This window comes from Streptomyces sp. NPDC051172, from assembly GCF_040682555.1.
Lineage (GTDB): Bacteria > Actinomycetota > Actinomycetes > Streptomycetales > Streptomycetaceae > Streptomyces.
Map to the genome: position 1 here is coordinate 1 of NZ_JBFBBE010000046.1, position 56990 is coordinate 56990.

Sequence of the window (56990 nt, forward strand, 5' to 3'; positions counted from 1 at the left end):
ATCCGTATCCGCTCCGGGAAGCCATCCCCCACCACATGATCACGAGCCACAAGCCCCGGATCCTAAAGGATCACCCGGCAAGGAAGCGACGTTGGGGGCGTTCCTCCCGCTGCTGCTCCGCTCCAAGGGAGCGATCGTCAACAACCTGTCGATCAACAGCCTCGCTCCCTTCCCGCTGATTGCGTCCTACTCGGTCTCCAAGGCGGCCGCGTTCTCCCTGACACAGTCGCTGCGCACCCTGCTGGCGGAACAGGGTGTGCGTGTGCACGCCGTGCTGACCGGCCCGGTGGACACCGAGATGAGCAGGGGTATCGACGCCCCGAAGGCGTCCGCTGAGTCCGTCGCGCGGGCCGTCTTCGACGGGGTGGAGAAGGACGAGGAGGACATTTTCCCCGACCTCGCGTCCCAGTCGCTGGCCGAGGGCTGGCGCTCAGGCGTGGCCAAGGCCCTGGAGCTGCAGTTGGCGGACTTCTCGGCGGCGCAGCGTGACAAGTCCTGAGCCGGCGGGCCGAGCCGACGCAGATGTCGGCGGCGTGGCGAGGACCCGGACGCCCGCGACTGCGGTTGCGCTGACGGCGACGCTCGGGCTCACCGCCGTGGCGATGCTCGGGCTCACCGCCGTGTCCTGGGCCGTCGCGGTCCGGCAGATGAACGGGGCGATGGACATGGGCGTGGCGACCCGGCTCGGTTCCTTCGGCTCCTTCGCCGCCCTGTGGGTTCCGATGATGGCGGCGATGATGCTGCCGGGCGCCACACCGGCGGCCCTGCGGCACGCCCACGGCGGTCGCGGATCGGCCGCCGTGCCGCTGTTCGTCGGGGCGTATCTCGCCGTCTGGGCCCTTGTCGGGGTCGCCGGGTACGCGGTGTACCGGCCGCACGGGTCGTTCACCGCCGGCGTGGTGGTGATCGCGGCAGGCGCCTACGAACTCACCCCGCTCAAGCGGCACTTCCGGCGGCACTGCCACGAGGGCGTCCGCTCCGGGCCGGCGTTCGGGCTCTCCTGCGTCGGCTCGTGCATGGGGCTGATGCTGATGCTGCTCGCGCTGGGCGTCATGAGCCTCACCTGGATGTCCCTGATCACCGTCCTCGTCCTCGCGCAGAAGCTGCTGCCCGCGCGAGCCGCCCTCGACGTGCCGTCGGCGCTGGCGATCGTCGGACTCGGACTCCTGATTCTCGCCGCGCCCTCGTCCGTTCCCGGTCTCATGCCATCGATGTGAGACGTCATCGGCGGCGCGGACCGCACACATCCGATGAACAAGAAGAAGCGACAAGAAGCACGAGAAGGTGAGAGACCATGACCGACCACAAGACAGGAACCCATGAGGAGTGGCTCGCGGCCAGGCTGGACCTGCTCGAAGCCGAGAAGGAGCTGACCCGGCGTGGCGACGAACTGGCGCGGCGGCGGCAGGAATTGCCGTGGGTCCGTGTCGACAAGGAGTACCGCTTCGAGACCGAAGCGGGCTCGGCGTCCCTGGACGACCTCTTCGCCGGGCGCTCCCAACTCCTCGTCTACCACTTCATGTTCGGGCCCGAATACAAGGCGGGATGCCGGTCCTGCTCGGCGATCGCGGACGGTTTCGACGGCTCCGTCGTCCACCTCGCGCATCACGACGTCACGCTCTGCGCGGTGTCGCGGGCACCGCTTGCGAAACTGCAGGCGTACAAGCGGCGGATGGGCTGGAACTTCCCCTGGGCGTCGTCGTACGGCAGCGACTTCAACTACGACTTCGGGGTGGCCCATACCGAGGAGGAGTGGCGCGCGGGCGCCGTCACGTACAACTACCGTGAGAACAGGGACTTCCGGCTGCCGTCCGGTGAAGTGGGCGTCCAGCTCGCCGAGTTCGCGGCGAGCATGGGAACGGACTGGGACACGTACCGGCGCGAGGGACCGGGCATGAGCGCGTTCGCGCGCGAGGACGGGGTGGTCCACCACACCTACTCGGCGTACGAGCGCGGCGTCGACGGCCTGTGGGGCATGTACCAGTGGCTCGACCGCGCCCCGCTCGGCCGCAATGAGACCGGCATGTGGTGGCGCCGTCACGACGAGTACGGCAGCCAGTGACACGTATGGACGGCATCACTGCCGATTTCACGAGCCCGGTGGCGCGCGAGCGCCGGTCCGCGGCTTCGACTCTTCACGGAGGACCACCATGAGCATCCGCAACGCCCTCGTCATCGGCGCCGGCAGCGGCGTGGGCCGCGCCACCGCCGATGCCCTCACCGCCGCCGGAGTCGAGGTCCTGGCCACCGGCCACGAGCGGGACGCCACGGGTCCCGCGCAGGTCGCCGCGCTCCTCGACGAGGCCGACCCGGATCTCGTCGTGGTCACCGCGGGGACTCGTCCGCGGATGGCGCCCATCGGGGAGCAGAGCTGGGAGTCGTTCTCGGCGCCGTGGAACGTCGATGTCAAGATCGCCTTCGAGGTGGGCCGGGCCGCACTGACACGCCCGCTGCGGGCGGACTCGATGGTGGTGATCGTGTCGAGCGGGGCGGGGCTCGGCGGCTCACCGCTGTCGGGCGGCTATGCGGGCGCCAAGCGGACGCAAATGTTCCTGGCCGCGTACCTCCAGTCCGCTGCCGACGCCCGTGGACTCGGCATCCGGTTCGTCGCCCTGGTCCCGGACCAGTTGCTGGTGGGCACCACGATCGGTGAGGCCGCGGCCGCCGCGTACGGTGCCGGGAGCGGCCAGTCGGCGGAGGCTTATCTGAAGGACCGCTTCCCGGTGCCGCTCGACGCCGCCGGGGTCGCCCGTGCCGTCCTGGAGATCGCCTCCGGCGAGGAACACCTTCGGAAGACACTGGTGGCCGTGACGGGCAAGGGAGTTGAGGCCCTCTGATCCCCTGCCCGTAGGGGCGGGCTGACCCCTGGCCACCGGCCGGGCGGATCCTGACCGCAGGACGGGCGGATCGGCCTGCGGGACAGGCCGGTCTGACCGCGGGAGGGGCTGATTCGACCGCGAGAGATGCCGACCTGACTGCGGGACAGGGTGATCCGACCGCGGGACGGGCACCCCCGCCCCTCAGTCCGTTTCCGCGTGGACCGAATCCAGGAGCCGCCCCACCGCGGGCCCCGGAGGTCCTGGCAGGACGGCGAGGGCGGTGATCACCGCCGGTCCGGCGAGTGGCCGTACGGCTACTCGCCGGACCGGGACGACCTCCGCGGCCGCGCGACAGAGCACTGGCGCTGAGCCGACCGAGCAGCACTGAGCGGGCAACGCCATGGTCGACGAGGGTGCCGAACAGCGGTTTGTGGAGCATCGTACGGACGGGTGGATCCCCGTCATGCATTCAGCGCCCCGGTGGCCAGCAGGCCCAGTAGTCCCGCCCCGACGACGATCCGGTAGACCACGAACGCGTTGAAGGAATGCTTCGCCACGAACTTCAGCAGCCAGGCGACGGAGGCGTAGGCGACCACGAAGGAGACTGCGGTACCCACGGCCGGCGGCGCGACACCGACCCCTGCGCCCACGGCGTCCTTCAGCTCGTACAGGGCGGCGCCGGTCAGGGCCGGGATGCCGAGGAAGAACGACAGGCGGGTGGCGGCCACACGGTCCAGATCCAGGATCAGGGCCGTGGACATGGTGGTGCCGGAGCGGGAGAAGCCCGGGAAGAGCAGGGCGAGGATCTGCGCACTGCCCACCAGCATCGCGTCCTTGAACGTGGTGTCGTCCTCACCGCGTTTGTGCCGGCCCATCTGGTCCGCCGCCCACATCACACCGGACCCGACGATCAGGGAAGCGGCCACCACCCACAGTGAACCGAGCGGCCCCTCGACGAGCTTCTTGGCGGCCAGGCCCACCACGACGATGGGGATCGTGGCGTAGATGACCCACCAGGCGAACTTGTAGTCGTGGTGGTGGCGCTCCTCCTTGTTGCGCAGACCCCGGCCCCAGGCGGAGACGATCCGCACGATGCCCTTGAAGAAGTACAGGAGCACGGCGGCGATCGCGCCGACCTGGATCACGGCCGAGAAGCCGACCACGGAGGTGCCGTCGACCGGGATGTCCATCAGCCCCTCGGTGATCTTCAGATGTCCGGTGGAGGAGACCGGCAGGAACTCGGTCACCCCCTCCACGACTCCCTGACGGGCGGGAGCTTCTGGAGGACGGGGCAGGCGGCATGGCACACTCGGCCAGCGGAACTTTTACACCCGCATAGATGTTTTACACGTGTGTAGAAGATACACGGTCGGCGGGTAGCGAAAGGAACGACGACGCTGTGAGCGACAACGCACACGCACGCGGCCCGAAACGGGCCAACGGCGTCCGGGAGAACGAGATCCTCGCCCTCCTCCAGCAAGCCGACGGACCGCTCACCCCGGGGGAGGTGACCGAGCGCCTCGGCGGCGAGCTGACGTACAGCAGCGTGGTCACGATCCTCACCCGCATGCACACCAAGGGCCTCCTCACCCGCAGCGCCCGCGGTCGGGCGTACGCGTACGCCCCGGTCACCGACGACGCAGGCTTCGCCGCCCGCCGGATGCGCACCCTCCTGGAGGAACGACCCGACCGCGACGCCGTACTCGCCCGCTTCGCCGACGAACTCTCCGACCGCGACGCAGATCTCCTGCGCCAACTGCTCGGCTCCGAAGCCGACGCCGACTGACAGGGGCCGCCGGATGCGCATCGCCGTCTACGTGCCGCTGCTGCTCTCGCTCCTCGCCCCGCTCAGGGCACGGCTGCTGTCCCAGCGGTGCGAGCCCCGCCTGGCCACCTGGCTGCTCACCGCCTCGTCGCTGGTGCTGGGGACCGCGAGCATGATCTCCCTGGGCCTGCTGGCCGCCACCGGCCTGATCCGCGTCCCGCAGCTCGCCGACCTCGGGCACTGGTCGTCCCACAGCGCGCAGCGCGACAGCCCGACCGAGCTCTCCATCGCTCTCGTCGCAGGACTACTGCTGGGCGGTGCGGTGCTCGCGGCCGTCCGCATGCTCTGGCGTCGCGCCCGCACGCTGGCCGCCGCGGCGATGGACGCGGCGTGCATGCCCGCGCGCGACGGCCTGGTCGTCATGGAGGACGAAGCCCCCGACGCCTACGCACTCCCCGGACTGCCCGGCCGGGTCGTCGTGTCCACCGGCATGCTGCACACCCTGCACGAGACCGAGCACGACATCCTGCTCGTCCATGAGCGCGCCCATCTGACGGCCCACCACTACGCCTTCGTCGCCGTGGCCCAGCTCGGCGCCGCCGCCAACCCGCTCCTGCGCCCGCTCGCCACCGCCGTCACGTACACCATCGAACGCTGGGCCGACGAGAACGCGGCCACCGCCACCGGCGACCGCACCCGGGTCGCCCGCACCGTCGGCAAGGCCGCCCTCGCCGCCCGCCGCACCCCGGCCCGCATCCGCGTCACCGGCGCCGCCCTCGGCATCCTCGGCCACCGCGGCCGCTTCGCGGGCCCCGGCCCGGTACCCCGCCGCGTCGCCGCGCTCCTCGCCCCGCCCCTGGGACGCCACCCGGCCCTCACCGCAGCAACCGCGGCCGTTCTGACCGCTGCGACAATCACCACCGCCGAGGCAGCACACGACCTCCACCTCCTGCTGCAGACGGTCGGCGCCTGGTCGTAATGGCTGCTGTACGCCACCCCGACTGACGTTCAGGCTGACGCGGACGTCGGCGAACCGCCGGCGGCGGGCGTTGACTTCAGGCGGTCGGCAGGCCCTGGCCTCCAAGGGCTCCGGCGGTGCCCGCCGCAAGCACGCCGTGACCCGCGCCCGCGAGGCCCCCCGCCAGGCTGACACCATCACAGGTGGCCGTCTGCCCGCTCGGCGCGGCGCCAACGGCGCGTCCAAGGGGATGTGCTTCGCAACCCCAGCCGTTGAGGATCTCCAGACACCGCTGCCCGCCGTCACGCCTCCTCGCAAGAACCGCACATGCCCCGTCGTCTCAGCCACCCGCACGCACTTCCCAGGGAACACGCACGTCAGCTGCCCGCGACTCCTCTCGCGGGCAGCTGTCGGCAGGCGGTACGGGAGCTTCAGGCTCCGGCGGCGGTGACGACGGCGTCGGTGGCGAAGCCGAGGACGAGGCCCAGCAGGACGCACCAGGTGGTCAGGGTCTTCAGCGCGGCCTTGCGGGCAACGGCCAGCAGCTCGATGACCACGTAGAGGATCGACCCCGCGGCCAACCCCAGGAAGGCGATCGACACGGTGTCGTCGACCACGTGCTGGCCCACCACGGTGCCGAGGAAGGTCGGACCGCCGCCGATCAATCCGAGCAGCAGCAGCGTGGCCCATGAGGGGCGTTCACCCTCGGCGGCCAGCGGGGCGACGATGCCGAACCCTTCGGTGGCGTTGTGCAGACCGAAGCCGATGATGAGGAGTACGGCGAGGGAGAGTTCGCCCTTGGCGGCGGAGTTGCCGATGGCCAGGCCCTCGGCGAAGTTGTGCAGGCCGATGCCGGTGGCGATCATCAGCGCGAGCGAGCCGGCCTTGCTCCTGGCCCTGGGGGCCAGCTCGGCGGAGGCGGCAGCGCCGGGGCCGACGTTCCGCGCTGCGGAGACCGCACGGCGGGCGATCCAGCCGTCGTAGTACACCAGGCCCATCAGCCCGATCCCGAGGCCCACGGCGAGGGTGAGGCCCCCGGAGGCCACGGTTCCCCAGTCGTGCTTGCCCAGCGCCTCGTCGACCGGCTCCCAGGCGTGCGTGAGGACGTCCCAGACCAGGAAGATCAGGATGCCGATGGCGACGGCGTTCAGACCTGCGCGCAGCCGGGGGCTCGGGTTGCGCAGTCGACCGAGGGGCAGGCCGAGGTAGATGGTGAACCCTGCGATGGCACCCAGCAGGGCTACCTGGGCACTGGACATTAGGGGGACTCCAGTTGGAAGAGCGGAGAGGTACCCCTCGAAACTAGATGAGGCAAGGCTTACCTAATAGATCCCTGTGGGTCGATTTTGAGAAATCTTGGCGAATTCCTTGCGATCCGCATCCGCACCGCCCAGAGGATGACACCGGCCGCAGGGCATCGTGCCGACCAGACCCTCCACCGACTCCCCTCCGGCTACGCCGTCCCGTTCGGCAACGCCGACCTCGCCCGGCTGGGCTGCGGCCGGAACACGGCGCCTCGAAACAGCCACGCTTGAAGCCGCTCAGCTTCCGACATAACAGCCAAGGCATCCGTCACGCACCTCGGCTCGTCCATGATTCAGACCTCGCCCACAAGATCGAGATCCTCACGAGTCGGCTTCGAGGCGAGCGCGGGGACGGGCCACTCATGGTCCGGTACGTACCCCACACCCCGCCACCACGGCTCGACGGGCAGCACCCCGGCCGGCTCGAACGGCTGCCCGGGCACAGGAAGGGCAACCGCCTGCCCCACCGCATCAGCAGCGGCCTTGGTCCACTCACCGGGCTCGGCCCACGGATGGAAGGCCAGGTTGAACGTCCCCCAATGGATCGGCAGCAGTACCCCGCCAGGCTCGCCTTGCTGCAGGTCAAGGTGCGATTGGACGCCCTGGACAGGGCTCATGTGAATGTCCGGCCACGCACCCGGCACCGGCGTGGAATCCGTGTGGTTCTTGGGCCAGAAGTCGGAGTACGCGCCGATCTGGATCATCGTGGCGTCGAAGGGTCCGTGCTCGGCGCCGATGTCCTTGAAGCCCTCGAAGTAGCCGGTGTCGCCGCTGTGGAAGATCCGGTGCTCGTCCCCGGCGACGGACCAGGAGGCCCACAGGGTGTGCTGGGTGTTGCGCAGGCCGCGGCCGCAGAAGTGGCGGGCCGGGGTGGCGGTCAGGGTGAGGCCGCCGACCTTGGTCGCCTCGTGCCAGTCCAGCTCGCGCAGCCGGTCGGCGGAGACGCCCCAGTGTTCGAGGTGGGCGCCGACGCCGAGGGGGACGGCGAAGAGCGTGTCCCTGTCGGCCAGTGCCTCGATGGTGGGCAGGTCCAGGTGGTCGTAGTGGTCGTGCGAGATGACGACGACGTCGACCGGGCCGAGTGCGGCGATCGGCAGCGGTGCCGGGTGCAGGCGCTTGGGGCCGACGAAGGAGAACGGGGAGCAGCGCTCGCCCCACACGGGGTCGAAGAGCACCCGCTGTCCGTCGATCTCGGCGAGCACGCTGGAGTGGCCCATCCAGGTCAGCCGCAGTCCGGTGGCGGGAGGCTTCGCGATGTCGGCGAGTGTCGTGGGGTGCACCGGGATCGTGCCCTCGGGGGCGCGCCGGGGGCGCTCGTCCTTGTCGAAGAAGACCTTTGCGAAGTCCAGCGTCGAGCCGGAGGGCCGGATCCGTGCGGTGCCTCCGGGATTCTGGAAGACCCCGTCCTTGAAGTGCGGTGATCTGCGGATGCGCGCGAGGCGCTCACCGCTCGGGTCCGCGCCGAAGCCCGCGGGCTGCAGCGCGCGGAGCCCGGAGCTCAGGGAACGGAAACCGGACACGGTACCTCCAGCTGGAGTCGATGAGGCATTCCATTATGGTCGGCTCCTCCGACAACACCTCGGTCGTGCGGGTCGCCGCGGGCCCATTCCAAGGAAAGCCCAAAGATTGTCCACCCCTCGGTGAACGGCCGACCGGCGGTGTCCATTCCCGTGGCCCCGGCGGCGCCGAGGTGATCGATCCGCCCGTTGACAGGGTGTACCTCCCATTCCGATACTGACTGCCTATTCAGTAAAGGGGGGCCTTCGTCATCCGCCGCCGCCCTGATGACCATCCGCGAGGAGATCGCATGACCGCCCCCCTGATGTCGGTCACCTGGACCGACCACCTCACCGGCCGCCAGGGCTTCCTGGTCGTCGACCGGCTGGTGCGCGGCGTCTCCAGCGGCGGGCTGCGCATGCGCGCGGGCTGCAGCCTGGACGAGGTCGCCGGGCTCGCGCGCGGGATGACCATGAAGGAGGCGCTGCACTACAACCCCGAGGGTCGCTACATCCCTCTGGGCGGCGCCAAGGGGGGCATCGACTGCGATCCCCAGGACCCGGGGGCGTACGCGCTCCTGGTGCGTTACCTGCGGGCCATGAAGCCGTACGTCGAAAACTTCTGGACCACCGGGGAGGACCTCGGTCTCAGCCAGGACCTGGTGGACCGGGCGGTGGCCGAGGCGGGGCTGGTGTCGTCGATCCAGGCCGTGTATCCCCTGCTCGACGACGAGGCGGAGGCGCGACGGCGGCTCGCGGACGCGTTCGCGATCGAGGTGGACGGCATCGGTCTTGACGAGCTGGTCGGCGGGTGCGGGGTCGCCGAGTCGGCGCTCGCGGCTCTGGACCGGGCCGGGGTGGCGTATGCCGGAACCCGGGTCGCCGTACAGGGGCTGGGCACGATGGGTGGGGCGACGGCGCGTTTCCTCGCGCGCGCGGGGCTCACCGTCGTCGCCGTCGCCGACATCAAGGGCACCATCGCCAACCCGGCCGGCCTCGACGTCGAGGCGCTGCTCGCCGCGCGGGACGCGTACGGCACCGTGGACCGTGCGGCCCTGCGCCCCGGCGACCGTGAACTGCCCGGCGACGCCTGGCTGTCGGCGGAGGCCGAGGTGCTCGTGCCCGCGGCGGTCTCGTACGCGGTCGACACCGCCGACCAGGAGCGGATCACCGCCCGCTGGATCGTCGAGGCGGCCAACATGCCCGTACTGCCCGAGGCGGAGGAGCTGCTGGCCGCGCGCGGGGTGACCGTACTGCCGGACGTGGTCGTCAACTCCGGGACCAACGCCTGGTGGTGGTGGACCCTGTTCGGCGACATCGGCCCGGACGCCCAGGAGGCGTTCGCCCACACCCGCCGCTCGATGCGCGCCCTGACCGAGCAGATGCTGGCCCGCGCGGAGGCCGACGGGACGAGCCCGCGGGCGGCCGCGCACGCCATCGTCGCGGACCGGCTGCCGGTGATAGCGGAACGCTTCGGCTGGTACCGGTGACGACGGTCCGAGCACGTGTGCCGGACAACCCGGCCGCCCGGAAAAGTACCAGCAGGCGTACGGCCGTACGGCGCACCCTCTCGAACCCGCCAAGCGCTGGCCTCTCCCCGGCGTCTCCAGCGGCGACGGAATAGGGTGACCTCGTGGCGAGAGTGCGGTTGAGTGTGGCCGAGCGGCGCGAGGAGTTGCTGCGGGCCGCCATCGGGCAGATCGAGGCGCGGGGTGTGGCGGCGGTCCGGATCGCCGACGTCGCCTCAGCGCTCGGCGTGAGCAACGCGCTGGTGCTGTACCACTTCTCCACCAAGGAGAAGCTGGTCGCCGCCGCGTTCACCTTCGCGGCCGAGGACGACCTCGCGCATCTGCGCAAGCTTCTCGGCCGCCGTACGACGGCGCTGCGGCGACTGCGGTCGGCGGTGCGCTGGTACGCACCCACGGGCCAGGCCAAGGGCTGGCGGCTGTGGATCGAGGGCTGGGCGGCGGCGCTGCGCGAGCCCGCGCTGCAGGAGGTCACGCGCGACCTCGACAAGCAGTGGAAGGCGGCGATCGCCGAGGTCGTCACGGAGGGCGTGGCCGCGGGCGAGTTCGACTGCCCGGACCCGCATGGCGCGGCCCTGCGGCTGACCGCCCTGCTCGACGGGCTCGCCGTGCAGCTGACTTCGTACGCGGGTGCCGTGCCGCGGGCGCGGGCGCAGGAGTGGGTGGACGACGCGCTGGCCCGTGAACTGGGGCTGGAGCGGGCGGCGTTGACGGCTTCGGAGCACTGAGCCCCCGCACTCGGCGGGGCTCGTGCCACCGGACCGCTTCACCGCCCGCCGCAGCGAGGGCCGCTGTCAAGCCATCACGAGCGCCCCGCCCAGCACGGTTTCAGGCGCCCGTCAGGCCACCGAGGCGATCCGCATCTTGATGTCGTCCGGCGACAGTGCGCCCTTCGCCGTGACGTGGTCCCCGGACGACTCGCCGCGCAACCGGCGGCCGATCCACGGCACCAGGTACTCGCGCGCCCATTGCACGTCGTCCCGTCGTACCTCGAGGGTGCCGCGCGGCGGGAGCGGCGGCCAGGGCTGGTCGGGGTCGGCCGGCACCTCGAGGCCGAGGACCTGTCCGGCGCGCAGCGCCACGCGCGTGTGCCCCTCGGGTGAGAGATGGAGGCGGTCGCCGTCCCACGCCCTGCGGTCCTGAACGGTCTTCAGGGACCACAGGTCGAGCACGGGACAGCCGTACCGGTCGGCGATGGCCCGGACATGACCGTTGTAGGTGGCGATCTTGCCGCGCAGGTGCTTGAGCACGGGGACGCCACGGGTGTCGAAGCCGGTGGTCACCATGACCGTGCCGGCGATTTCGGTGAGCCGGGCCACCGCCCGCTCGAAGCGCTCGGCGACCTCGTCGGGGTCGGTGCCGGGACGGATGATGTCGTTGCCGCCCGCACAGAAGGAGACCAGGTCCGGCGTCAGTTCGACGGCCTGCGGAACCTGGTCCTCCACTATCTGGTCGAGCAGTTTGCCGCGCACGGCGAGGTTCGTGTATCTGAAGTCGCCCTCGGGTCGCCGGTCGGCGAGAAGCACCGCGAACCGGTCGGCCCAACCGACGAACGCCCCGTCGGGGCCGGGGTCGCCGACGCCCTCGGTGAAGCTGTCCCCCACCGCAACGTACGACCCGATCTCTGATCTGCTGTCACTCTTCGAATCGTCTGCCACATCGACCATGATTCACCTTTGAATGTGACCTACGCGACCGTAGGAAAGGGTTGACGCGCGGTGAGATAGGCCACTTCTAAAGTGTTCACCAAGCTCGGAATAACCCTCCGACCAGAGATGTTGACGCGTCAGCGATGTTGTGGGGCGGGCCGCCAGACCCTGAAGTCGGCGATGCGGAAATGGCTCCATGTGGTCCGGAAGGCGAAGTGGCCCCTTGTGTACGGCTCGCGACCAGGAGCGGCTCCGTGTAGTCGTGGATCAGCGGGCGGACCCCGGGCTCCCCGACGTGACGGCGCAGCCGGGTCGTGGTGTTCGTGTTGGCGCCGTAGCACACGTAGTACGTCCTGAGGCAGTCGTACTCGGCCGGCGCCCCGCCGCGGTGGGTGGCGAAGAGGTCGTCCGGGGAGCGGACGTCGGTGGCGTTCCAGATGTTGTCGAGGTCGGACACGCGGTCGTTCGCGCCGCCTTCCGAGACGGGCGTCGCCGTGTACTGGATGACGTACGGCCCTTCGAGCCTCTGTCCGAACCAGACCGTCGAAGGCCGGACCCGGGGATCGAGGTCCGGCCTTCGGCGGCGTGTCAGGCAGGTGGTTCCGAGGGGAGGTCAGCCGACGCCGACGCCCTTCGAGCGGAGGTAGGCGACCGGGTCCACGTCGGAGCCGTAGTCGGGCGTGGTACGGATCTCGAAGTGCAGGTGCGGGCCGGTCACATTGCCGGTCGCGCCGGAGAGGCCGAGCTGCTGGCCCTCCGCCACGGTCTGGCCGGCCGAGACGGAGATCTGGGACATGTGGCCGTACTGGGCGTAGTAGCCGTCGGCGAGCCTGACGACGACCTGGTTGCCGTAGGCGCCGCCCCAGCCCGCGGAGACGACGGTGCCCGCGCCCACGGACTTGATGGAGGTGCCGGTCGGGACGACGAAGTCGACGCCCGTGTGGTACCCGCTGGACCACATGCTGCCGGCCACGTGGTAGCCGGTGCCGATGGTGCCGCCGATCACCGGGAGGGTGAAGCCGGTGGGGGCGGACTCGGAGGCCTTGGTGGCAGTCGCCTCGGCCGCTGACGAGGACGTCTTGGAGGCGGACGAGGGCGACGACTCGGTGGTGTCCGTCGCGGCCTTCCTGCCGATCGTCAGTTTCAGGCCCGGGTGGATCAGCGACGGGTTGTCGCCGACGGCCCGTCGGTTGTCCGAGTAGAGCCTGTGCCAGCCGCCGGCGACATGCTGCTCGTCGGCGATCTTCGAGAGGTAGTCGCCGGTCCGCACCGAATAGGTCCGCACGCCCGCATTTTCGGCGGCGCTCTTCTGGGCCGTCTTCTTCTCGGCGACCGGAAGGGACTGGACGGCCTTTTTCGAAACCGTCTGGGGAGCGGACTGCGTGGTGACGGCATGGGCGCCGGTGGCCCCCATGAGCGGGAGAGCGAGTGCGGCGCCACCGGTTCCGGCGACGGCGATGGAGCGGGTGAAGCGCTGGGGCTTCGGACGGCGGTGCTTACCCTTCGCGGGCATGACGAATTCCTCTCCGGCGCCTGCGAGGTGAGCTGTCGGGTTCGGGCTGGAGATGCCCGGCCACGCATACGACGCGGCTTTACCCCTAGCCGTTCCGGAGACCGGAACAGGCGGTTGTACCTGTGGGTCCCCCGCTCCTGCCGTTCACGGGTGAGTTCTGCGGGCACCGGGCGGCGGCAGGATTGGGCGTCCGTCCGGATTGGTGGCGAACGTAAGCGACCAGGACGCAAAGGAACAAGTGCTGGTTCCCCGAGAATGCGTTTCTATTGATCCCGTGAGAGAAAACCCGGTGACCCTGCGTGAATTCCCGGATGATCATCTCCGTCAAACGCCCTTGTAAAGCACCTGAATTACGTGGACATGACGCGCCACGCACCGTCACGGATATGACGCTCCTCACGTACCCCTGCTCCAGGATCCCCTATTCGGGAGCGAGTTGGAATGAAGGGGCCGAAGGAGCGCCAATCCGGACAGAAGGCTCAGATGCGCCGCAGACGGAAAACTGCCGCGTCGAGGTCACCGCGCAATCCGGTGCGCAGTCCGTGATGCAGCAATACGGCACCGCTGTGGATTTCGCCTGTTTCGGGGCATTCATACGAGGCTGTCGGGTCGAGACCCCGCAGTCGCAGCGCCGGCACGGGCTCGCCGTGGCTCTGCGCCTGGAGCCAGGCGAGGACGACCGCCTCGTCCCCGCGCACGTACTGCACCGCGCTCAGCCCGCCCCGCGGCGGCCGGAGCCGGTAGAGGTCGCCGTGCTGCACCAGCGGCCGGATCTCCTTGTAGAGCGCCACCCATTCGCCGGCCTCGGCGAGCTCCTCCTCGGTCCACCGGGTGAGGTCGCCGCCGACCCCGAGCACACCGGCCATGGAGCTCACGAACCGGAAGCGCAGCGAGCTGATCCGGCCGTTGAGCTGGGTGTTCGGGCTGTCGGTGACCCAGGCGGCCATGACCCGCGCGGGGTGGATCTGGCTGAAGCCGTGCTGGATGGCGAGCCGGTCGAGCGGGTCGGTGTTGTCGGAGGTCCACACCTGGTCCGTACGGCTGATGATCCCGAGGTCGATGCGGCCGCCGCCGCCCGAGCAGGACTCGAAGGCGACATTCGGGTGGGCCGCCCGCAGCCGGTCCAACAGGGCGTACAGGGCACGGACATGATCGACCCACAGGCGCTGCGGGTAGGGCTCGCCGGGCCAGCCCGCGTCGGTGAAGCAGCGGTTGAAGTCCCACTTCACATAGTCGATCGGGGCGCTGGAGAGGAGCGCGTCGAGCTGCTCCCAGAGGTATTCCTGGACGTCTTCCCTGGCCAGGTTCAGTACGAGCTGGTTGCGGAATTCCGTCCGCTTCCGTCCCGGTTGGAACTGCACCCAGTCGGGGTGGGCGCGGTAGAGCTCGCTGTCCGGGTTGACCATCTCGGGCTCGACCCAGATGCCGAACTGCATCCCGAGGGCGTGCACATAGTCCGCGAGGGGCTTGAGGCCGTTCGGGAAGCGGTCCCGGTTGACCGTCCAGTCGCCGAGTCCCGCGCGGTCGCTGGTGCGCTTGCCGAACCAGCCGTCGTCGACCACGAACAGCTCGACGCCGATCGCCGCGGCGCGCCGCGCCAGGGTGCCCTGCTGCTCCTCGGAGATGTCGAACTCGGTGGCCTCCCAGGAGTTGAACAGCACCGGCCGGTCCCGGTCGGCGTCGGGGATGACGTACGCGCGCTGGTAGGCGTGCCAGGCGCGGCTCGCGCCGCCGAAGCCGCCGTCGCTCCACAGACCGGCGAAGACAGGAGTCGTGTACGACTCGTCCGACTCCAGGCGCAGCAGCCCGGAGTCGTCGTAACCGGGGCCACCGGTGATCTGCACGCGCGCGTCCGGGAGTTGCGCCACCGCGATCCGCCAGGAACCCGACCAGCCCAGAGCGCAGCCGTAGACCTCGCCGCTTTCCTCGGTGGCGTCGGTGTCGAGGGCGACCCAGGGCAGGTGCTGGTGTCCGGTGTGGCCGCGGCGGCTGCCGATGATCTTCTCACCGTAGGTGAGCGGCGAGGCGGTCAGCCGGGACTCGGCGGCCCAGCGGCCGTGCAGCTGGGACAGCCGCCACTCCTCGCGATCGGGCAGCGTCCAGGTCGCGGGGTCGGCGCGCAGCAACTCCAGGGCGGGCCCCTCGTTGTCGAGGGTCACCCAGCGTTCCACGACGTCGTGCCGGATCCGGTAGTGCAGCGTGATCGCGAGCCCGCCGTCCCGGAAGCCCAGCCGGAGGTGGTCGCCCTCCGCCTCATACGCCTCGAAGCGCCACTCGGTACCGCGCCGCTCGTCACCCCGCACGGACAGTGCGGGCCGCACGAAGCGGGGACCGCCCTCCACGGGGTACTCCTCGCGCCCGTCGAGCGGGGACTCGAAGGGCCAGTAGTCGGGCAGCGGGCGGACGGCGAGTGCCTCGGCGTCGGCGAGCGCTATCCGGGGGCCCCAGTGCAGGTGCAGCAGTTCGTCGTCCTCGGTGAGGTGGACGGCGTAACTGCTGGCCGGCCCCGAGAGGAGCCATGTACGGCCGTTGTCTGCGATCTCCAGCATCAAGCCCTCACACATCCGAACAGGTGCGACCAATCCGCAACATCATCAAGGCATGTGAGCCCTGGTCGCAACGCCTGTGGACAACTCATTGCCCCAGGAATCCATGTCGTATCGTCGGGAGGGTGCCCGACGACGAGCCGCGCGGTCGGGCGGACTGGGAGGAACCCCCGTGACGCAGCAGATCCCGTCGACCGAACCCGAGCTGGCCGGAGTCCGCAACTTCCGTGATGTGGGAGGACTTCCGACGGTGGACGGACGGCGGGTGCGCCACGGAGTGCTGTTCCGCAGCGGCCACCTCGCACACGCGACCGAGGAGGACGCCGAGTTCCTGTCCTCCCTGGGGCTGCACACGATCTTCGACTTCCGCAACGCGGCGGACCAGAAGCTGGAGGGTCCGGACGTCGAGCTGCCGGGCGTGCGCAATGTGAACCTGCCACTGACGGACCCGGCGGACGGCTCCGGGTTCTGGAAGATGGTCCGGGAGGGTGAGATCGAGCAGCTGCGCGAGCTCCTCGGCGACGGCAAGGCGGCGAACCGCATGATCGTCTCCTACCGCACGATCATCAAGGAGCGCACCGCCGAGCACGCGCACGTGCTGCGCTCGCTCGCCGAGGACAGTGTGCCCGCCCTGATGCACTGCGCGGCGGGCAAGGACCGTGCGGGGCTGTCCATAGCCGTGACGCTGCTCGCGCTGGGCGTCGAGCACGAGGCGATCGTCGCGGACTACCTGGAGTCGAACGCCAAGCACCGCCGCTACAAGGTGCACCGCAGCAGCAGCTCCGCCGCGGCCTACTCCCCTGAGGTGATGGAGCTGCTCAGCCCTCTGTTCGAGGCGCGTTCCGACTATCTGTCGGCGGCCTTCGAGACGATCGAGGCGACGTGGGGCGACGCCGACACCTATCTGGAGCAGGGGCTGGGGCTCACCCCGGAACTCCGCGGGCTGCTGCGTGAGCGACTGCTCGACTGATCACGCGGGCCATTCCGCTATTTCGCCCCCACCGTGAACAGCAGGTAGATGAAGGCCGCGAAGAGGTGCCCCACCGCGATGTAGATGATCAGGCGCACCCACAGGGCGCGGGGGAACTTCTCCTCCATGTTGCTGTTGCTCATGGCATCTCTCCGGTGATCGGGCCCAGGCACAGCGTGGCCGTCGGGCTCTGCAGCAGGGTGTGGACGAACAGGAGCTCCACGCCGTCGGGATCCTGGGCGGCGAGCCGGTGCGGGGTCAGCGAGTCGAAGTGCGCGCTGTCGCCGGGGGCGAGCCGGTGCGTGGTGTCCCCGAGCCGCAGCCGCAGCCGCCCCTTGAGGACGTACAGCCACTCCTCGCCCGGGTGCACCCGCACGATGTCGCCCTGCGAGCCGTGCGGTACGTGGACCCGCAGGGCCTGCATGCCGCGGCCGGGCGCGCCGGCCTGGAAGTAGGTCCAGCCGCCGGCGGCGGTGGGTTCCATGTCGGCGGCGCGTACGACGGCGTCCCGGTCGGCGACCGTCTCGCCGAGCAGCTCGGACACCGTCGTACCGTAGATACGGGCGAGGGCGAGCAGCATCGGCAGCGACGGCTGACGCTGCCCGGTCTCCAGCCGGGAGAGATGGGCCGCCGACAGCCCGGCGGCACGCGCCGCGGCCTCCAGCGTGAGGGAGGCACGGCGGCGCAACGCGCGCAGCTGGGGTGCGACGGCGGGAAGCTCCGCTTCGGCTTCCTGAGAGCTCATGCCCTCCATTCAGCCGGAGCTTTGCCTATACGGCAAATTTCTTGCCTCCCAGGCAAAAGCGCGGCGGTCTACCGGTTGGCGACCGCCTGCTTCACCAGCGTCTTGCTGAAGTCCCACATCAGGCCACCGCCGCTGTGCGCGTCGTCCATGACGGCGGTGAAGGCGTCGACGAACCGGTCCACGTCCTGCTCGCCGATGATCAGGGGCGGGATCAGCTTGATCACCTCCAGGTGGTCGCCGGAGACCTGGGTGAGGATCCTGTGCCGCTGCAGCAGCGGTACCACGACCATCTGCGCGAACAGGCCCTTCCGCGCGGCCTGCAGCATCGTCCAACGGCTGCGCAGCTTCAGCGACTTGGGCCTGCCGAACTCGATGCCGATCATCAGGCCCCGGCCGCGGACGTCCGCGAGCAGCTCGTACTTGTCGATCAGCGCCGCGAGCCGGGATCTCAGCTGCTCGCCGGTCACGCGCGCGTGGGCGACGACCTGCTCGTTCTCCATGACGGACAGCACGGCGAGACCGGCCGTCATGGCCTGGGCGTTGGACCCGAAGCTCGCCGAGTGGACCAGCACCCGGTCCATCGACGAGTACACCTTCTTGAAGATCCAGTCCTTGCCGAGGGTGGCGCCGACGGGCACATAACCGCCGGAGAGTGCCTTGGCCACGCACACCAGGTCCGGCTCGACGCCCTCCTCGTGCTGGTAGGCGTAGAAGTCACCGGTCCTGCCCAGGCCCGTCTGCACCTCGTCGGCGATGAGCAGCGCCTTGTGCTTGTGCAGCAGCTCCTGTGCGGCCCGCAGATAGCCGGGCGGGGCCTCGTGCACGCCCTTGCCCTGGATCGGCTCGACGATCAGGGCGGCGACGTCACCCTTCTTCAGCTCCCGTGCCAGGGCGTCGAGATCGCCGAGCGGTACGGCCGTGTCGGGCAGCAGCGGGGCGAAGCCGTCGCGGAAGCCGTCCTCGCCGTTGACCGACAGCGACCCGGTGGTCAGGCCGTGGAAGGCGTGGTCGCAGTACAGGATCCTCGGCCTCCCGGTGGCGTACCGGGCGAACTTCAGCGCGGTCTCCACCGCCTCCGTGCCGCTGTTGCCGAAGAACACCCGGTCCAGGTGCGGGCTGTACGAGAGCAGCTTCTCCGCCAGCAGCCCGGGCAGCGGCTGGCAGTCGAAGCGGGTGAGGTCGGCGAGAGAGGCGTCGAGGACGTCGTGCAGCGCCTTGCGGACGACGGGGTGGTGGCGGCCCAGGCCCATCACCCCGAACCCGGCGAGCATGTCCAGGTAGTCGTTGCCGTCCGCGTCCCAGAAGTGGGCGCCCTCGGCGCGCTCGTAGACCTTGTCGAAGCCGATGGTGTGCAGCATGCGCGGGAGCTGGTGGTTCAGGTACTTCCCGTGCAGCTCGTAGCGCTCGGCTCCGCGCTCGGCCAGGAGTGCGCCGAGGTCGAACTCCTTGGTCATTCAGCCTTCTCCTTGACTGCGCCGTCCAGCTGTTCCTTGACGGCCAGGGTGTCCTCGGCCTCCTTGACGGCGAGGCTCGCGCTGATCCGACCGGCCACCTCGACCGGCGTGAGGCCGATGTCGGCCAGCACCTCCCCGCGCTTGGCGTGCGCGAGGAACTGCTCCGGGATGCCGAACCGCCGTACGGGGACGTCGACTTCGGCGTCACCGAGCGCCAGCGCGACCGCCGCGCCGACTCCGGCCGCACGGCTGTTGTCCTCGACCACGGCCACCAGCCGGTGCTCGGCGGCCAGGCCCGGGAGCGACGGGTCGACGGGCTTGACCCAGCGCGGGTCGACGACGGTGCACGAGATGCCGCGGGCCTCCAGCAGTTCGGCGGCCTGCAGGCACACGGGTGCCATGACGCCGACGGCGACCAGCAGCACCTCGGGGGTGTCCGGGCCGCGGTGCAGGACGTCGAGGCCGCCCACCCGGTCGACCGCCGGGATCCGAGGCCCCACCGACTCCTTCGGGAAGCGGACCAGCGTCGGCGCGTCGTCGACGGCGACGGCCTCGCGCAGCTGCGCCCGCAGCTGGTCGGCATCGCGTGGCGCGGCGATCCTGAGCCCTGGCACGACCTGGAGGATCGACATGTCCCACATGCCGTTGTGGGAGGGCCCGTCGACGCCGGTGACGCCGGCCCGGTCCAGGACGAACGTCACCCCGCAGCGGTGCAGCGCCACGTCCATCAGCAGCTGGTCGAAGGCACGGTTGAGGAAGGTGGCGTAGACGGCGACGACCGGGTGCAGCCCGCCGGTCGCGAGGCCTGCCGCGGACACGGCCGCATGCTGCTCGGCGATGCCGACGTCCCACACCCGGTCCGGGAAGCGTGCGGCGAACTTCCCCAGCCCCACCGGGTGCAGCATGGCCGCCGTGATCGCGACGACGTCCTCCCGCTCCTCCCCGATCGCGACGATCTCGTCGCCGAACACCGAGGTCCAGGAAGGCCCGCCTGCGGGAGCGAGGGGCTCGCAGGTGAGCGGGTCCATCACACCGACGGTGTGGAAGTGGTCCTCCTCGTGGGCGATGGCCGGCTCGTAGCCGCGGCCCTTCTCCGTCAGGCAGTGGACGAGGACCGGTCCGTGGAAGCGCTTCGCACGCCTGAGCGCCGACTCGACGGCCCCGATGTCGTGCCCGTCGATCGGGCCGACGTACTTCAGACCCAGGTCCTCGAACATGCCCTGCGGGGCGAACGCGTCCTTGAAACCCTTCTTGGCGCCGTGCAGCGATTCATAGATGGTGTTGCCGACGACCGGCGTGCGCAGCAGGACGTCCTTGCCCCAGGCGAGCACCTTCTCGTAGCCGTCGGTGGTGCGCAGGGTGGCCAGGTGGTTGGCGAGGCCGCCGATGGTCGGCGCGTACGAGCGCTCGTTGTCGTTGACGACGATGATCAGCGGGCGGTCCTTGGCGGCCGCGATGTTGTTCAGCGCCTCCCAGGCCATGCCGCCGGTGAGGGCGCCGTCGCCGATGACCGCGACGACGTGTCCCTTCTCGCCCTGCACCTGGCGGGCCTTGGCGAGGCCGTCGGCCCAGCCGAGCGCCGTGGAGGCGTGGCTGTTCTCGACGATGTCGTGCTCGGACTCCTCGCGCGAGGGATAGCCGGACAGGCCGCCCTTGCCGCGCAGCTTGGAGAAGTCCTTACGGCCCGTCAGGATCTTGTGTACATAGCTCTGATGGCCGGTGTCCCAGACGATGCGGTCGACGGGCGACTCGAAGACCCGGTGCAGCGCGACGGAGAGTTCCACCACCCCCAGGTTGGGCCCGAGGTGCCCGCCGGTCCTGGCCACCGCGTGCACCAGGAACTCTCTGATTTCTTCGGACAGTTCGCGAAGCTCCGTCTCGGACAGCGCCTTCAGGTCGCGTGGTCCCCGGATGTTCTCCAGAATGGTCACGCTCGGGCCCCCTTCGGTCCGTGCTGTTCAACTCACGGTGACGGCCGGCTCCCCCGACGCGGTACCGTCCTGTTCCATCTGTTCGGCGATCTTCATCGCCTCCTCGATGAGGGTCTCCACGATCTTCGACTCGGGTACGGTCTTGATGACCTCGCCCTTGACGAAGATCTGCCCCTTGCCGTTGCCGGAGGCAACACCCAGGTCCGCCTCCCGCGCCTCACCCGGGCCGTTGACCACACAACCCATCACGGCTACCCGCAACGGGACTTCCATGCCCGTCAGTCCGGCCGTGACCTCGTCGGCCAGTTTGTAGACGTCGACCTGGGCGCGGCCGCAGGACGGACAGGAGACGATCTCCAGGCGCCGCTGCTTGAGGTTCAGGGCCTCCAGGATCTGCAGGCCGACCTTGACCTCCTCGGCGGGCGGGGCGCTGAGCGAGACCCTGATGGTGTCGCCGATGCCCTGCGAGAGCAGCGCCCCGAAGGCGACCGCCGACTTGATCGTGCCCTGGAAGGCGGGCCCGGCCTCGGTCACGCCGAGATGCAGTGGGTAGTCGCACTGGGCGGCGAGCTGCTTGTACGCCTCGATCATCACGACCGGGTCGTTGTGCTTGACCGAGATCTTGATGTCCCGGAAGCCGTGCTCCTCGAAGAGGGACGCCTCCCAGAGAGCCGACTCGACCAGGGCCTCGGGGGTCGCCCTGCCGTACTTCTGGAGCAGGCGCCTGTCCAGCGACCCGGCGTTGACCCCGATCCTGATCGGCGTGCCGTGGTCCTTCGCGGCCCGGGCGATCTCCTTGACCTTGTCGTCGAACTGCTTGATGTTGCCGGGGTTGACCCGCACCGCGGCACACCCGGCCTCGATCGCCGCGAACACGTACTTCGGCTGGAAGTGGATGTCCGCGATCACCGGGATCTGCGACTTGCGGGCGATGGTCGCGAGGGCGTCCGCGTCGTCCTGCGTGGGACAGGCGACGCGGACGATCTGGCAGCCGGACGCGGTGAGTTCGGCGATCTGCTGCAGGGTGGCGCCGATGTCCGAGGTACGGGTCGTCGTCATCGACTGCACCGACACCGGGGCCCCGCCCCCGACCGCCACCGGCCCGACATGGATCTGCCGCGACACGCGCCGCTCGGCGATCGGCCGGGCCGGTACCTCGGGGACGCCCAAGGAGATGGCGGTCATCGTGTCACTCCCGGTTTCCGGAGACCGTCTCGCGCATCGCGCGCAGGGACTCCTTCAGGGACCCCATGGTGGCGAGGACGGCGGTGGGCTCGTAGCCGCAGTGCGCCATGCAGTTGGCGCAGCGGGGGTCCTTGCCGCGGCCGTACTTGTCCCAGTCGGTGTCCTCGATGAGTTCGCGGTACGTCGGCACGTACCCGTCGCTCATCAGGTAGCAGGGGCGCTGCCAGCCGAAGAGCGAGTAGTTGGGGATCGCCCAGGCGGTGCACGGGAAGTCGACCTTGCCCTCGAGGAAGTCGAGGAACAGCGGCGAGTGGTTCAGCCGCCACTTCCTGCGGTTGCCGCCCGCAAACGCCTTCTTGAACAGTTCGCGGGTCTGCTCCACGCCCAGGAAGTGCTCCTGGTCGGGCGCCTTCTCGTAGGCGTAGGCGGGCGAGATCATCATCTCGTCGACCTTGAGGTCGTCGTTGAGGAAGTTGAGCACCTCGATGATGGTCTGCGGGGTGTCCGTGTTGAAGAAGGTCGAGTTGGTGGTGACCCGGAAGCCGCGCCGCTTGGCCTCCTTGATCGCCTCCACGGCCTCGTCGAACACGCCCTCCTTCGCGACGGACTCGTCGTGCCGCTCACGCAGCCCGTCGATGTGCACGGCGAAGGCGAAATAGGGAGAGGGCTTGAACTTGTCCATCTTCTTGCGCAGCAACATCGCGTTGGTGCAGAGGAAGACGTACTTCTTCCTCGCCACCAGCTGCCGCACGATCTCATCGATCTGAGGGTGCATCAGGGGCTCGCCGCCTGCGATGGACACCATGGGCGCACCGGATTCGAGGACCGCCCCGACGGCCTGCGCGACCGGCATGCGCTGCTTGAGCACACCCGCCGGATGCTGGATCTTGCCGCAGCCCTCGCACTTCAGATTGCACGCGAAGAGCGGTTCCAGCTCCACGATCAGCGGAAACTTGTCCCGCTTGCGGAGCTTCTGTTCAGCCAAGTACGTAGCGACCTTGATGGACTGACGCAGCGGCATGGCCATCTGGCTCACCTCCTGGGGAGCAGCAAAGAACGGTGCCATTCGAAGAAAGCTGGAAGTACGGCACGAAGGACGCGGAAAGCTGATATTCCACCGCGGATCGTGCCGATTCGAACAAGTTCATGTTCAGGAGCGTCCACGACCACCCGCACGGCCGCAACCGGGCGCACGCCGGTGCGCACGGCGCTCAGAAGCGTCGCCGCGGACTCCATGTCGACCGCGATTGCGCCGGTCGCGAGCAGATCCGACCGTTCGTGACCGCGCACGACATGATCGGAGCCGGTGACGGGGCCGGTGTGGACGGTGCGGCCCGGCACCGCACGCCCGAGCTCCTTGACGAGCAGGTCGGTCCCCACGCACGGAACGGTTCCGTCCGGGTCCCGGGTCTCCTCGGCGACGACCAGGTCGCCCGGGTGCATGCCGGGTGCGAGCCCCGCGCAGAAGCCGGTGGCCAGCACGGCGGCCCCGCTCCAGGCCGGGTCCGCGAGCATCCGGCTGACGGAGCGCTCGGCCGCCTTGGGCCCCATACCCGTACGGAGCATGGTGACGGGGCCGCCGGCCCCGCCGCGGTCGCCGGCGCGCAGGGCGAGGTGCTCGATGCCGAGCGCGCAGGCGATCAGCAGCGGGGCCGGGGCGGGCCGGGTGCTCATCAGCCCCCCTCGGCCTCGGCGAGAGGCTTCTTGGAGAAGGGTTCGCCGTTGACGTAGCGGCCGAGTGCGGTCAGCGGGAAGACCTGCCGGTAGAGGTGGTAGTTGATGGAGAAGTCCCAGGGGAAGCCGGTCCCGGTGAAGTACGGCTCGTCCCAGGAACCGTCCTCCCGCTGGGTGGCCGCGAGCCACTCCACACCGCGCTCGACGGCCTTGGAGTCCTGCTCCCCCGCGGCCAGCAGGGCCATCAGCGCCCAGGCCGTCTGCGAGGCGGTGGAGGCACCCTTGCCGCTCCACTCCTTGACGTACTTGTAGGAGCGCAGGTCCTCGCCCCAGCCGCCGTCCTCGTTCTGCACCGACTCCAGCCAGGCCACGGCCCGCCGGATCGCGGGGTGCGAGCCTGGGAATCCGGCCGCGACGAGGGCGGGTACGACCGATCCGGTGCCGTAGACGTAGTTGACGCCCCAGCGCCCGAACCAGGAGCCGTCCGGTTCCTGCTCGGCGAGCAGCCACTCGATGCCGCGCCGGGTGCGCGGGTCGTGCGCGAGGCCCTCGACGGCCAGCATCTCCACCACATGCGCGGTGACGTCGGCGGACGGCGGGTCGATGACCTCGCCGAAGTCGCAGAACGGCAACCGGTTGGGGAAGGGGCTGGTGTTGTCGACGTCGAAGGCGCCCCACGCCCCGTTCTTCGACTGCATCCCGAGGTTCCAGCGCACCCCGCGCCCGATCGCCTTCTCCACCCGCTCCGGGTCGTGGTGCTTGACGCGGCGCAGCGCGAGGACGACCTCGGCGGTGTCGTCGATGTCGGGGTAGTTGTCGTTGTGGAACTCGAACGCCCAGCCGCCCGGCGGTAGTTGGGGTCTTCTGACGGCCCAGTCGCCGGGCCGGACGATCTCCTCGCCGAGCATCCAGTCCGCGGCCTTGACCAGCTGCGGATGGTCGGCGGGCACGCCCGCGTCGACGAGTGCGATGGTGGCGAGGCAGGTGTCCCACACGGGCGACTGACAGGCCTCGATCATCCGGGCCCCGTCCTCGCGCCACACGGCGAAACGGTCCAGCGACGCGAGCCCCTCGCGCAGCACGGGATGTTCGAGGTCGTAGCCCAGCAGATAAAGGGCGATCACCGAGTACACGGCCGGCGGCTGGATACCGCCCCAGCAGCCGTCGTTCTCCTGCCGCTCGATGATCCAGCGGGCGGCCGAGTTCATGGCCGCCTTGCGCAGTCTGCGCGGGATGGCCTTGCGCGCCTGGTGCAGCACCTTGTCCAGGCGCTGGAAGGCGCCGTCCCAACTGGCCGCCGGGGCAAGGGGTTTGGGCGGATTCGGGTGGGCCGGGTCGGTGTGCAGCTCGTCGAGCGGGAAGGGCGCGGGTCGCACCGGCCGCTTCGCGGAGACGACCGTCAGCGGGACGATGGTCTGCCGGGCCCAGCACCCGAAGTCGTAGATGTTGAGCGGTACCCACTTGGGGAAGTAGATGAGCTCCGGTGGGAGTTCGGGCAGGTCCTCCCACTTCCACCAGCCGAACAGGGCGAGCCAGATCCGGGTGAAGACCCGGGCCGCGGCGATGCCGCCCTGCTCGCGGATCCAGGCGGAGGCCTGCGCCATGTGCGGGGCGTCCGGCGTGTCGCCCGCCAGACGCAGGGCGACGTATGCCTCGATGGTGGTGGAGAGTTCGCCCGGTCCGCCGTAGAAGGTGGCCCAGGTGCCGTCCGCGCGCTGCTCGCCGCGGATGAACAGGGCGGCGGCATGCGCGGTGTCCTTGTCGAGGATGCCCAGGAACTGCCTGAGGAGCAGGTCCTCGGCGTCCATGGTCACGTTGGTCTCCAGGTCGCCCTTCCACCAGCCCTGGGCGTCCTGCCGGGACAGCAGGAAGTCGGTGGAGCGCTGGACGGCGCGTACGGCGGCATCGCGTGCCCCCGCCGCCACGGGGCTCGTGCTGTCGGATTCGCTGGCCGAGGCTGCCCGGGGCGGCAGGGCCCCGGTGCTTCCGTCGGTCGTCGCTGTCATGGCTTCCCCTTCGTGCAGTCGTACACATCGTGCTGCTGTGGGTCCGCCGTCGGCCGGTGCTCGTGTTCCCGCGACACCGGCCGGCGACTACGCGAGGGCTGTTCGACCGATAGTGATCATCTCTTTCGTACGACGACGAAGTCGGCGAGCGCCGTGAACCGGTCCCGCACCGGGTCGGGCATGTCGATGGCGTGCAGGGCCCGGATGGCGGTGTTGTGCTGACGACGCGCCTCTTCGGCGGTCCACTCGCGGCCGCCCGCCTCCTCGATGAGGGCGGCGCGGGAGGCGAACTCCTCCTCGGAGAAGTTCTCGAAGTCGCTGCTCTTGGCGTCGGCGGCGAGGATCTCGCCGAGCCGCTCGGAGGCGGATCCGCCCGCCGCGAGCGCGGCCACGACCGGCAGGGACTTCTTGCGCTGGCGCAGGTCGCTCCAGGTCTGCTTGCCGGTGGAGACCGGGTCGCCCCAGATGCCGAGCAGGTCGTCGACGGCCTGGAAGGCGAGGCCCAGGTGGTAGCCGTACTTCTCCAGGGTGTCGGCGGTGCGGTCGTCCGCGCCGCCGAGCACCGCGCCGATGGAGGAGGCGCAGGCCAGCAGGGCGCCGGTCTTGTTGCCCTCCATCTCCAGGCACTCCTCGACGCTGACGCGGTCGCGGTGCTCGTAGGAGATGTCCTGCGCCTGGCCGTCGATGAGGGCGCGGGTGGCGGTGGTCAGCCGACGGGTGGCGCGGCCCGCCTCGACGGTACCGAGTTCGAGGAGGATTTCGTTGGCCAGGGCGAACAGGGCGTCGCCGACGAGGATCGCCTGGGCGGGGCCGTGCACCTTCCAGACGGTGTCGCGGTGGCGGCGCTGCTCGTCGCCGTCCATCAGGTCGTCGTGCAGCAGGGAGAAGTTGTGGACGAGTTCGACGGCCACGGCGCCGGGGATGCCGACCTCGGGTGCGGCGCCGGTGACCTCGGCGGACAGGACCGCGAGGGCTGGGCGCACGGCCTTGCCGCCGTCGCCGTCGGCGGGGTTGCCCTCGGCGTCGATCCAGCCGAAGTGGTAGGCGGAAACGGTGTCCATGGGAGGGGCCAGGCGGTCGACGGCCGCCCGCAGTACCGGTGTGGCAAGGGTCCGGCCGCGCTCCAGGAGCGCGGTCACGTCCACTGCGGTCGCTCGATCGGCCTTCTCGGCCGGGGGCACAGTGGGCACAGTCTCTCCTCTTGTTGCGGTACCGGGGGTGCGGGGGCCTGCCGCATGCTGATCGAGCATCAGGCCGCCTCCTCGAAGTCGAAGAGGTGACTCGGGCGGGGCCGGCCCAGGGCGGCGAGCGCGGCGTCCGCCGCACTCACACCACTGCGGACCGCACTCTCCATGGTCGCGGGCCACCCTGTGGCGGTCCACGCTCCGGCCAGGTAGAGGCCGGGGGCTTTGGTACGGGCGCCGGGCCGCAGCCGTCCGACGCCGGGGGTGGGGACGAACGTCGCCGTGCGCTCCCTGGTCACGAAGAAGTCCTTCACTTGCGCACCGCGCGTACCCGGAAGCAGCCGTTCCAACTCGGGCAGATAGCGCTCGCGCAGCACGGCGACCGGCTCGTCGATCTCGTCCTGCGCGGCCGACTGGGACAGCGCGAGGTACTGGCCCTCGCGCAGTCCCGAGGCCTCGGTGCGGTCGAAGACCCACTGCACGGGGGTGCCCAGCGCCGCGAAGAACGGCTTGTGCAGCACCTTGCGGTCGTAGACGACATGGATGTTGAGGATCGGTGCGGTGCCGATCCGAAGAAGATTTTCGGGGGCGTCCAGTGCGCCCTGAGGCAGCAGGTCGTGGGCCTCGCGCTGGGGTACGGCGAGCACGACGGCGTCCGCGGTGAGGGTCTCGCCGGGAACCTGAACACTCCAACGCCCGTTTCCGTCAGTGGAGATGGAGGTGACGCGTGTACGGACCTCGGTACGCACGCCCGCGGAGTCGAGCGCCTTGCGGGCGAGCCGGTCATGCAGTTCGCCCAGCGGGACGTGCGCCCATCCGATGTCGGCCGCGCCCGGTTCGGACAGCAGACCGGTCTTGAACACCATCGCGGCGAGCCCCAGCGAGGCGTCGCCCGCGACCGCGTTGAGGGTGGCGACCCCGACCAGGTCCCACAGGGCCTCGACGGCACGCGCCGACTGACCGTGCGCGGTCAGCCAGCTGCCGAAGTCCTGGGTGTCCAGGTCCGGATCGGCGAGGTCGAGACTCTTGAGCGCGAGCGCGGCCCGGCCCACCTTGGCCCGCTCGGCGAGCGAGAGATGCGGATACGTGGCGAGGCTGCGCCCCAGGTGCAGGGGCACCGGCAGCGCGTCGCGCCGCAGTCTGCCCAGCCGCCGCCCTTCGGGCCTCGCGACGTCGAGCACGGGCACGTCGAGACGATCCTGCAGCGGCGCCAGCGCCGACCCCTCGATGCGGTCGAGGAACCAGCGGTAGGCGGTGCAGCAGCGCAGGTAGACGTGCTGTCCGTTGTCGACGGTCAGTTCGCCGCGCTGGAAGGAGAAGGCCAGGCCGCCGAGGCGGGGCCTGCCCTCGATCAGGGTGACGCGGACTCCCGCGTCGGCGAGTGCGAGTGCGGCGGTGATGCCGGCCAGCCCGCCGCCGACCACGACGGCGTCCCTCGCGGAACGCCCCGCCGGATCCGCGAGCGGCTCCTCGGCCTGTGTGCCGTCGTCGCTCATCGTGCACCCTCCCCTGCGCGACCGCCGTGGTTGAACGGTGCACGGCCGACCGCTGCAGTCAGGGACGCCGTCCCTGCCCGGAGGGTTGCGTGCCGCATTTCGCCGGTGGCATCACCTTGGCCCTGTTTGTCCATCAGGGGCGCCTCCTGACGGTCCTCCGGGTCACGTGCCGGGCATCCAGTCCGGACAGTCCGCGCACGGCGACGTACGCCTTTTCCCGGCCGGGCAGCGAGACCCGGCCGCGCAGCACGGCCTCCGGGTCGCGCTCGATGCGGTCGAGCAGCCGGCGGTAGATGCCGGCCATCGCGGCCACGCAGGCGCCACTGCGCCGGTCCAGCATGGGCAGCAGCCGGTAGCCCTCGGCGAAAAGGGCGCGGGCCCGTCGCACTTCGAAGTGCACGAGGCCCGCGAAGTCGGAGCCCTCCGGTGGGGTCGGCCCGCTGAACCCGGCCGAGCACCCGAATTTCGCGAGGTCGTCGGAGGGCAGATAGGTGCGGCCGCCCTCGGCGTCCTCGCGGACGTCTCTGAGGATGTTGGTGAGCTGCAGCGCAAGGCCCAGGGTGTCGGCGTACTCCGGCGCACGGTCGGCGCCGCGCGCCCCGGGTTCGGTGCCGAACACGCCTAGTGAGAGCCGTCCGATGGCGCCCGCGACGCAGCGGCAGTAGACCTTCAGGTCGTCCCAGGTCTCGTAGGTCTCGCCGCGCACGTCCATCAGTACGCCGTCGATCAGCTCGTCCAGACCGTCGAGCGGGACCGGGAAGGTCTCGGCGGCATGAGCGAGGGCGACGGCGACCGGGTCGATGTCGTCCTCGGCGACCGACCCCTCACGCACCCGGGTCAGCAGCGCCCGGGTGTCCTCGAGTCTTGCCGCCTTGACCTCGCCGGCCAGTGCGCCGTCGCCGATGTCGTCGACGCGCCGGGAAAACGCGTAGAGCGCCGACATCGCACGGCGCTTGGGCGTCGGCAGCAGCCTGATGCCGTAGGCGAAGTTACGGGCCTGCTGTCCGGTGACGGCCTCGCAGTAGCTGTAGGCGGCGAGTACCGGTGCGGACACGTGTTGTTCCGACTCCACGGTCCGGATCACCCCTCTCCTCGCAGAGTCACGCCCACCTCGCGCAGCAGCTGGACCTTGCCGGGCTTGGGCGGGCCGGGAAGTACGTCGTATTCCGCGGCGGCGATCGCCTTGATCGCCGCCCTTCCCCCCGCCACGAATCCCGCAAGCAGCAGCTTCAACCTGCCGTGGACGCTACCCACGAGGGGGGCGCCTTCATTCAGGAGATCGCGGGCGCGTTGTGCTTCGTGCGCAACCAGTGCGCGCAACGATGCGCCCGCGGTGGACGTGGCGAGATCCGCCTCTTGGACATGGAAGTGCTTCATGTCCTCGGCGGGCAGGTAGATGCGGTCGCGGCCGAGGTCCTCGGCGACGTCCTGCAGGTGTTCGACGATCTGGAGGGCCGTGCAGATCGCGTCCGAGAGGCGGACGCGCTCGGGCGTCGAGGTGCCGGTGACGGACAGCACCAGGCGGCCGACGGGGTTGGCCGACAGTTCGCAGTACGCGAGCAGGTCGTCGTAGGTCTCGTAGCGGGTGACGAGCTGGTCCTGGCGGTTGGCGGCGATCAGGCCGTGGAAGGGCTCGGGGGTGAGCGAGCAGCGGCGGACCGTGTGCTGCAGGCGGCGCAGCAGGGGGTGGCGCGGGGTCGAGTCGAAGACCCGGTTCAGATCGGCCTCGAAGGCGTCCAGGAGCAGCAGCCGGTCCTCGGCCTCCTCGGGCGACACGCCGAGCAGACGGGCGTCCGCGCCGCCGGGGGCCAGGTCGCCGTCGCCGATGTCGTCGACGAGGCGGGCGAAGCCGTACACGGCCATGAGGTCGGCGCGCCAGGCCCTGGGCAGGAAGAAAGGCGCCACGGGGAAGTTCTCACCCGCGGCCTTGTCGAGCGTGTCGCGCTCCGGATCAACGGCGTGCGACATGCCGGTTCCCGTCACCGGTGACTGCCCGGGGCGGGGACGGCACATGCTGCGTTCAGCTGGGGAGTTTCCGTAGCCATTGCCGTCACATCTCCCGTTCTACACTGCTGACCCAATGCATACTATTTCGGACACGCCGCCGGCCGTCCGCGCGGCTGTCCCGGCCGAGGGTGTCGCGCCTTATCGCCCTACTTGCTGCGTTTCGGGACCGGTACAGCTTACGTTGTACAACGCAGCGAGGTTCTCTGGGGTGTCCTGCACATCACAACAACACACCGATTGGCGTCAAGATTCCTAAGGCGAGACCGAGTTGACGTTTCCTTTGCAGACGCGGGGTCCCGCCGCAGAGGTTGCGGCGGGACCCCGCGATCCGTCCTGGCCGATGCGTCCAGGCCGGGCTGCACTACTTGCCGGTGAACTTCTCGTACTCCTTGAGGACCTCTTCGGTCGGTCCGTCCATGCGCAGCTCGCCGCGTTCCAGCCACAGGACGCGGTCGCAGGTGTCGCGGATGGACTTGTTGTTGTGACTGACGAGAAACACCGTGCCGGCGGACTTGCGCAGCTCACGGATGCGCTCCTCGGAGCGGACCTGGAACTTGCGGTCGCCGGTGGCCAGCGCCTCGTCGATCATCAGGACGTCGTGGTCCTTGGCGGCGGCGATGGAGAAGCGCAGTCGGGCCGCCATGCCGGAGGAGTAGGTGCGCATCGGCAGGGTGATGAAGTCGCCCTTCTCATTGATGCCCGAGAAGTCGACGATCCCCTGGTAGCGCTCCCTGATCTGCTCGCGGGACATCCCCATGGCGAGCCCGCCCAAAATGACGTTGCGCTCGCCGGTCAGGTCGTTCATCAGGGCCGCGTTCACGCCCAGCAGCGAGGGCTGGCCGTTGGTGTAGACGCGGCCCTTCTCCGCCGGGAGCAGGCCGGCGATGGCGCGCAGCAGGGTGGACTTGCCGGAGCCGTTGGAGCCGATGAGGCCCACGGCCTCCCCGCGGTAGGCGACGAAGGAGACGCCCTTGACGGCGTGCACCTTGCGCACCCCGCGTTCCTCGCCGCGCTTGATGATGCGGCTGAGGGCGGCGGTGGCGCTGCCCTTGCCGGTCTTCGCGCCGTGCACGCGGTAGACGATGTGGAGCTCGTCGGCGATGACGGTGGGGATCCGCTCGCCGGTCTGCTGGTCGGTCTGCTCAGCCACGGCCGTACCTCTCCTCCGCCTTCCAGAAGTACACGAAGCCGCCGAGGGCGATCAAGGCCGCCCAGCCGCCCGCGACCACCCAGACGTGGTCGGGCAGGTTCTCGGAGCCGTAGCCGTCGATGAGGGCGAAGCGCATCAGGTCCATGTAGAGGGCGGCAGGGTTCCACTGCAGGACGTTCGCCAGCCACTGCGGCTTGTCGGCCAGCATGATCGGGATGGAGAACATCACGCCGGACGCGTACATCCACGTCCGCATCACGAACGGCATCAGCTGGGCGAGGTCCGGGGTCTTGGCGCCCGCCCGGGCCATGATCAGCGCGAGCCCGGTGTTGAACAGGAACTGCAGGGCCAGCACCACGGGGATCAGCAGCCAGGACAGGTCCGGGATGCTGCCGAAGCCGATCGCCACGGCGAACAGCACGATCATCGAGAACAGCAGCTGCTGGAGCTGCTGCAGCGCGAAGGAGATCGGCAGGGAGGCGCGCGGGAAGTGCAGCGCGCGCACCAGGCCGAGGTTGCCGGAGATCGCCCGCACGCCCGCCATCACCGAGCTCTGCGTGAAGGTGAACACGAACACGCCGGTGACCAGGAACGGGATGTAGATGTCGCGCGGCAGTCCGCGGTTGGCCTTGAGCAGCATGCCGAAGATGAAGAAGTACACGGCCGCGTTCAGCAGCGGGGTCGCCACCTGCCACAGCTGGCCGAGCTTGGCCTGGCTGTACTGGGCGGTCAGCTTCGCCCGGGAGAAGGCGAGGATGAAGTGACGCCGGTCCCAGAGCTGGCGGACGTACTCGGCGAGGGAGGGCCGGGCGCCGCTCACGGTCAGCCCGTACTTGGCGGCCAGCCGGCTCGCCGTAAGGCCCTCGTCGGGCGACATGGCCGCGCCCAGGGCGACCCTGCCGTCGTGCGTTGTCTCACTCACTGGTGGAAACTTTCGTCTTCGGGATGCGCGGCCTGTGCCGGCCTGCGCAAGAGCCTTGGGCCCGGGTGGGGCCGATTGCTCACAGTCACGAGCTTGTCAGATCACCGGAGGTCGGCCCAGCCGGGTCAGCCGCCACACGGTACGCCACTTCATCGGCCGGCGTGGTCCGCACGGAGTCGTCCAGCCTTCCCGGAACCCGCCGAACCATGCCTTCAGGGCGGGCCGCGAGGGGCGGCGGACGAGGGTGAGCAGCAGCCAGACCCCGAGGTATACCGGGACCAGCGGGGCCGGAAGGTTTCGGCGGGCCAGCCAGACCCGGTTGCGGGCGACCATGCGGTGGTAGACCGCGTGCCGCGAAGGCGCGGTCGTCGGGTGGTAGAGCACCATGTCGGACCGGTAGTCGATCATCCAGCCCGGGTCGAGGGCCCGCCATGCCAGGTCGGTTTCCTCGTGGGCGTAGAAGAACTCGTCCGGGAGTCCGCCCACCTCGGCGAAGACCTTCGTACGGACAGCGTTGGCGCCGCCGAGGAAGGTGGTGACCCGGGAGGAGCGCATCGGGTCGGCGGCGCGCAGGCGCGGCACGTGGCGGCGCTGGGTGACCCCGGTGTCGGGGTCGGCGATGCGGAAGCTGATGATGCCGAGCTTCGGGTCGGCCTCGAAGGCCCGGCGGCACAGTTCGGCGGTGTCGTGCCGGGCGAGGAGTCCGTCGTCGTCGAGGAACATCAATATGTCGACGTCGCGGCCGCTGGGGCCGAAGGCCTCGATGCCGACGTTGCGGCCACCGGGGATGCCGAGGTTCTCGGGCAGCTCGATCGTGCGGACGCCCTCGGGGACGTCCGGGACGGGCGAGCCGTTGCCGACCACGACCACCTCGACACGGTCGCCGTCCTGCTTGGCGACCGAGTCGAGCAGGGCGCGGAGCTCGTCGGGGCGGTTGCCCATGGTGATGATCACCGCGCCGACCTTCAGGCCGCTCACTTCAGCCTGCTGGAAGCGAGGATGGACACCAGGTGCAGCAGGGTCTGCAGCAGCGCGATGCCGGCGAGTACCGCGACGCCCAGCCGGGAGAAGAACAGGTCACCGCGCATCTGGTCGACGATTGCCAGGACCAGGATCAGCAGGGACGCCTCGATGCCCAGGATCAGGCGGTGGAACTTGAACGCGGCGGCGGCCCGGCGGGCCAGTGCCATGCCGGAGGAGCGCATCTCGGCGGCGGCCTCCTGGACCGGCGGCTTGCCCGTCTGGTGCCGGGCGACGCCGACCAGGTCGGTCTCGGCCTTGATCAGGATGGCGCCGAGGGCGGCCAGGGTGCCGAGGAAGGCCCACAGCCAGTCGATACGGCCGCTGCCCCACAGGTCGGCGGCGCGCAGCCCGAACCCCACGAGGACGGCGGCGTCGGTGAGGTAGGCGCCGACCCGGTCCAGGTAGACGCCGTTCAGCGAGTACTGCTTCTTCCAGCGGGCGATCTCGCCGTCGACGCAGTCGAGGAGCAGGTACATCTGCACGCAGACCACGCCGAGCACGGCGCCCGTGATCCCCGGCACCAGCAGGGCCGGGGCGGCGAGCACGCCGAAGACGGTCATCAGATACGTGAGCTGGTTGGGCGTGACCCTGGTGTTCACCAGGTAGCGGTCGACCCGCAGGGACACCTCACGCATGTAGAGGCGTCCCATCCAGTGCTCACCGCTGCGCCGGTCCTTGACCCCCGCGGGGTGGACGACCGGGCGGAGTTCAGCTACCGATGGCCTTGACATAGTCGGCGTAGATGTCCTTGATCTGGTCGGTTTTGAGGTCGAGGTGTTCGAGGATCGTGTAGCGGCCGGGACGGGTCTCCGGGGCGAACTCCACGACGCGGACGAACTCGTCCACCGTGAAGCCGATCTCCTCCGGGAGCACCGGAAGCCCGTGCCGGCGCAGCACCTCGGCCGTGTACGCCGACTCCTCGTGCGCGCCGCGCAGATACATCGCGAAGGCGGCGCCGAGGCCGCACTGCTCGCCGTGGCTGGCGGCCCGCTTGGGGTAGAGCAGGTCGAAGGCGTGGTTGATCTCGTGGCAGGAGCCGGAGGCGGGGCGCGAGTCGCCGGAGATCGACATCGCGATGCCGGTGAGGACCAGCGCCTCCGCGAGCACCTGGAGGAAGTCGTTGTCGCCGATGCCGCCGGGGTGGCGGAGCACCGCCTCGCCCGCCTGGCGTGCCATGGCGGCGGCGAGGCCGTCGATCTTCTCTCCGTTGACGCGGTTGGACAGCTCCCAGTCCGCGATCGAGTTGATGTTGGAGATCGCGTCGCCGATGCCCGCGCGCACGAAACGCGCCGGCGCCTGGCGGATGACGTCGAGGTCGACGACCGCCGCGATCGGGTTCGGCACGCCGTACGAGCCGCGGCCCGCGTCGTTGTCGAGGGTGGCGACCGGCGAGCACAGACCGTCGTGCGCGAGGTTCGTCGGTACGGCGACCAGGGGCAGGCCGACCCGAGCCGCAGCGAACTTGGCGCAGTCGATGATCTTGCCGCCGCCGAGGCCCACGACCGCGTCGTAGTGGCCGGCCTTTATGTCTCCGGCCAGCCGGACCGCGTCGTCGAGGGTGCCGCCGCCGACCTCGTACCAGGTGGCGCCGGGCAGGGTCGGGGCGATGCGCTCGCGCAGCCGGGCGCCGGAGCCGCCGCTGACGGCGACGGCGAGCCGGCCCGAGGTCGAGATGCGTTCGTCGGCGAGCACGCAGGCCAGATCGTCGAGGGCACCCGGGCGGATGTCCACGACGAGCGGCGAGGGGATGAGCCGGGTCAGTACTGGCACGCGATCTCCCGTCCGCGGGCGAGATCGTCATGGTTGTCGATCTCGACCCACTTGACGTCGCCGATCGGCGCCACGTCGATCCGGAAGCCGCGGTTCACCAGTTCCTGGTACCCGTGCTCGTAGAACTGCTGCGGGTCGGTCTCCCAGACCGCCTTCAGGGCGTCGGCCAGCTCGGGGGCGGCGTCGCCCTCGATCAGCGTCACGCCGATGTACTCGCCCGTCGCCTCGGCCGGGTCCATCAGCTTGGTGATCTTCGTCATGCCCTGCTCGGGGTCGACGACGACCTTCATCTCCTCGTCGGCCAGGTTCTTCACCGTGTCCAGGGCGAGGATGATCTTCTTGCCGTCGCCGCGCGCGGCGAGCAGCGTCCGCTCGACGGAGACCGGGTGGACGGTGTCGCCGTTGGCGAGGATCACACCGTCCTTGAGGGCGTCACGGCCGCACCACAGGGAGTAGGCGTTGTTCCACTCCTCGGCCTTGTCGTTGTCGATGAGGGTGAGCTTGAGGCCGTACTTCGCCTCCAGGGCCGCCTTGCGCTCGTACACGGCCTCCTTGCGGTAGCCGACGATGACCGCGACCTCGGTCAGACCGATCTCGGCGAAGTTGCCGAGGGTCAGGTCCAGGACCGTCGGTTCGCCCTCTATGCCCGCGGGCCCCACCGGCACCAGCGCCTTGGGAAGGCTGTCGGTGTAGGGGCGCAGACGGCGTCCGGCGCCGGCCGCCAGCACGAGGCCGATCATGCGGGTTCTCCTTCATCGTGTACGGCGGGCGCCCCAGCGGACACCCAGAAGCGGATGCTCTCGACGAGCACCACCAGGGCGACGGCCACGGCGAGCACCGCGAGCGCGACCTTGAACTGCGAGGCGGTGAGCCCGGCGGCCAGGACGGTGACGAGCAGCGTCCGCCCTTCGTGCCCCCCGATGGCGCGCACCAGCCAGGCCGGGGGCGCTCCGGCGTTGCCGCGGATGCGGTACACCGTGTCGTAGTGATGGTAGGCGACGGCCGCCACCAGCCCGAAAGCCGCAGGAAGCGCCCCGTTCACAGCCGCTTTGGCCGCCAGTACCAGGACGGTGCCGTACTCGGCGAACCGGAACAGCGGGGGGACCAGCCAGTCGAAGGTGCCCTTGAGGGGGCGGTACAGGGCCTGACCGGCGGTGTTCGCGTACACGAGGGCGCCGACGACGGGGGCCCAGATCACGCCGGAGAACAGGGACACGGCGAGAACGGCCGTGCCCACGAGGGCGATCAGGAACGGACCCCCGAGCCGGCGGGGGGTCACACGGCCCAGGAAGGAGGCGAGCGGCCCGCTGTCCGCGAGGTCCGCCAGCGCCTGCGCCGCCCGGTCGGTGCGCCGGGCCTTGCGGGTCAGCGAGCGCAGGACCCGGCCCGCGGTCGTGTAAGTCGCCGCGAAGGCGCAGCCGACGAGCAGGACGTAGAAGGTGATGCGCGGTGTCGTGACCGCCGTCAGGACCGCGATCATCGCCCAGCGCTCGCCGATCGGCAGCACGATCATGCGGCGCACCCACACCGTCCAGCCGACGCTGTCCAGCTTGTCGGAAAGGGCCGCCGTGGGACTGGTGTTGGCGGTCGCGTCGTGGTTGGCCTCGTTGAAGGAGAAGTCGACGACGTGCCGGCAGGTCTGCAGGATCATCGCGCCGAGCGCGAGCGCCCATACGTCGTCGCCGCCGCGGGCCGCTCCCAGCGCCAACCCCGCGTAGTAGGCGTACTCCTTGGCCCGGTCGAAGGTGGCGTCCAGCCAGGCGCCGAGCGTGGAGTACTGCAGGGAGTAGCGGGCCAACTGGCCGTCGGTGCAGTCCAGTACGAAGGACGCGATCAGCAGGACGCCGGCCGCGACGAAGCCGATCCGGGTACCGGTGGCCGCGCAGCCGGCCGCGATCAGCGCGGTGAGCAGGGAGGCGGTGGTGACCTGGTTCGGGGTCAGACCGCGGCGGGCGCACCAGCGGGCGATGTAGCGGGAGTACGGGCTGATGAAGAACGTGGTGAAGAAGCCGTCGCGGGACTTCACGGCGGACTTCAGGCGTACGGCCTCGTCGTCGACGTTCGCGACGGCCTGCCGTGCCTCGTTGCGGGACTGCGGGTCGGCGGGGACGGCGGCGACCAGGCTGCCGAGTTCCGGGCGGTGCACGTCGGCGCCGTCGCTGTCGAGGGCGGTGACGATGTGGTCGGCGAGGCTGTCGACGTCTTCCCGCACGCTCAACTGCGTTCCCCCGGGGGCACCAACATGGGCCGTGACGCCGCCGGCCGAGTTCTCGCGCGCCATCGCGCGGGTCAGGGCCTGACGGCCGGCCGGCTGGGCCGTGACGGCGCCCGGGATCGCGGCGAGCGGGAAGCGGGGGTCGGTGAGGCCGAGGCGCAGGGCGTGCAGGTGGCCCACGAAGCGGGCGTCGACCACGGCGACCCGCTGGTCACCGGGGGCCTGGGCGAGCAGCGTCTCGGCGTCGGCGGTGTCGGCGGCGATCCGTACGTCGAAGCCGAGGGACCGCAGATCACCCTCGATCGACGATCCGGGGACCGGCTGACCGGTGAGGATGGCGGTCGACAACCGAACTCACTCCCTGGGTGCCGACGCTCCGGCGCCGGTCATGTGCATGGTGGACGCCCCTTGGCTGCACCAGGCGGGCGGCATGTCGGCAGAGGCTATCGGATGTCCGGAGCGCGGAGTTCACCGCCCGTTCACGAGTCGATCAACGCCGTCTCCACTGGCCTTTGCCGCGATCATCATCGGTGATCCGGGGTCCCGCCGACAAACCGCGATGCCCAGATCAGGCATCCGGGACATTGGGGAGCGCCGGGTGGTGTCGGCATAGGGTGGGCGACCATGACATGGCTGATCACAGGTGGAGCGGGATACATCGGGGCCCATGTGGTGCGGGCCATGACCGGCGCCGGGGAGCGCGTCGTCGCGCTGGACGACCTCTCGGCCGGGTTCGCCGAGCGGCTGCCGGCGGACGTGCCGCTCGTCGAGGGCTCGACGCTCGACGGCGACCTGCTGAAGCGGGTGTTCGCCGAGTACGGGGTGACCGGCGTCGTCCACCTCGCCGCGCGCAAGCAGGTCGCCGAGTCCGTGGCGCAGCCCACCCGCTACTACCGGGAGAACGTCGGCGGTCTCGCGACGCTCCTGGAGGCGGTCGCCGGGGCCGGGATCGGGAAGTTCCTGTTCTCCTCGTCCGCGGCCGTCTACGGCAACCCCGATGTGGACCTCATCACCGAGGACACCCCCTGCGCGCCGGTGAACCCGTACGGCGAGACCAAGCTCACCGGGGAGTGGCTGGTGCGGGCGGCGGGCCGGGCACACGGCATCTCCACGGTCTGTCTGCGCTATTTCAACGTGGCGGGCGCCGCCGCACCCGAGCTGGCGGACACCGGCGTCTTCAACATCGTCCCCATGGTCTTCGACCGGCTCACCCGCGACGAGGACCCGCGGATCTTCGGTGCCGACTATCCGACGCCGGACGGCACCTGCATCCGCGACTACATCCACGTCGCCGACCTGGCCGAGGCGCATCTGGCCGCGGCACGGCGGCTCGCCGGCCGCAGCGGCGACCTCACGGTGAACATCGGCCGCGGCGAGGGCGTCTCCGTCCGCGAGCTGATCACCGTCATCGGCGAGGTGACCGGCGACCGCCGCCCGGCCCTCGTCGAGGGCCGCCGCCCCGGGGACGCGCCCCGTGCGGTCGCCTCCGCCGCCCGGGCCGCAACGGAGCTGGGCTGGACCGCACGGCGCGGAGTGCCCGAGATGGTCGAGTCGGCCTGGCAGGGCTGGCTGCTGCACCACGCCAGGTGATGCCGTGGCGAGTGGACTGAGGCGGCCTTGACCTGCATATCGTTTCCGCAGGTCAAGGCACATGACAACGGTGTTCAGTACCGCGTTGCCCGATACCCCCCGCCCGTAGTTCACTGTCATCCCGAGCGCAACACAGGGAGGCGGCTGCCATGGGGGCTGGGCACGATCACGGGCACGGGCACTCGCATGCCCCGCCCACCGGTACGGCCGCCGCGGCGTACCGCGGGCGGCTGCGCGTCGCGCTGTCGATCACGCTCACCGTCATGGTGGTCGAGATCGTCGGCGGACTGCTCGCGGACTCGCTCGCGCTGATCGCGGACGCCGCCCACATGGCGACCGACGCCCTCGGGCTGGGCATGTCGCTGTTCGCGATCCACTTCGCCAACCGCCCGCCGAGCGGCAACCGCACCTTCGGGTACGCCCGCGCCGAGATCCTGGCGGCGCTCGCCAACTGTCTGCTGTTGCTCGGCGTCGGCGGCTATGTCCTGTACGAGGCGATCCAGCGGTTCTTCACCCCGGCCGACACCGCGGGCGGGCTGATGATCATGTTCGGCGCGATCGGCCTGGTCGCGAACATGATCTCGCTGACGCTGCTGGTGCGCGGCCAACAGGAGAGCCTCAACGTGCGCGGCGCGTTCCTGGAGGTCGCCGCGGACGCGCTCGGCTCCCTCGCCGTGATCATCTCCGCGCTGGTGATCCTGGCCACCGGCTGGCAGGCCGCCGACCCGATCGCCTCGCTCGTGATCGGCCTGATGATCGTGCCGCGCACCTGGAAGCTGCTGCGCGAGACCCTGGACGTGCTGCTGGAGGCGGCGCCCAGGGACGTCGACATGTCGGACGTACGAGCCCACATCCTGGACCTGGACGGCGTCGAGGACGTCCACGACCTGCACGCCTGGACGATCACGTCCGGGATGCCGGTGCTGTCCGCACACGTGGTCGTGCGCTCCGACGTCCTCAGCGCCATCGGCCACGAGAAGATGCTCCACGAGCTCCAGGAGTGCCTCGGCGACCACTTCGACGTGGCGCACTGCACCTTCCAGCTGGAACCGGGCGGGCACGCGGAACACGAGGCGAGGGTGTGCCATTGAGGCAGGTGCGCCGCAGCTTGGCCGGAATGCAGCCGTCCGGCGTGACCCGGCGTCGTTAAGCCTCACAGCGTTGCCCGGACGGTTCCCCGACGACCGCTACGGGCACGATCAACTACCGGGCCCCTCTTCCGGTCTTCAACCGGTGACGGCCGTGCCCGCGCCGTGCGCGGGACATGCGGGCGCGCCGCGAAGTGCCGGGAGTGCCGGATTCGTACGGCAGACTTGGGGCGCGAAGACCGATGTGAAGGATGGGTATGCCGATCACACCTGCTACCGCGACGCACACCTCGTCGAACGGCGCCGCAGACGCGATTTTGCTGGAACTGGTCGACGAGAACGGCGTCACGATCGGCACCGCGGAGAAGCTCGCCGCCCATCAGCCGCCGGGGCAGCTGCACCGCGCCTTCTCCGTCTTCCTCTTCGACGAGCGCGGCAGACTACTGCTGCAGCAGCGGGCCCTGGGCAAGTACCACTCCCCCGGCGTGTGGTCCAACACCTGCTGCGGCCACCCCTACCCCGGTGAGGCGCCTTTCGCGGCGGCGGCCCGGCGCACGTACGAGGAGCTGGGGGTGTCCCCCTCGCTGCTCGCCGAGGCGGGCACGGTCCGCTACAACCACCCGGACCCGGACTCGGGCCTGGTCGAGCAGGAGTACAACCACCTGTTCGTCGGCATGGTGCAGTCGCCGCTCGGGCCGGACCCGGAGGAGGTCGGCGCGACGGCCTTCGTGACGCCCACGGAGCTCGCGGAGCGGCACGCCAGGGACACCTTCTCGTCCTGGTTCATGACCGTGCTGGACGCGGCCCGCCCGGCCGTCAGGGAGCTGACCGGTCCGTCGGCCGGCTGGTGACCCCCGTCAGAGCACCCTCAGGGGTTTGAGCGGCAGGGCGGCCCAGATCACCTTGCCGCCGCTCGACGTGTGCTCGACGTCGCACACCCCGCCCGCCTCCCGGGCGACCTCGCTGACCAGGAGCAGCCCCCGGCCGCCCTCGCCGCTGTGGTCGGTCTCCAGAGCGGTCGGGCGGTAGGGGTGGTTGTCCTCCACGGACACCCGCACCCACTCCGCGCCGACGGCGACCTCCACGGCGAGCATCGGCGAGAGCAGCGCCGCGTGCCGGACGGCGTTCGTGACCAGCTCCGAGACGATCAGCAGCAGACCGTGGACCAGATCGTCGGAGACGGGCACCCCCTGGCGGTGGAGCAGGTCCCGCACGGCGTGCCGCGCCTGCGGGACCGAGGCCTCGATGGCGGGGGCGGTGAACCGCCAGACGCCTTCGTACGGCAGCGGGTCCGCGGGCGGCCCCGGGTCGCGGAGCTCGTCGGCGCCGCCTTCTGGGCGTGGGCCGGACCCGCGCCCATGGTTGTCCATCGTCCGGTCGCCACCCTTGCGCTCGATTGTCACCACACGTCGAGTGTTGGGAACGACCCACGGCACTCCGGATGACTGAACACAAGTCAGCAGGTATCGAGCACTTATGACCGTTGGCGTATGACACGGTCAGTTGTGGGACTGGTCTTTTCACGCTTCAGCCGACTTCGCGAACTCTTCGGGTTGTACGGGTTAGGGCACCCCCCTTCTTGATCACGGGTCCGGCGCGGCGGCTAGCATCCGGCCATGGAGCCCCAGCTGCTGCACAGCGTCACCGACTCGGTCGCCACCGTCGTCATCCACCACCCGGCGAAGCGCAACGCCATGACGGCCGCGATGTGGGCCGCCCTGCCGCCGCTGCTCGACACCCTCGCGGCGGATCCGGGCGTACGGGCGCTGGTGCTGACCGGGGAGGGCTCGACATTCTGTGCGGGCGCCGACATCTCCACGCTGCAGGGGTCGCCGGAGGAGGCGCAGGGGCTCGCGGTGCGGGCCGAGGAGGCCCTGGCCGCCTTCCCGAAGCCGACGCTGGCCGCCGTCCGCGGGCACTGTGTGGGCGGCGGGTCGCAGCTGGCGGCGGCCTGTGATCTGCGGTTCGCCATGGAGGGGGCGCTGTTCGGGGTGACGCCGTCGAAGCTCGGGATCGTGTATCCGGCCTCCTCAACCCGCCGTCTGGTGTCGCTGGTGGGTCCGGCCGCCGCCAAGTACCTGCTGTTCTCCGGCGAGTTGATCGACGCGGAGCGGGCACTGCGCACCGGCCTGGTGGACGAAGTGCTGCCGCAGGGCGAACTCGCCAAGCGAGTCGCGGAGTTCACCAGGATCCTGGTCTCCCGTTCGCAGCTCACCCAGGCCGCCGCGAAGGAGTTCGCCAACGGGCGCACCGACCGGGACGCGTACTGGACGCAGCAGGCGCGCGGCAGCGGGGACACCGTGGAGGGCGTCGCCGCGTTCCTGGAGCGCAGGCAGCCGCGCTTCACCTGGACCACGTCAGGATGAAACGGCTCTTGGAGCGGAACTCCTCCACGAGGTGGGCGGGCGCCTTCTCGGGCGAACCGGCGCCGTAGGGCGGCTGCGGGTCGTACTCGGCCAACAGCTGGACGGCCCGGGCGTGTTCGTCGCCGGCGATCCGGCCGAGGAGGGTCAGGCCCAGGGTGTGCAGTTCGGCGCCCGCGAAGACCTCGAGCGGGCCGGTGACGTCGAGGCTCTGGACGCCGTCGAAGAGGACGAGCAGACACCCACGATTCCTGGCGCCAGGCGGATGGCTGCAATGACGAGTTCCCCGCCTTTCCTGCCATCCGGCGCACGGCACTGGAGCCCGTACCGACCAGTCGGTAACCTGTCGGCCATGACTACTGCCGCCCTCGATCCGCACGCCGGTCGCCGCTGCCACAACGCGCTCAACTCCCTGCACGCGACGTACTACTTCTCGCCCGATCTGGGCAGCGAACTGGGCGCTCTCGGCATCAGCCACCCGAGGGCCGTCAACCTGGCCGCGCGGGCGGCAGCGCTGGGCCCGGTCGGGCCGGGCACGGTGACGGCGACGTTCTACAACTACAAGTACGAGCTCGTGGCCCGGTATGTGCCTGCCGTGTGGGAGACCGCCGCACCGGCGCAGATCCTGGCCGCACGCGCGCGTGCCGTCGACGCCACCCTGCGCCGCCTGCTGGGCGAGGACACCGTGGCGTCCGAGGAGATGGCTCAGGCGGCGCGGCTGGCGCTGCGGGCCGCCGAGGCCTGTTCGCGCGCGGCCCGGCCGCTGTACTCCGCGTACGCCGACCTGCCGGTGCCCGAGGAGCCGCATCTGGCGTACTTCCACGCCACCACGCTGCTGCGTGAGCACCGGGGCGACGGGCATCTCGCCGTGCTGATGTCCGCGGAGCTGGACGGTCTGGAGGCCGTGGTGACCCATACCGCGACCGGCAAGGGCATGACACCGAAGTGGGTCTTCGGCAGCCGCGGCTGGAAGCAGGAGGACTGGGACGCGGCCTGCGGGCGGCTGTGCGAGCGCGGGCTGCTCGACGAGGCGGGCGAGTTGACGGAGCGGGGCGTCGCGCTACGGGCGCAGATCGAGGCGGAGACGGACCGGCTGGACCGGGCGCCGTACGAGCACCTGGGGGCGGAGGGCGTCGCCCGGCTGACGGAGCTCGGGGCGGGGTTCGCGCGGGCCGCACTCGCCGCCGGGGCCTACCCCGCGGATCTGATCGGCAAGCGCTGACGAAACCCGGGTACCCGTCTTCCGCCCGGCCGTCGCGGCCGGGCGGAAACGGGAACAGAGAGGGGAATTTCGTGTTCCGCGCCATTGCCGACGTCCTGCGGCAGATCGCCGGAGCGATCGCCACCGTCGTCACCCTGCCCTTCCGGGCGCTGGCCCGGCTCTTCGGCGGAGCCTCCGGTTCCGCTCGGGGTCACGGGGCCTGATTCCGCCGCCGCGCCTCGCCGGTTGCCGCCCTGATCCCCGACTGTCGGTGCCGCCTGCCACAATTGCGGCGCAACCTCAGTGAGAAGGCGGTACGGGATCGTGACGACACCCGGGTCCAGCGGGTCCACCAACGTAGGGTCCATCGAAGGCAGGATCGCCGAGGAGCTCGGCGTCCGGGAGCGGCAGGTCAGGGCTGCCGTGGAGCTGCTCGACGGCGGTTCGACGGTGCCCTTCATCGCCCGCTACCGCAAGGAAGCGACCGAGATGCTCGACGATGCGCAGCTGCGCACCATCGAGGAGCGGCTGCGCTATCTGCGGGAGCTCGAGGAGCGGCGGACCGCGATCCTGGAGTCGGTGCGCGAGCAGGGCAAGCTGACCGCGGAGCTGGAGGCGCAGATCCGCGGCGCCGAGACCAAGGCACGGCTCGAGGACATCTACCTGCCGTACAAGCCCAAGCGCCGTACCAAGGCGCAGATCGCGCGCGAGGCCGGGCTCGAACCGCTCGCCGAGGGCCTGCTCGGCGATCCGACGGTCGAGCCGCTCGCCGCGGCCTCTGCCTTCGTCGACGCGGACAAGGGCGTCGCCGACCCGCAGGCCGCCCTGGACGGCGCCCGCGCGATCCTCACCGAGCGGTTCTCCGAGGACGCCGACCTGATCGGCGAGCTGCGCGAGCGGATGTGGGTGCGCGGGCGGCTGGCCGCCAAGGTGCGGGACGGCAAGGAGGAGGCGGGCGCCAAGTTCGCCGACTACTTCGACTTCGCCGAGCCGTTCACCGAACTGCCCTCGCACCGCATTCTCGCCATGCTGCGCGGCGAGAAGGAGGAGGTCCTCGACCTCGTTCTGGAGCCGGAGGAGCCCACGGACGGCCCCTCGTCCTACGAGGGCATCGTGGCCGCGAGGTTCCAGATCGCCGACCGCGGCCGTCCCGCCGACAAGTGGCTGACGGACACGGTCCGTTGGGCCTGGCGCACCCGCATCCTGGTGCACCTCGGCATCGACCTGCGCCTGAGGCTGCGCACGGCCGCCGAGGACGAGGCCGTCCAGGTGTTCGCGGCGAACCTGCGGGACCTGCTGCTCGCCGCCCCGGCCGGCACGCGCGCGACCCTGGGCCTGGACCCCGGTTTCCGTACGGGTGTGAAGGTCGCCGTCATCGACGCCACCGGAAAGGTGGTGGCCACGGACGTCATCTATCCGCACGTCCCGGCGAACAAGTGGGACGAGGCGATCGCCAAGCTGGCCCGCCTCGCGAAGGAACACGCGGTCGAACTGATCGCGATCGGCAACGGCACCGCATCCCGCGAGACCGACAAGCTCGCCGGTGAACTCATCACCAAGCACCCCGAGTTGAACCTCACCAAGGTGATGGTCTCCGAGGCGGGCGCGTCCGTGTACTCGGCGTCCGCGTTCGCCTCGCAGGAGCTGCCCGACATGGACGTGTCGCTGCGCGGCGCCGTCTCCATCGCGCGCCGCCTCCAGGACCCCCTGGCCGAGCTGGTGAAGATCGACCCGAAGTCGATCGGCGTCGGCCAGTACCAGCACGACCTGTCCGAGGTGAAGCTGTCGCGCTCGCTGGACGCGGTGGTCGAGGACTGTGTGAACGGTGTCGGCGTGGACGTCAACACGGCCTCGGCCCCGCTGCTCGCCCGGGTCTCCGGCATCACTTCCGGACTGGCCGAGAACATCGTGGCGCACCGCGACGCCAACGGGCCCTTCAAGTCGCGTACGCAGCTCAAGAGCGTGGCGCGGCTCGGTCCGAAGGCGTACGAGCAGTGCGCGGGCTTCCTGCGGATCCGCGGCGGCGACGACCCGCTGGACGCCTCCAGCGTGCACCCGGAGGCGTATCCGGTCGTCCGGCGCATGGTGAAGACCACCGGGCAGGAGGTGGCGTCGCTCATCGGCAACACGGGCGTGCTGCGCTCACTGAAGCCTGGTGAGTTCGTGGACGAGACCTTCGGTCTGCCGACCGTCACCGACATCCTCAAGGAGCTGGAGAAGCCCGGGCGGGACCCGCGGCCCGCGTTCAAGACGGCCACCTTCAAGGAGGGCGTCGAGAAGATCTCCGACCTGGCGTCCGGAATGGTCCTGGAGGGCGTGGTCACGAATGTGGCGGCCTTCGGTGCGTTCATCGACGTCGGTGTCCACCAGGACGGTCTGGCGCATGTCTCCGCGTTGTCCAAGACGTTCGTCAAGGACCCGCGGGACGTGGTGAAGCCCGGGGACATCGTCAAGGTGAAGGTGCTGGACGTCGACATTCCGCGCAAGCGGATCTCGCTGACGCTGCGCCTGGACGACGAGGCCGCGCCGCAGGGTGACGGCGGCGGCGATCGCCGGCAGCGGGGTGCGCGTCCGCCTCAGCAGCGGCAGCAGCAGCGCCAGGGCGGCGGCCGCGGCGGACAGGGCGGCGGTTCGCGTCAGGCGGCGGCGCCTGCCAACAGCGCGATGGCCGATGCTCTGCGCCGGGCGGGGTTGCTGGATCCGAAGGGCAAGCGGTGAGCTGAGGGAGGCAGGTCGTGGGGAGTCTGCGGGCCGGATGTGGCCGGCCCGCAGATTCCCCGCGCCCCTTCAGACCGGCGTCGGATCACAGCACGCCATCACCGCCGCACCGGATCCATTCAGCCGTTCATCCGGGCGCGGTTCTCCGCGAGCAGTTGCTGAACACGCTGCTCGACCTCCGCGGGATCCACACCGAGGGAACGGCCTATGTGGGCGGCCCACACCTCCGAGCGCACATTGGTCTCGAAGTCCAGGTCGGCGCGGACGTTCTCGCGGGCGGCTTGGCGGTTCTGGCTCACCATCACGAAGGTGGACAGGAAGATCGCTTCCAAGCTGACGATCATGGTGAGCAGTCCGAAGGGGTACGGGTCCCAGACCGCCCTCTTGCCGAAGGCCCCCTCGTTGCACACGATCCACACCGCGAACCACAGGGCGTGCAGATAGACGAAGGTCATGGTCCCCGCGAAGGCGGTGATCGCGTCCGCGATCCGGTCCTGGTTCCCGCGCATCCGTGCAAGGACGTCCTGCTCGTGCACGATCCGCACGGCGGGCCGCCTCTCCGCAGCACCCATGGTCTCCCCTTGTCCTGCCGCCTGGTTTCCGACGAGGAATCGCCGTCAGCGTACGCGGCGGACGCGATGGGGCGCGGGGGACTGCGCGACCAGCCACGATCGACGGCGCAGCGTCAGCGCTCCGTGACTTTTCCGTCCGCCACCTCGAGCCGGCGGTTCACATGGACCGCGTCCAGCATGCGGCGGTCGTGGGTGACCAGGAGGAGCGTGCCCTCGTAGGCGTCGAGGGCCGACTCCAACTGTTCGATGGCCGGCAGGTCGAGGTGGTTGGTCGGCTCGTCGAGGACGAGCAGGTTGACGCCCCGGCCCTGCAGCAGTGCCAGGGCGGCGCGTGTGCGTTCGCCCGGGGAGAGGGTCGCCGCCGGGCGCAGCACGTGATCGGACTTCAGCCCGAACTTGGCCAGCAGGGTGCGCACCTCGACCGGCTCGGTGTCCGGGACTGCGGCGCAGAACGCGTCCAGCAGGGCCTCCGGGCCGTGGAACAGCTTGCGGGCCTGGTCGACCTCGCCGACCAGGACGCCGGAGCCGAGACTCGCATGGCCCGCGTCCAGGGGGATCCGGCCGAGCAGAGCGCCCAGCAGGGTCGACTTGCCGGCACCGTTCGCCCCGGTCACCGCCACCCGGTCCGCCCAGTCGATCTGCAGGGAGACCGGGCCGAAGGTGAAGTCGCCGCGCCGTACCTCCGCGTCCCGCAGGGTGGCCACGACGGCGCCCGAGCGCGGGGCCGACGCGATCTCCATGCGCAACTCCCACTCCTTGCGGGGTTCGTCGACCACGTCGAGCCGCTCGATCATGCGCTGGGTCTGCCGGGCCTTCGCGGCCTGTTTCTCGCTGGCCTCGCTGCGGAACTTGCGGCCGATCTTGTCGTTGTCGTTGCTCGCCTTGCGGCGGGCGTTCTTGACGCCCTTGTCCATCCAGGAGCGCTGCATCTGGGCCCGGTCCTGGAGGGCCGCGCGCTTGTCGGCGTACTCCTCGTAGTCCTCGCGGGCGTGCCGGCGGGCGACGTCCCGTTCCTCCAGGTAGGCCTCGTAGCCACCGCCGTACAAGGTGATCTGCTGCTGGGCCAGATCGAGTTCGAGCACCTTGGTCACGGTGCGGGTGAGGAACTCGCGGTCGTGGCTGACGACGACGGCGCCCGCGCGCAGGCTCTTCACGAAGCGTTCCAGGCGCTCCAGGCCGTCCAGGTCGAGGTCGTTGGTCGGCTCGTCGAGGAGGAAGACGTCGTAGCGGGACAGGAGCAGGGAGGCGAGTCCGGCGCGGGCCGCCTGGCCGCCGGACAGGGACGTCATCGGCTGGTCCAGGTCCACGGCCAGGCCCAGGGAGTCGGCGACCTCCTCGGCCCGCTCGTCCAGGTCGGCGCCGCCCAGGTCGAGCCAGCGCTCCAGGCTGGTCGCGTACGCGTCGTCGGCGCCGGGTGCGCCGTCGACCAGGGCCTGCGTGGCCTCGTCCATCACACGCTGCGCCTCGGCGACACCGGTACGACGGGCGAGGAACTCCCGGACCGTCTCGCCGGGGCGCCGCTCCGGCTCCTGCGGGAGGTGGCCGACGGTCGCGGTCGGCGGGGAGAGCCTGAGCTCCCCCTGCTCCGGCGCGAGCAGCCCGGCGAGGATCCTGAGCAGGGTGGACTTGCCCGCGCCGTTGGCGCCGACCAGCCCGATCACGTCTCCGGGCGCGACGACGAGGTCGAGTCCGGAGAAGAGGGAGCGGTCGCCGTGGCCGGCGGCGAGGTTCTTGGCGACGAGGGTGGCAGTCATCAGGGCGCCGATTTTAGCCGCCGTATCGCCCCGGCCTCAGCGCGCCATCGCCTCCACCAGCACGCTCCCCGCCGTCCGGGCCACCACGAACGACTCTCCCTTCACCGCCTTGGAGTCCAGGGCGATGCGGTGGCGGCCCGGTTCGAGGACGCCGTCGAAGACCTCGTGGGTGTGGGTGCGGTAGAGGCGGTCGAGGTGGTACGCGGTGAGGCGGACCCGGCAGGGTGAGGTGACCTCGACGCCCGCCTCGCCGTCGGCCGCCACCAGGCCGGTCAGACGGCGCTGCTGCGCCGGGCTGCGGTCCAGGGCGTGTTCGATCTGGGCCACCAGGAGCGGCACGATCGGGGCGAGGCCCTCGACGTACGCCACGTCGACGCCTGCCTGCTCGAAGGAGCGGCGTACGGCGGTGCGTTCCTCCTGGGTGATGGCGCGGCCGAAGGCGACGGCGCCGTAGGCACGCAGTTCGTCGGCGGGGACGCCGTTGGCGTCGTGGGCGATGTCCGCGCCGATGCCGATGGTGCGCAGGGCGGCGGCGAGCTTGGCGAGCAGGGCGACGCGGGCGCCGATGAGCAGGACCCGGCGGCGGGTGCCCGGGGCCTCGCCGTCGAGGAGGGCGGCCAGCGCCTGGCGGTACTCGGCGCCCTGGAAGCGGAAGGGGCCGATGCCGTGGTAGCCGTTGAGTTCGAGGTCGGCGTGTTCGTCGGTCTGCCAGGCGAAGTCCCGCCAGATGTAGTCCTCTCCTCCTTGGCCTCCCCGCTCGATGATCGCGGTGACCGCGCCGCAGGCCAGGTCCGCGCACTCGGGGCAGCCGTAGATGACGTATCGGCCGTCCGGAAGCGGCGGGTCCGCCTCCAGGAGGAGGCTGCGGACCTGTTCGGTGAAGATCGCGGGTGGGATGTCGGAGGCGAGCGGGGAGACGGCGTCGAGGTCGGAGAGCTGGAACAGCAGCGGACGTCCGTCGACGATGAAGTCCACGAAGTCCCGGTGCACTTGGTAGTCACCGTTGGCGAGGACTCCACCGGCACGCATCGCCGGTGCCAGGCCGAAGGTCGCGTATTCGGCAGACATGCTGTGAGTATTCCCACAGTGCGAGCTGTCTGAGCACGGCATGACACATTCCGCTAACGTCCCCGCGTGGACAGCGCGCGGAACAACGATGTCATCGTGGTGGGCGCCGGGGTCATAGGGCTGACCACGGCCGTCGTCCTCGCCGAGCGCGGCGTACGGGTGCGGGTGTGGACGCGGGATCCCGTGGCCGCGACCACCTCGGCGGTTGCCGGCGCGCTGTGGTGGCCGTACCGGATCGAGCCGGTCGCGCGGGCGCGCGCCTGGGCACTGCAATCGCTCGATGTGTACGAGGAGTTGGCGACGCGGCCCGGGTCGACCGGCGTACGCATGGTCGAAGGGGTACTCGGCGAGGCGGATCTCGACCGGGCCGAGGCCTGGGCGGCCGCGCGGGTGCCCGGACTGCGGGCCGCGACGGCGGCGGAGTACGCCGGGAGCGGGCTGTGGGCGCGGCTGCCGCTCATCGACATGTCGACTCATCTGCCGTGGCTGCGGGAGCGGTTGGTGAAGGCGGGTGGGGTGGTCGAGGAGCGTACGGTCGCCGGCTTCGCGGAGGCGGACGCGCAGGTGGTCGTCAACTGCACCGGGCTGGGGGCGCGTTCGCTCGTGCCGGATGCGTCCGTGCGTCCCGTGAGCGGGCAGTTGGTGGTCGTGGAGAACCCGGGCATCCGGACGTGGCTCACTTCCACCGGTGCGGACGGGGAGATGGCTTATTTCTTTCCGCAGCCCGGACGGCTGTTGCTGGGCGGCACGGCGGATGAGGATGCCTGGTCGCTGGAGCCGGATCCGGCGGTGGCCTCGGCGATCGTACGGCGGTGTACCGCTTTGCGGCCCGAGATCGCGGGGGCGCGGGTGCTGGAGCACCGGGTTGGGCTGCGGCCCGTGCGGGATGCGGTGCGGCTTGAGCGTGAGGTGCTGCCCGGTGGGCGGGTGTTGGTGCACAACTATGGGCATGGCGGGGCCGGTGTGACCGTGGCCTGGGGGTGTGCGGAGGAGGCGGCCGGGCTGGCTTGCCCGGCCGCCTAGCGCTCCGCCAACGGTGTGAGTTGTAGGGGACTTTGCGCAGCCCGCTCAGCCGATGGGCACGCGGAGTGCAGTGCCCGGATCGCGTACGCCCTTGAGCTGTGTGGCCGCAGGTACTGCCGACGGCTTGCCGGAGGTGGCACGGGCGAATGCTGACGCGCCGCCGACCAGCGGGACGTCGGCCGAGGTGTGGGTGAGGTCCAGGGTGAGGGTCGGCTTGTCGGCCGGGGGGTCGATGAGGTCCTTGTCGGTGCCCGCGACGATCAGGGCGAGGCGGTGGCCGGCCGGGACGACGTGGTCGGTGGCCGCGAGGTCCAGGGTGATGGTGTACGCCTTGCCCGGGGTGAGCGGGACGCCCTTGCGGGCGGAGGCGTAGTTGCCGAGGTCGGCCCAGCCGCGGCTGAACACCGTGTAGTCGACGGCGGTCTTCTTGGCCTCGGTGGCCTTGAAGCAGGCGCTGTCGCCCGCCGTGCTCGCACCCCAGCAGGTGCGGTCGGTGAGGGTGGTGATGCCCTCCGCGGAGTCGGCGTAGTCGCGGATGGTGTCGGGGCCGAGGTCCACGAGGACGGCGGACAGGTGGGCCGTCCTGGTGGTCGGGGTCGCGGTGACGGTGACCTTGGAGGAGCCGGACAGGCGCAGGTCGTGGGTGAGGGGCTTGGTGACGAAGCCGGCCTTGTCGGGGGTCGACGTGTCGATCTTCGCGGCCCAGTCGGTCTCGCTCAGCTGCGGGTTGTCGGTGAAGGTCTCGGTGCCGTCGCCCTTGGTGAGGCCGAGGGTTCCGACGCCCGCCCGGGTGCCCTGGTCGGGGCGCAGGGTCGTGCTGCGGGTGCCGCTCGGGGGCCAGGACTGCGAGGTCACCCACTGGTCGGGGTGGCGCTCGATGTCGGCCATCGGCTGGCGGTCGATGCCATTGTCATAGCCGAGGAGTTCGTGGTCGAACCAGCGGTGCAGGGTGTCGACCCAGGCGGCGCGGCGGAAGTCGAAGGGGTCGACGTGGCCGGTCTGGGAGAGCCAGATCTTGCGCTCGACGCCGTTCTTGGCGAGGGCATCCCACCACTGGCCGAAGTTCTTGGTGCGGACGTTGAGGTCCTGCATGCCGTGCACGAGGAAGACACTGGCCCGCACCTTGCTCGCGTTCCTGACGTAGTCGCGCTCGGTCCAGAACGGCGTCCAGTCGCCGGTGCGCGGGGCCCCGTCGACGATCTTCTGCTGGACTGCGGCGCACTTGGCCTGCGCGTCGGGGCTGTCGACGTAGTTCGAGAGCCAGTCGGGGCCGGAGTCGTAGAGCGGGGCGCCCTTGGCGAAGAAGTAGTCGTACCAGGAGGAGATGGCGCTGATCGGGACGACGGTCTTGAGGCCCTTGACGCCGGTCGCGGCGACGCCGTTGGCGATCGTGCCGTCCCAGCTCTTGCCGATCATGCCGGTCTTCCCGTTGGTCCAGGTCGCCTTCGCGGTCGTGGTACCGGTGCGGGTCGTGTACGCCTTGGCCCTGCCGTTCAGCCAGTCGACCACGGCCTTCGCGGACTGGATGTCGCTGCGGCCGCCTACGTCGACGCAGCCGTCGGAGCGGTTGGTGCCGGCGAGGTCGACGCCGACGAAGGCGTAGCCGCGGGGCACGAAGTAGTTGTCGTAGAACAGCGGCATCTGGACGACGTTGCCGTTCGCGTCGTACGTCTTCTTCTGGCTCTCGTTGCCGCGGCCGCAGCAGGAGTAGTAGGGGCTGGCGTCCATGATGACCGGAACCCTGCGGCCCTGCTGGGCGGGTTCGCGGGGGCGGACGATGTCGACGGCGACCCGGTCGGCCTTGCCGTCGCCGTCGCCGTCGAGTCCGGTGTCAACCCATACGGCCTCGCGGATGGCGTTGTCGTAGGAGTAGACGGGGCGGCTCTCCTGCGGGGCACTGTGAGCCGCCGCGGGGGTGAGGAACGCTGCCATAAGGGCGGCGACGGCCGCCGCTGCGAGCGGTCTCCAGGTCGTGAAGCGCATGCGTATGGGCATGCGCGGACGGTACAACGGTCAACTCCCGTACAGAAGAGTGCAATCGGACGCCTGCGAGGTCCTTGAGGAAGCAGGGGCGGCTGCTCATGTCGGCCGAATGGCGATCGTGTGACGCGTGGGGCCATGGACATGCCCGGGGACACAGGGACTGAATAGGCTCCGAAAAGACCTCGTACTCCTACGACTTGGAGCTTTCGTGCACCGCAGAATCATCACGCCGGGCGCACTCGCTGCCGCGTCGCTGATGCTGGCGATCCCGGCGTCGGCCGCGAGCTACTCCCCCGGCGCACCGGGCATCGGCGACCCCTACTACCCGGCCTACGGCAACGGCGGATACGACGTCTCCCACTACGACCTGAGGCTCCAATACCAGCCCGCCACCGACGAGTTGGCAGGTACCGCGACGATTCTGGCCAAGACGACACAGGATCTGTCGAGCTTCGACCTCGACTTCCTGCTCGACGTCAGCGAGGTGCGGGTCAACGGCGTCAAGGCGTCCTTCGCGACCTCGGGCCAGCACGAGCTGGTGGTGACGCCGAAGACGCCGCTGGTCAAGGACACGCCGATCACCGTGGTGGTCCGCTACAGCGGAGTGCCGTCCACCAAGAGCGCGTACGGCTTCAACACCTGGCACCGTACGCCGGACGGGGCGGTCGCGGCGGACGAGCCCGAGGCGGCCTGGTGGTGGTTCCCGAGCAACGACCATCCGCTGGACAAGGCGACCTACGACGTGTCGGTGGCCGTGCCGGACGGCACCCAGGCCATCTCCAACGGCACGCTGCAGTCGACGAGTTCCAAGCTGGGCTGGACCCGCTACAACTGGCGGGAGAACAAGCCGCAGGCGACCTATCTGGCCACGCTGGCGGTCGGCAAGTTCGACATCACGACCAGCACCTCCGAGGGCGGTGTGCCGGTCGTCAACGCCTACAGCAAGGACCTCGGCGACAACGACGCGGCCGCGCGGGCGAGCGTGGAGCGCACCGGGGAGCTCGTGGACTGGCTGAGCGGCTACTTCGGGCCGTATCCCTTCAGCTCGGCCGGCGGATACGTGCCCAACACGACCACCGGGTACGCGTTGGAGACGCAGACCCGCGTGTACTACAGCCCGAAGCAGTTCGCGAACGGCTCCAACACCTCGGTGGTCGTGCACGAGCTGGCACACCAGTGGTACGGCGACAGTGTGTCCTTGAAGGGCTGGAAGGACATCTGGATCAACGAGGGCTTCGCACGGTACGCGCAGTGGCTGTGGTCCGAGCACGAGGGCGAGGGCACGACGCAGCAGCTCGCCGACTACGTGTACGCCTCGCACCCGGCGGACGACGCGTTCTGGACGGTCAAGCCGGGCGACCCCGGTCCTGACAACCAGTTCGACATCGCTGTCTACGACCGGGGGGCGCTGGCGGTGCAGGCGCTGCGGAACGCAGTCGGCGATGACGCGTTCTTCGCCATTCTGAAGGGGTGGCCGCGGGACCACGCGTACGGGAACGCGTCCGTCGCCGACTTCCAGGCCTACGCCGAGAAGGTCTCCGGGAAATCGTTGGGCGCGCTGTTCGACGCATGGCTGTTCCAGCCGTCGAAGCCGGCCGCGGCGGCGGCGCGTTCCGCGTCGATCGCGAAGTCGGCGGCGGCTCCTGTGCAGCCGAAGTCGTGGAAGAAGATCGAGGCGACGAACGACGTGCACGGGCACGGGCACGGCGAGCGGTAGGGCGTAAGACGGCGGGGCGGTCCTTCATCCCTCGGCACCGGTCGAGGTGGGGGCCGCCCCGCCAGGGCCCCTGCGCTAAGGCCCGGGCTCCGTCTCGGCCACCAGCGCGAGCAGTGCCTCGCGGCTGATCGCCTCCGTCTCCGTCGACGGGATCGTACAGGCGTGGGCGCCGGCGATGGTGCCGTACAGGGCGCAGCGCTGTGGGGTTTCGCGGTTCAGCCAGCCGTGGAGGAAGGCCGCGGCGAAGGCGTCGCCTGCGCCGTTGGAGTCCACCACCGGGGCGGGCGGTGCGACGGGCGGTACGTGGGTCAGCTCTTCGTCGGCCAGGAGGTACGCGCCCTTGGCACCGGCCGTGGCGACGACGACCTCGGCCCGGCCGCGGTCGGCGATACGGCGCATGGTCCGCTCGGGGTCGGCCAGGGACGCGGCGGACAGGAACACCACGTCCGCCGCGAAGGCGAACGGTTCGTGGTAGGGGTTCGTGCCGTCCCAGTCGTGCAGGTCCGTGGAGATGGTGGCGCCCGAGTCGCGCAGGAGTGGCAGCGCATCGGCGCAGGGCTGGGTGATGGCGACGTGCGCGTGGCGGCTCGCCGCCGCCAGGGCGCGGACCGTGTCCTCCGGGAAGCGGTCCTCGCCCTGTGTGCGGCTCACGTCATACAGCGACAGGCGTCTGCCGTCGGGGCCGACCAGGTTGACCGCGCGTTTGGTGCCTGCGGGGTGGGGGACGGCGGTGAGCGCGATGCCGTTGTCCTCGTGCAGGGCGCGGACGAGGTCGCCCTCGGGGTCGTCACCGAGCATGTCGAGGTGATGGACGCGCAGGCCGAGCGCGGCGAGCCCCAGTGCGACGAAGTCGCCGGTCTGCCCGGCACGGGTCCGGATCCCGCGCTCGATCATGTAACTGTCGGCGTACGGCAGCGGCAGCGGCAGCTCCGGCACATACACGATGGTGTCCACGCCGGCGCCGCCCAGCACGGGGACGTCGGTGTCACGGCTCAACTCTGGCCTCCCCGTGGTCGTAGACGGTGACCTGCACGCCCCGTTTCACAAGCCGCTCGGTGACCAGCGGTTCGATGCGGGACCACTTGCCGCCGGCCAGACCGCAGCCTATCCGGGGCATGTGGACGGAGGCGCCCAGTTCCAGGGCCGTACGGCTCGACCTGGACGAACTGGGCCGCGCCGAGCCCGAAGTCGTTCGCCGCGCGGTCCCGGTGCCAGGCTCGGTACGCCGCCTCCGGCTCGGGCCAGCGGCGTGACACGGCCAGGACGAAGCCCTTTCCCCTTGACAGTGGCCCTGGCCTGCTACTTCGTCAGTTCGGTCAGTTCCTGGTCGCCGTTGCGTACGACCCTGCGGCGTACCGCGAACCAGCCGGCGATCAGCATGGCGGCGATCACCGGGATGAGGAGGAGGGTCTTGCGGCCGACCTCGGGGTCGTTCCACATCAGGGCGAGTACGGCGAGCAGGAAGGCGATCGTGGTGATCTCCGTGACCGGGCTGCCGGGGAGGCGGAAGGACGGGCGGGTGACCAGGCCGGCCTTGGCGCGGCGGACGAAGACCAGGTGGCAGATCATGATGATCACCCAGGTCGAGACGATGCCGAGAGAGGCCACGTTCAGCACGATCTCGAAGGCCTGGCTCGGCATCAGGTAGTTGAGGCCGACGCCGAGCACGCACACCGCGCAGGTGAGCAGGATGCCGCCGTAGGGGACCTGGCTGCGGTTCATGCGCGCCGTGAACCTGGGGGCCGAGCCCGCCGTCGCCATCGAGCGCAGGATGCGGCCCGTCGAGTACAGGCCCGAGTTCAGCGAGGACATCGCGGCCGTCAGGACCACCAGGTTCATCACGTCGCCCGCCGCCGGAATGCCGATCTTCGACAGGACCGTGACGAAGGGGCTCTCGTCCGCCGAGTACACCGAACCCGGGAGCAGCAGGGCCAGCAGGACGACCGAGCCGACGTAGAAGAGGCCCACCCGCCACATGATGGAGTTCACCGCGCGCGGGACGACCTTCTCCGGCTCGGCGGTCTCGCCCGCGGCGACGCCGACCAGTTCCAGCGCGGCGTACGCGAAGATCACGCCCTGCATGACGAGGACGACCGGCATCAGGCCGTGCGGGAAGACACCGCCGTGGTCGTCGATCACGGACAGCCCGGGCGTGTGTCCGCCGACCTCGTGCCGGGTGGCCAGCAGGAAGATGCCGATCAGCATGAAACCGACGAGCGTGGCGACCTTGATGATCGCGAACCAGAACTCCATCTCGCCGAAGATCTTCACCGAGATCAGGTTCACCGCGAGCACGACGGCCAGCGCGACCAGGGCGAGCACCCACTGCGGGATGCTCGTGAACATGCTCCAGTAGTGCGTGTACAGCGCGATCGCCGTGATGTCGGCGATTCCGGTCGTCGACCAGTTCAGGAAGTACATCCAGCCGGCGACGTACGCCCCCTTCTCGCCGAGGAACTCGCGTGCGTACGACACGAAGGAACCGGAGGAGGGGCGGTAGAGGACCAGTTCGCCCAGCGCCCGGACGACGAAGAAGGCGAAGATCCCGCACACCAGGTAGGCGAGTGCGAGGGCCGGGCCCGCGTTGTGCAGGCGGCCGCCGGCG

The 56990-nt window shown here is 70.3% G+C and carries 51 protein-coding genes, 3 pseudogenes and 1 riboswitch (1 of these 55 running past the window's edge); of the genes and pseudogenes, 18 read left to right on the forward strand and 36 right to left on the reverse strand.

The genetic code is table 11. The features are described 5' to 3' along the window. The first annotated feature begins 91 nt into the window (after positions 1-91). The 4 genes from AB0N07_RS25955 (at position 92) to AB0N07_RS25970 (ending at position 2837) form a co-directional block, all read left to right on the forward strand. On the forward strand, positions 92-499 hold the full coding sequence (locus AB0N07_RS25955) for an SDR family NAD(P)-dependent oxidoreductase (RefSeq protein ID WP_365838948.1): 408 nt from the start codon (positions 92-94) through the stop codon (positions 497-499). 34 nt (positions 500-533) lie between these two features. Further along, entirely contained in the window at positions 534-1217 is a 684-nt protein-coding gene (locus AB0N07_RS25960; RefSeq protein WP_365838950.1) for a DUF2182 domain-containing protein, read from the forward strand. Between the two features lie 77 nt (positions 1218-1294). Further along, a complete protein-coding gene (locus tag AB0N07_RS25965) occupies positions 1295-2062 on the forward strand; it encodes a DUF899 domain-containing protein (RefSeq protein ID WP_365838952.1) in 768 nt (255 codons plus the stop codon). An 88-nt stretch (positions 2063-2150) separates the two neighbouring features. After that, the gene (locus AB0N07_RS25970) at positions 2151-2837 is read left to right on the forward strand and encodes an SDR family oxidoreductase (RefSeq protein ID WP_365838954.1); all 687 of its coding nucleotides are present in this window, start codon (positions 2151-2153) and stop codon (positions 2835-2837) included. Between the two features lie 443 nt (positions 2838-3280). Here AB0N07_RS25970 and AB0N07_RS25975 read toward each other — a convergent pair whose 3' ends face one another. After that, a complete protein-coding gene (locus tag AB0N07_RS25975) occupies positions 3281-4114 on the reverse strand; it encodes an undecaprenyl-diphosphate phosphatase (protein ID WP_365839069.1) in 834 nt (277 codons plus the stop codon). Between the two features lie 104 nt (positions 4115-4218). Here AB0N07_RS25975 and AB0N07_RS25980 point away from each other — a divergent pair, with 104 nt between their 5' ends. Further along, entirely contained in the window at positions 4219-4605 is a 387-nt protein-coding gene (locus AB0N07_RS25980; protein WP_365838956.1) for a BlaI/MecI/CopY family transcriptional regulator, read from the forward strand. Positions 4606-4618: 13 nt separating this feature from the next. Continuing rightward, the gene (locus tag AB0N07_RS25985; RefSeq protein ID WP_365838958.1) at positions 4619-5563 is read left to right on the forward strand and encodes a M56 family metallopeptidase; all 945 of its coding nucleotides are present in this window, start codon (positions 4619-4621) and stop codon (positions 5561-5563) included. A 410-nt stretch (positions 5564-5973) separates the two neighbouring features. Here the strand turns inward: AB0N07_RS25985 and AB0N07_RS25990 are convergent, their stop codons facing one another. Further along, the gene (locus AB0N07_RS25990) at positions 5974-6801 is read right to left on the reverse strand and encodes a ZIP family metal transporter (RefSeq protein WP_365838960.1); all 828 of its coding nucleotides are present in this window, start codon (positions 6799-6801) and stop codon (positions 5974-5976) included. Between the two features lie 338 nt (positions 6802-7139). Then, on the reverse strand, positions 7140-8366 hold the full coding sequence (locus AB0N07_RS25995; protein WP_365838962.1) for an MBL fold metallo-hydrolase: 1227 nt from the start codon (positions 8364-8366) through the stop codon (positions 7140-7142). A 287-nt stretch (positions 8367-8653) separates the two neighbouring features. Here AB0N07_RS25995 and AB0N07_RS26000 point away from each other — a divergent pair, with 287 nt between their 5' ends. Both AB0N07_RS26000 and AB0N07_RS26005 read left to right on the forward strand, forming a co-directional pair. Beyond that, positions 8654-9832 carry a Glu/Leu/Phe/Val dehydrogenase dimerization domain-containing protein gene (locus AB0N07_RS26000; protein ID WP_365838964.1) on the forward strand — a complete coding sequence of 393 codons (1179 nt, stop codon included), beginning with the start codon at positions 8654-8656 and terminating at the stop codon, positions 9830-9832. A 143-nt stretch (positions 9833-9975) separates the two neighbouring features. Further along, on the forward strand, positions 9976-10596 hold the full coding sequence (locus AB0N07_RS26005; protein WP_365838966.1) for a TetR family transcriptional regulator C-terminal domain-containing protein: 621 nt from the start codon (positions 9976-9978) through the stop codon (positions 10594-10596). Between the two features lie 111 nt (positions 10597-10707). Here the strand turns inward: AB0N07_RS26005 and AB0N07_RS26010 are convergent, their stop codons facing one another. From AB0N07_RS26010 to AB0N07_RS26025, 4 genes and pseudogenes are all read right to left on the reverse strand, one after another. Then, positions 10708-11535 carry an SGNH/GDSL hydrolase family protein gene (locus AB0N07_RS26010; RefSeq protein WP_365838968.1) on the reverse strand — a complete coding sequence of 276 codons (828 nt, stop codon included), beginning with the start codon at positions 11533-11535 and terminating at the stop codon, positions 10708-10710. A gap of 119 nt (positions 11536-11654) precedes the next feature. Then, a pseudogene (locus tag AB0N07_RS26015) lies at positions 11655-12064 on the reverse strand (DUF6250 domain-containing protein); the annotation flags it as partial. Between the two features lie 66 nt (positions 12065-12130). Next, positions 12131-13030 carry a peptidoglycan DD-metalloendopeptidase family protein gene (locus tag AB0N07_RS26020; RefSeq protein WP_365838970.1) on the reverse strand — a complete coding sequence of 300 codons (900 nt, stop codon included), beginning with the start codon at positions 13028-13030 and terminating at the stop codon, positions 12131-12133. 4 nt (positions 13031-13034) lie between these two features. Next, positions 13035-13202, reverse strand: a riboswitch (cyclic di-AMP (ydaO/yuaA leader). 307 nt (positions 13203-13509) lie between these two features. Then, positions 13510-15579: an alpha-galactosidase gene (locus AB0N07_RS26025; protein WP_365838972.1), complete on the reverse strand. Its 2070-nt coding sequence runs from the start codon at positions 15577-15579 to the stop codon at positions 13510-13512. A gap of 169 nt (positions 15580-15748) precedes the next feature. Between AB0N07_RS26025 and AB0N07_RS26030 the strand changes: the two genes are divergently transcribed. Continuing rightward, the gene (locus AB0N07_RS26030) at positions 15749-16546 is read left to right on the forward strand and encodes a tyrosine-protein phosphatase (RefSeq protein WP_365838974.1); all 798 of its coding nucleotides are present in this window, start codon (positions 15749-15751) and stop codon (positions 16544-16546) included. Positions 16547-16563: 17 nt separating this feature from the next. Here AB0N07_RS26030 and AB0N07_RS26035 read toward each other — a convergent pair whose 3' ends face one another. From AB0N07_RS26035 to AB0N07_RS26130, 20 genes are all read right to left on the reverse strand, one after another. Next, positions 16564-16689: a DUF6126 family protein gene (locus tag AB0N07_RS26035; RefSeq protein ID WP_365838976.1), complete on the reverse strand. Its 126-nt coding sequence runs from the start codon at positions 16687-16689 to the stop codon at positions 16564-16566. Further along, positions 16686-17291 (reverse strand): XRE family transcriptional regulator, encoded by a 606-nt coding sequence (locus tag AB0N07_RS26040; protein ID WP_365838978.1) that lies wholly within the window; start codon positions 17289-17291, stop codon positions 16686-16688. Before AB0N07_RS26040 ends, AB0N07_RS26035 begins: the two co-directional genes overlap by 4 nt. A 68-nt stretch (positions 17292-17359) precedes the next feature. Continuing rightward, positions 17360-18745: an aspartate aminotransferase family protein gene (locus tag AB0N07_RS26045; protein WP_365838980.1), complete on the reverse strand. Its 1386-nt coding sequence runs from the start codon at positions 18743-18745 to the stop codon at positions 17360-17362. Beyond that, positions 18742-20676, reverse strand: a complete 1935-nt coding sequence (dxs, locus tag AB0N07_RS26050; protein WP_365838982.1) for a 1-deoxy-D-xylulose-5-phosphate synthase — start codon at positions 20674-20676, stop codon at positions 18742-18744. Before dxs ends, AB0N07_RS26045 begins: the two co-directional genes overlap by 4 nt. Before the next feature lie 27 nt (positions 20677-20703). Then, entirely contained in the window at positions 20704-21861 is a 1158-nt protein-coding gene (ispG, locus tag AB0N07_RS26055) for a flavodoxin-dependent (E)-4-hydroxy-3-methylbut-2-enyl-diphosphate synthase (RefSeq protein WP_365838984.1), read from the reverse strand. 4 nt (positions 21862-21865) lie between these two features. After that, the gene (gene hpnH / locus AB0N07_RS26060) at positions 21866-22888 is read right to left on the reverse strand and encodes an adenosyl-hopene transferase HpnH (RefSeq protein ID WP_232650550.1); all 1023 of its coding nucleotides are present in this window, start codon (positions 22886-22888) and stop codon (positions 21866-21868) included. Positions 22889-22893: 5 nt separating this feature from the next. After that, a complete protein-coding gene (locus AB0N07_RS26065; RefSeq protein ID WP_365838986.1) occupies positions 22894-23535 on the reverse strand; it encodes a 1-hydroxy-2-methyl-2-butenyl 4-diphosphate reductase in 642 nt (213 codons plus the stop codon). Then, positions 23535-25541 carry a squalene--hopene cyclase gene (gene shc, locus AB0N07_RS26070; RefSeq protein ID WP_365838988.1) on the reverse strand — a complete coding sequence of 669 codons (2007 nt, stop codon included), beginning with the start codon at positions 25539-25541 and terminating at the stop codon, positions 23535-23537. The genes AB0N07_RS26065 and shc overlap by 1 nt, the downstream gene beginning before the upstream one ends. A gap of 116 nt (positions 25542-25657) precedes the next feature. Further along, the gene (locus AB0N07_RS26075) at positions 25658-26722 is read right to left on the reverse strand and encodes a polyprenyl synthetase family protein (RefSeq protein WP_365839071.1); all 1065 of its coding nucleotides are present in this window, start codon (positions 26720-26722) and stop codon (positions 25658-25660) included. 68 nt (positions 26723-26790) lie between these two features. Continuing rightward, entirely contained in the window at positions 26791-28221 is a 1431-nt protein-coding gene (gene hpnE, locus AB0N07_RS26080) for a hydroxysqualene dehydroxylase HpnE (protein WP_365838990.1), read from the reverse strand. Beyond that, entirely contained in the window at positions 28218-28355 is a 138-nt protein-coding gene (locus tag AB0N07_RS26085; RefSeq protein ID WP_365838992.1) for a DUF6380 family protein, read from the reverse strand. Before AB0N07_RS26085 ends, hpnE begins: the two co-directional genes overlap by 4 nt. After that, a complete protein-coding gene (gene hpnD, locus AB0N07_RS26090) occupies positions 28355-29305 on the reverse strand; it encodes a presqualene diphosphate synthase HpnD (RefSeq protein ID WP_365838994.1) in 951 nt (316 codons plus the stop codon). Before hpnD ends, AB0N07_RS26085 begins: the two co-directional genes overlap by 1 nt. Then, complete coding sequence (gene hpnC, locus AB0N07_RS26095) at positions 29302-30204, reverse strand: squalene synthase HpnC (protein ID WP_365838996.1); 903 nt, start codon at positions 30202-30204, stop codon at positions 29302-29304. Before hpnC ends, hpnD begins: the two co-directional genes overlap by 4 nt. A gap of 385 nt (positions 30205-30589) precedes the next feature. Beyond that, positions 30590-31378 (reverse strand): ABC transporter ATP-binding protein, encoded by a 789-nt coding sequence (locus AB0N07_RS26100; protein ID WP_365838998.1) that lies wholly within the window; start codon positions 31376-31378, stop codon positions 30590-30592. After that, on the reverse strand, positions 31371-32300 hold the full coding sequence (locus AB0N07_RS26105; protein ID WP_365839000.1) for an ABC transporter permease: 930 nt from the start codon (positions 32298-32300) through the stop codon (positions 31371-31373). Before AB0N07_RS26105 ends, AB0N07_RS26100 begins: the two co-directional genes overlap by 8 nt. Before the next feature lie 96 nt (positions 32301-32396). Beyond that, positions 32397-33242: a glycosyltransferase family 2 protein gene (locus AB0N07_RS26110; RefSeq protein WP_365839072.1), complete on the reverse strand. Its 846-nt coding sequence runs from the start codon at positions 33240-33242 to the stop codon at positions 32397-32399. A gap of 32 nt (positions 33243-33274) precedes the next feature. After that, positions 33275-34054: a CDP-alcohol phosphatidyltransferase family protein gene (locus tag AB0N07_RS26115; protein ID WP_266963081.1), complete on the reverse strand. Its 780-nt coding sequence runs from the start codon at positions 34052-34054 to the stop codon at positions 33275-33277. Continuing rightward, on the reverse strand, positions 34032-35093 hold the full coding sequence (locus AB0N07_RS26120; RefSeq protein WP_365839002.1) for an iron-containing alcohol dehydrogenase family protein: 1062 nt from the start codon (positions 35091-35093) through the stop codon (positions 34032-34034). Before AB0N07_RS26120 ends, AB0N07_RS26115 begins: the two co-directional genes overlap by 23 nt. Beyond that, positions 35081-35833, reverse strand: a complete 753-nt coding sequence (locus AB0N07_RS26125) for a phosphocholine cytidylyltransferase family protein (protein WP_365839004.1) — start codon at positions 35831-35833, stop codon at positions 35081-35083. The genes AB0N07_RS26120 and AB0N07_RS26125 overlap by 13 nt, the downstream gene beginning before the upstream one ends. Then, the gene (locus AB0N07_RS26130; RefSeq protein ID WP_365839006.1) at positions 35830-37656 is read right to left on the reverse strand and encodes a DUF5941 domain-containing protein; all 1827 of its coding nucleotides are present in this window, start codon (positions 37654-37656) and stop codon (positions 35830-35832) included. The genes AB0N07_RS26125 and AB0N07_RS26130 overlap by 4 nt, the downstream gene beginning before the upstream one ends. Positions 37657-37932: 276 nt before the next feature. Between AB0N07_RS26130 and galE the strand changes: the two genes are divergently transcribed. The 3 genes from galE to idi all read left to right on the forward strand — a co-directional run bounded on the left by galE (position 37933) and on the right by idi (position 40837). Then, positions 37933-38898 (forward strand): UDP-glucose 4-epimerase GalE, encoded by a 966-nt coding sequence (galE, locus tag AB0N07_RS26135; protein ID WP_365839008.1) that lies wholly within the window; start codon positions 37933-37935, stop codon positions 38896-38898. 149 nt (positions 38899-39047) lie between these two features. Then, positions 39048-39989 (forward strand): cation diffusion facilitator family transporter, encoded by a 942-nt coding sequence (locus tag AB0N07_RS26140; RefSeq protein WP_365839010.1) that lies wholly within the window; start codon positions 39048-39050, stop codon positions 39987-39989. A gap of 254 nt (positions 39990-40243) precedes the next feature. Beyond that, on the forward strand, positions 40244-40837 hold the full coding sequence (idi, locus tag AB0N07_RS26145) for an isopentenyl-diphosphate Delta-isomerase (RefSeq protein WP_365839012.1): 594 nt from the start codon (positions 40244-40246) through the stop codon (positions 40835-40837). 6 nt (positions 40838-40843) lie between these two features. Here idi and AB0N07_RS26150 read toward each other — a convergent pair whose 3' ends face one another. Beyond that, positions 40844-41356 carry an ATP-binding protein gene (locus AB0N07_RS26150; RefSeq protein WP_365839074.1) on the reverse strand — a complete coding sequence of 171 codons (513 nt, stop codon included), beginning with the start codon at positions 41354-41356 and terminating at the stop codon, positions 40844-40846. Positions 41357-41602: 246 nt separating this feature from the next. Between AB0N07_RS26150 and AB0N07_RS26155 the strand changes: the two genes are divergently transcribed. Then, positions 41603-42352 (forward strand): enoyl-CoA hydratase/isomerase family protein, encoded by a 750-nt coding sequence (locus AB0N07_RS26155; RefSeq protein WP_365839014.1) that lies wholly within the window; start codon positions 41603-41605, stop codon positions 42350-42352. Here AB0N07_RS26155 and AB0N07_RS26160 read toward each other — a convergent pair. Further along, positions 42330-42506: pseudogene (locus tag AB0N07_RS26160) on the reverse strand (DJ-1/PfpI family protein); the annotation flags it as partial. The gene AB0N07_RS26155 and the pseudogene AB0N07_RS26160 sit on opposite strands and share 23 nt — an antisense overlap. 195 nt (positions 42507-42701) lie before the next feature. On the opposite strand from AB0N07_RS26160, the gene AB0N07_RS26165 reads away from it, so the two are divergent. From AB0N07_RS26165 to AB0N07_RS26175, 3 genes are all read left to right on the forward strand, one after another. Further along, positions 42702-43571 carry a hypothetical protein gene (locus AB0N07_RS26165; RefSeq protein WP_365839016.1) on the forward strand — a complete coding sequence of 290 codons (870 nt, stop codon included), beginning with the start codon at positions 42702-42704 and terminating at the stop codon, positions 43569-43571. A gap of 71 nt (positions 43572-43642) precedes the next feature. Beyond that, the gene (locus tag AB0N07_RS26170) at positions 43643-43774 is read left to right on the forward strand and encodes an LPFR motif small protein (protein WP_365839018.1); all 132 of its coding nucleotides are present in this window, start codon (positions 43643-43645) and stop codon (positions 43772-43774) included. A 100-nt stretch (positions 43775-43874) separates the two neighbouring features. Beyond that, entirely contained in the window at positions 43875-46268 is a 2394-nt protein-coding gene (locus AB0N07_RS26175; protein WP_365839020.1) for a Tex family protein, read from the forward strand. 119 nt (positions 46269-46387) lie between these two features. Here the strand turns inward: AB0N07_RS26175 and AB0N07_RS26180 are convergent, their stop codons facing one another. From AB0N07_RS26180 to AB0N07_RS26190, 3 genes are all read right to left on the reverse strand, one after another. After that, on the reverse strand, positions 46388-46840 hold the full coding sequence (locus AB0N07_RS26180; RefSeq protein ID WP_365839022.1) for a DUF1003 domain-containing protein: 453 nt from the start codon (positions 46838-46840) through the stop codon (positions 46388-46390). Positions 46841-46953: 113 nt separating this feature from the next. Continuing rightward, entirely contained in the window at positions 46954-48594 is a 1641-nt protein-coding gene (locus AB0N07_RS26185; RefSeq protein ID WP_365839024.1) for an ABC-F family ATP-binding cassette domain-containing protein, read from the reverse strand. A gap of 36 nt (positions 48595-48630) precedes the next feature. After that, positions 48631-49662 (reverse strand): oxidoreductase, encoded by a 1032-nt coding sequence (locus AB0N07_RS26190; protein ID WP_365839026.1) that lies wholly within the window; start codon positions 49660-49662, stop codon positions 48631-48633. 66 nt (positions 49663-49728) lie between these two features. Between AB0N07_RS26190 and AB0N07_RS26195 the strand changes: the two genes are divergently transcribed. Continuing rightward, positions 49729-50685: an FAD-dependent oxidoreductase gene (locus AB0N07_RS26195; protein ID WP_365839028.1), complete on the forward strand. Its 957-nt coding sequence runs from the start codon at positions 49729-49731 to the stop codon at positions 50683-50685. 45 nt (positions 50686-50730) lie between these two features. On the opposite strand, the gene AB0N07_RS26200 is transcribed toward AB0N07_RS26195, so the two are convergent. Beyond that, complete coding sequence (locus AB0N07_RS26200) at positions 50731-52680, reverse strand: Xaa-Pro dipeptidyl-peptidase (RefSeq protein WP_365839030.1); 1950 nt, start codon at positions 52678-52680, stop codon at positions 50731-50733. A gap of 196 nt (positions 52681-52876) precedes the next feature. Between AB0N07_RS26200 and AB0N07_RS26205 the strand changes: the two genes are divergently transcribed. After that, positions 52877-54385: a M1 family metallopeptidase gene (locus tag AB0N07_RS26205; protein WP_365839032.1), complete on the forward strand. Its 1509-nt coding sequence runs from the start codon at positions 52877-52879 to the stop codon at positions 54383-54385. Positions 54386-54460: 75 nt separating this feature from the next. Here the strand turns inward: AB0N07_RS26205 and AB0N07_RS26210 are convergent, their stop codons facing one another. The 3 genes and pseudogenes from AB0N07_RS26210 to AB0N07_RS26220 all read right to left on the reverse strand — a co-directional run. Beyond that, positions 54461-55381 carry a PfkB family carbohydrate kinase gene (locus tag AB0N07_RS26210; RefSeq protein WP_365839034.1) on the reverse strand — a complete coding sequence of 307 codons (921 nt, stop codon included), beginning with the start codon at positions 55379-55381 and terminating at the stop codon, positions 54461-54463. Beyond that, positions 55371-55671 (reverse strand): annotated as a pseudogene (locus tag AB0N07_RS26215) (hypothetical protein). The gene AB0N07_RS26210 and the pseudogene AB0N07_RS26215 overlap by 11 nt, the downstream one beginning before the upstream one ends. Positions 55672-55684: 13 nt before the next feature. After that, a protein-coding gene (locus tag AB0N07_RS26220) for an amino acid permease (RefSeq protein ID WP_365839036.1) crosses the window boundary here: on the reverse strand, positions 55685-56990 show its 3' portion. It continues 161 nt past the right edge of the window; only the last 1306 of its 1467 coding nucleotides appear in the window; its start codon lies beyond the right edge, outside the window — the gene reads right to left on this strand; its stop codon occupies positions 55685-55687.

Bases quoted from the DNA above. Each gene is read 5' to 3' on its own strand.
- AB0N07_RS25965 (WP_365838952.1), top strand. From the start codon at position 1,295: ATGACCGACCACAAGACAGGAACCCATGAGGAGTGGCTCGCGGCCAGG.
- AB0N07_RS25970 (WP_365838954.1), top strand. From the start codon at position 2,151: ATGAGCATCCGCAACGCCCTCGTCATCGGCGCCGGCAGCGGCGTGGGC.
- AB0N07_RS25985 (WP_365838958.1), top strand. From the start codon at position 4,619: ATGCGCATCGCCGTCTACGTGCCGCTGCTGCTCTCGCTCCTCGCCCCG.
- AB0N07_RS25990 (WP_365838960.1), bottom strand. From the start codon at position 6,801: ATGTCCAGTGCCCAGGTAGCCCTGCTGGGTGCCATCGCAGGGTTCACC.
- AB0N07_RS26000 (WP_365838964.1), top strand. From the start codon at position 8,654: ATGACCGCCCCCCTGATGTCGGTCACCTGGACCGACCACCTCACCGGC.
- AB0N07_RS26010 (WP_365838968.1), bottom strand. From the start codon at position 11,535: ATGGTCGATGTGGCAGACGATTCGAAGAGTGACAGCAGATCAGAGATC.
- AB0N07_RS26020 (WP_365838970.1), bottom strand. From the start codon at position 13,030: ATGCCCGCGAAGGGTAAGCACCGCCGTCCGAAGCCCCAGCGCTTCACC.
- AB0N07_RS26025 (WP_365838972.1), bottom strand. From the start codon at position 15,579: ATGCTGGAGATCGCAGACAACGGCCGTACATGGCTCCTCTCGGGGCCG.
- AB0N07_RS26035 (WP_365838976.1), bottom strand. From the start codon at position 16,689: ATGAGCAACAGCAACATGGAGGAGAAGTTCCCCCGCGCCCTGTGGGTG.
- AB0N07_RS26040 (WP_365838978.1), bottom strand. From the start codon at position 17,291: ATGAGCTCTCAGGAAGCCGAAGCGGAGCTTCCCGCCGTCGCACCCCAG.
- AB0N07_RS26045 (WP_365838980.1), bottom strand. From the start codon at position 18,745: ATGACCAAGGAGTTCGACCTCGGCGCACTCCTGGCCGAGCGCGGAGCC.
- ispG (WP_365838984.1), bottom strand. From the start codon at position 21,861: ATGACCGCCATCTCCTTGGGCGTCCCCGAGGTACCGGCCCGGCCGATC.
- hpnH (WP_232650550.1), bottom strand. From the start codon at position 22,888: ATGGCCATGCCGCTGCGTCAGTCCATCAAGGTCGCTACGTACTTGGCT.
- AB0N07_RS26065 (WP_365838986.1), bottom strand. From the start codon at position 23,535: ATGAGCACCCGGCCCGCCCCGGCCCCGCTGCTGATCGCCTGCGCGCTC.
- shc (WP_365838988.1), bottom strand. From the start codon at position 25,541: ATGACAGCGACGACCGACGGAAGCACCGGGGCCCTGCCGCCCCGGGCA.
- hpnE (WP_365838990.1), bottom strand. From the start codon at position 28,221: ATGAGCGACGACGGCACACAGGCCGAGGAGCCGCTCGCGGATCCGGCG.
- AB0N07_RS26085 (WP_365838992.1), bottom strand. From the start codon at position 28,355: ATGGACAAACAGGGCCAAGGTGATGCCACCGGCGAAATGCGGCACGCA.
- AB0N07_RS26110 (WP_365839072.1), bottom strand. From the start codon at position 33,242: ATGGGCAACCGCCCCGACGAGCTCCGCGCCCTGCTCGACTCGGTCGCC.
- AB0N07_RS26115 (WP_266963081.1), bottom strand. From the start codon at position 34,054: ATGTCAAGGCCATCGGTAGCTGAACTCCGCCCGGTCGTCCACCCCGCG.
- AB0N07_RS26125 (WP_365839004.1), bottom strand. From the start codon at position 35,833: ATGATCGGCCTCGTGCTGGCGGCCGGCGCCGGACGCCGTCTGCGCCCC.
- galE (WP_365839008.1), top strand. From the start codon at position 37,933: ATGACATGGCTGATCACAGGTGGAGCGGGATACATCGGGGCCCATGTG.
- AB0N07_RS26140 (WP_365839010.1), top strand. From the start codon at position 39,048: ATGGGGGCTGGGCACGATCACGGGCACGGGCACTCGCATGCCCCGCCC.
- idi (WP_365839012.1), top strand. From the start codon at position 40,244: ATGCCGATCACACCTGCTACCGCGACGCACACCTCGTCGAACGGCGCC.
- AB0N07_RS26150 (WP_365839074.1), bottom strand. From the start codon at position 41,356: ATGGACAACCATGGGCGCGGGTCCGGCCCACGCCCAGAAGGCGGCGCC.
- AB0N07_RS26155 (WP_365839014.1), top strand. From the start codon at position 41,603: ATGGAGCCCCAGCTGCTGCACAGCGTCACCGACTCGGTCGCCACCGTC.
- AB0N07_RS26165 (WP_365839016.1), top strand. From the start codon at position 42,702: ATGACTACTGCCGCCCTCGATCCGCACGCCGGTCGCCGCTGCCACAAC.
- AB0N07_RS26180 (WP_365839022.1), bottom strand. From the start codon at position 46,840: ATGGGTGCTGCGGAGAGGCGGCCCGCCGTGCGGATCGTGCACGAGCAG.
- AB0N07_RS26185 (WP_365839024.1), bottom strand. From the start codon at position 48,594: ATGACTGCCACCCTCGTCGCCAAGAACCTCGCCGCCGGCCACGGCGAC.
- AB0N07_RS26190 (WP_365839026.1), bottom strand. From the start codon at position 49,662: ATGTCTGCCGAATACGCGACCTTCGGCCTGGCACCGGCGATGCGTGCC.
- AB0N07_RS26200 (WP_365839030.1), bottom strand. From the start codon at position 52,680: ATGCCCATACGCATGCGCTTCACGACCTGGAGACCGCTCGCAGCGGCG.